This is a genomic window from Streptomyces sp. P9-A4 (assembly GCF_036634195.1).
Taxonomy (GTDB): Bacteria; Actinomycetota; Actinomycetes; order Streptomycetales; family Streptomycetaceae; genus Streptomyces.
This window is the reverse complement of record NZ_JAZIFY010000001.1, coordinates 4803364-4860253: the sequence shown is the minus strand read 5'-3', so window position 1 is coordinate 4860253 and position 56890 is coordinate 4803364. Positions and strand designations below refer to the sequence as shown.

Annotated in this window: 53 protein-coding genes and 1 pseudogene (1 of these 54 cut by a window edge); 21 read left to right on the top strand and 33 right to left on the bottom strand. The window is 72.0% G+C overall.

The window, feature by feature from the left end:
• The first annotated feature begins 119 nt into the window (after positions 1-119).
• Positions 120-1559, top strand: a complete 1440-nt coding sequence (locus V4Y03_RS22085) for a catalase (protein ID WP_317877159.1) — start codon at positions 120-122, stop codon at positions 1557-1559.
• 121 nt (positions 1560-1680) lie between these two features.
• On the opposite strand, the gene V4Y03_RS22080 is transcribed toward V4Y03_RS22085, so the two are convergent.
• Positions 1681-3891, bottom strand: a complete 2211-nt coding sequence (locus V4Y03_RS22080) for a transglycosylase domain-containing protein (protein WP_332436054.1) — start codon at positions 3889-3891, stop codon at positions 1681-1683.
• A 270-nt stretch (positions 3892-4161) separates the two neighbouring features.
• Between V4Y03_RS22080 and V4Y03_RS22075 the strand changes: the two genes are divergently transcribed.
• From V4Y03_RS22075 to V4Y03_RS22065, 3 genes are read left to right on the top strand one after another with little or no spacing between them, the layout of a single operon-like run.
• Positions 4162-4686 carry a PadR family transcriptional regulator gene (locus V4Y03_RS22075; RefSeq protein WP_332436052.1) on the top strand — a complete coding sequence of 175 codons (525 nt, stop codon included), beginning with the start codon at positions 4162-4164 and terminating at the stop codon, positions 4684-4686.
• On the top strand, positions 4683-5366 hold the full coding sequence (locus V4Y03_RS22070) for an ABC transporter ATP-binding protein (RefSeq protein ID WP_332436051.1): 684 nt from the start codon (positions 4683-4685) through the stop codon (positions 5364-5366). Before V4Y03_RS22075 ends, V4Y03_RS22070 begins: the two co-directional genes overlap by 4 nt.
• Positions 5363-7729 carry an ABC transporter permease gene (locus V4Y03_RS22065; RefSeq protein ID WP_332436049.1) on the top strand — a complete coding sequence of 789 codons (2367 nt, stop codon included), beginning with the start codon at positions 5363-5365 and terminating at the stop codon, positions 7727-7729. The genes V4Y03_RS22070 and V4Y03_RS22065 overlap by 4 nt, the downstream gene beginning before the upstream one ends.
• Positions 7730-7798: 69 nt before the next feature.
• Here V4Y03_RS22065 and V4Y03_RS22060 read toward each other — a convergent pair whose 3' ends face one another.
• The gene (locus V4Y03_RS22060) at positions 7799-8773 is read right to left on the bottom strand and encodes a hydrogen peroxide-inducible genes activator (protein WP_332436047.1); all 975 of its coding nucleotides are present in this window, start codon (positions 8771-8773) and stop codon (positions 7799-7801) included.
• Positions 8774-8905: 132 nt separating this feature from the next.
• Between V4Y03_RS22060 and V4Y03_RS22055 the strand changes: the two genes are divergently transcribed.
• Together V4Y03_RS22055 and V4Y03_RS22050 are read left to right on the top strand one after the other, a co-directional pair.
• The gene (locus V4Y03_RS22055; RefSeq protein WP_073809243.1) at positions 8906-9460 is read left to right on the top strand and encodes a peroxiredoxin; all 555 of its coding nucleotides are present in this window, start codon (positions 8906-8908) and stop codon (positions 9458-9460) included.
• 6 nt (positions 9461-9466) lie between these two features.
• Positions 9467-10003 carry an alkyl hydroperoxide reductase gene (locus tag V4Y03_RS22050; RefSeq protein WP_056551626.1) on the top strand — a complete coding sequence of 179 codons (537 nt, stop codon included), beginning with the start codon at positions 9467-9469 and terminating at the stop codon, positions 10001-10003.
• A 51-nt stretch (positions 10004-10054) separates the two neighbouring features.
• Here V4Y03_RS22050 and V4Y03_RS22045 read toward each other — a convergent pair whose 3' ends face one another.
• From V4Y03_RS22045 to V4Y03_RS22025, 5 genes are all read right to left on the bottom strand, one after another.
• Positions 10055-10729 (bottom strand): hypothetical protein, encoded by a 675-nt coding sequence (locus V4Y03_RS22045; RefSeq protein WP_332436044.1) that lies wholly within the window; start codon positions 10727-10729, stop codon positions 10055-10057.
• Positions 10726-12231, bottom strand: a complete 1506-nt coding sequence (locus V4Y03_RS22040; RefSeq protein ID WP_332436043.1) for an AI-2E family transporter — start codon at positions 12229-12231, stop codon at positions 10726-10728. Before V4Y03_RS22040 ends, V4Y03_RS22045 begins: the two co-directional genes overlap by 4 nt.
• A 129-nt stretch (positions 12232-12360) precedes the next feature.
• Positions 12361-13080 carry a transglycosylase SLT domain-containing protein gene (locus V4Y03_RS22035; protein ID WP_317876609.1) on the bottom strand — a complete coding sequence of 240 codons (720 nt, stop codon included), beginning with the start codon at positions 13078-13080 and terminating at the stop codon, positions 12361-12363.
• Between the two features lie 359 nt (positions 13081-13439).
• Complete coding sequence (locus V4Y03_RS22030; protein WP_317876610.1) at positions 13440-14765, bottom strand: PhoH family protein; 1326 nt, start codon at positions 14763-14765, stop codon at positions 13440-13442.
• 379 nt (positions 14766-15144) lie between these two features.
• Positions 15145-15906, bottom strand: a complete 762-nt coding sequence (locus V4Y03_RS22025; RefSeq protein ID WP_317876611.1) for an isoprenyl transferase — start codon at positions 15904-15906, stop codon at positions 15145-15147.
• Between the two features lie 128 nt (positions 15907-16034).
• On the opposite strand from V4Y03_RS22025, the gene mgrA reads away from it, so the two are divergent.
• Complete coding sequence (gene mgrA / locus V4Y03_RS22020; RefSeq protein WP_317876612.1) at positions 16035-17072, top strand: L-glyceraldehyde 3-phosphate reductase; 1038 nt, start codon at positions 16035-16037, stop codon at positions 17070-17072.
• Between the two features lie 428 nt (positions 17073-17500).
• Here the strand turns inward: mgrA and V4Y03_RS22015 are convergent, their stop codons facing one another.
• Both V4Y03_RS22015 and V4Y03_RS22010 read right to left on the bottom strand, forming a co-directional pair.
• Positions 17501-19003: a DUF2079 domain-containing protein gene (locus tag V4Y03_RS22015; RefSeq protein ID WP_332436040.1), complete on the bottom strand. Its 1503-nt coding sequence runs from the start codon at positions 19001-19003 to the stop codon at positions 17501-17503.
• 25 nt (positions 19004-19028) lie between these two features.
• Entirely contained in the window at positions 19029-19772 is a 744-nt protein-coding gene (locus V4Y03_RS22010; protein ID WP_332436039.1) for an A24 family peptidase, read from the bottom strand.
• A 41-nt stretch (positions 19773-19813) separates the two neighbouring features.
• On the opposite strand from V4Y03_RS22010, the pseudogene V4Y03_RS22005 reads away from it, so the two are divergent.
• Positions 19814-20212, top strand: a pseudogene (locus tag V4Y03_RS22005) (DUF192 domain-containing protein); the annotation flags it as partial.
• Between the two features lie 85 nt (positions 20213-20297).
• On the opposite strand, the gene V4Y03_RS22000 reads toward V4Y03_RS22005, so the two are convergent.
• Both V4Y03_RS22000 and V4Y03_RS21995 read right to left on the bottom strand, forming a co-directional pair.
• Positions 20298-21416, bottom strand: coding sequence for a hypothetical protein (locus V4Y03_RS22000; protein ID WP_332436037.1), 1119 nt, complete (start codon positions 21414-21416; stop codon positions 20298-20300).
• Positions 21417-21468: 52 nt separating this feature from the next.
• Entirely contained in the window at positions 21469-21843 is a 375-nt protein-coding gene (locus V4Y03_RS21995) for a hypothetical protein (RefSeq protein WP_317878819.1), read from the bottom strand.
• Between the two features lie 777 nt (positions 21844-22620).
• Here V4Y03_RS21995 and V4Y03_RS21990 point away from each other — a divergent pair.
• Positions 22621-22911: a DUF559 domain-containing protein gene (locus V4Y03_RS21990; RefSeq protein WP_332436036.1), complete on the top strand. Its 291-nt coding sequence runs from the start codon at positions 22621-22623 to the stop codon at positions 22909-22911.
• Here V4Y03_RS21990 and V4Y03_RS21985 read toward each other — a convergent pair.
• The 12 genes from V4Y03_RS21985 to V4Y03_RS21930 all read right to left on the bottom strand — a co-directional run bounded on the left by V4Y03_RS21985 (position 22908) and on the right by V4Y03_RS21930 (position 32109).
• Complete coding sequence (locus V4Y03_RS21985; protein ID WP_317876441.1) at positions 22908-23519, bottom strand: OmpA family protein; 612 nt, start codon at positions 23517-23519, stop codon at positions 22908-22910. The two genes, V4Y03_RS21990 and V4Y03_RS21985, sit on opposite strands and share 4 nt — an antisense overlap.
• A 15-nt stretch (positions 23520-23534) precedes the next feature.
• A complete protein-coding gene (locus tag V4Y03_RS21980) occupies positions 23535-23924 on the bottom strand; it encodes a hypothetical protein (RefSeq protein ID WP_332436034.1) in 390 nt (129 codons plus the stop codon).
• Between the two features lie 223 nt (positions 23925-24147).
• Entirely contained in the window at positions 24148-24723 is a 576-nt protein-coding gene (locus tag V4Y03_RS21975) for a pilus assembly protein TadG-related protein (RefSeq protein ID WP_443079813.1), read from the bottom strand.
• Positions 24724-24764: 41 nt separating this feature from the next.
• The gene (locus V4Y03_RS21970) at positions 24765-24989 is read right to left on the bottom strand and encodes a Flp family type IVb pilin (protein ID WP_332436032.1); all 225 of its coding nucleotides are present in this window, start codon (positions 24987-24989) and stop codon (positions 24765-24767) included.
• 197 nt (positions 24990-25186) lie between these two features.
• Positions 25187-26074 carry a DUF5936 domain-containing protein gene (locus tag V4Y03_RS21965; protein ID WP_332436031.1) on the bottom strand — a complete coding sequence of 296 codons (888 nt, stop codon included), beginning with the start codon at positions 26072-26074 and terminating at the stop codon, positions 25187-25189.
• 10 nt (positions 26075-26084) lie between these two features.
• On the bottom strand, positions 26085-27026 hold the full coding sequence (locus V4Y03_RS21960; RefSeq protein ID WP_317876445.1) for a type II secretion system F family protein: 942 nt from the start codon (positions 27024-27026) through the stop codon (positions 26085-26087).
• A complete protein-coding gene (locus V4Y03_RS21955) occupies positions 27026-28372 on the bottom strand; it encodes a CpaF family protein (protein ID WP_332436029.1) in 1347 nt (448 codons plus the stop codon). Before V4Y03_RS21955 ends, V4Y03_RS21960 begins: the two co-directional genes overlap by 1 nt.
• 16 nt (positions 28373-28388) lie before the next feature.
• Complete coding sequence (locus tag V4Y03_RS21950; RefSeq protein ID WP_332436028.1) at positions 28389-28763, bottom strand: TadE/TadG family type IV pilus assembly protein; 375 nt, start codon at positions 28761-28763, stop codon at positions 28389-28391.
• A 29-nt stretch (positions 28764-28792) separates the two neighbouring features.
• Complete coding sequence (locus V4Y03_RS21945; protein WP_317876448.1) at positions 28793-29155, bottom strand: TadE/TadG family type IV pilus assembly protein; 363 nt, start codon at positions 29153-29155, stop codon at positions 28793-28795.
• A 3-nt stretch (positions 29156-29158) separates the two neighbouring features.
• Positions 29159-30424 carry an AAA family ATPase gene (locus tag V4Y03_RS21940; RefSeq protein WP_317876449.1) on the bottom strand — a complete coding sequence of 422 codons (1266 nt, stop codon included), beginning with the start codon at positions 30422-30424 and terminating at the stop codon, positions 29159-29161.
• A 7-nt stretch (positions 30425-30431) separates the two neighbouring features.
• Entirely contained in the window at positions 30432-31139 is a 708-nt protein-coding gene (gene cpaB, locus V4Y03_RS21935) for a Flp pilus assembly protein CpaB (RefSeq protein ID WP_317876450.1), read from the bottom strand.
• A gap of 100 nt (positions 31140-31239) precedes the next feature.
• Positions 31240-32109, bottom strand: coding sequence for a hypothetical protein (locus V4Y03_RS21930; protein ID WP_332436026.1), 870 nt, complete (start codon positions 32107-32109; stop codon positions 31240-31242).
• A gap of 379 nt (positions 32110-32488) precedes the next feature.
• Here V4Y03_RS21930 and V4Y03_RS21925 point away from each other — a divergent pair, with 379 nt between their 5' ends.
• The gene (locus V4Y03_RS21925; protein WP_443079812.1) at positions 32489-34210 is read left to right on the top strand and encodes a chitinase; all 1722 of its coding nucleotides are present in this window, start codon (positions 32489-32491) and stop codon (positions 34208-34210) included.
• 154 nt (positions 34211-34364) lie between these two features.
• Here V4Y03_RS21925 and V4Y03_RS21920 read toward each other — a convergent pair whose 3' ends face one another.
• Positions 34365-35750 carry a serine/threonine-protein kinase gene (locus V4Y03_RS21920; protein WP_332436024.1) on the bottom strand — a complete coding sequence of 462 codons (1386 nt, stop codon included), beginning with the start codon at positions 35748-35750 and terminating at the stop codon, positions 34365-34367.
• A 118-nt stretch (positions 35751-35868) separates the two neighbouring features.
• Here V4Y03_RS21920 and V4Y03_RS21915 point away from each other — a divergent pair, with 118 nt between their 5' ends.
• A complete protein-coding gene (locus tag V4Y03_RS21915; RefSeq protein WP_317877217.1) occupies positions 35869-37245 on the top strand; it encodes a M14 family metallopeptidase in 1377 nt (458 codons plus the stop codon).
• A 56-nt stretch (positions 37246-37301) separates the two neighbouring features.
• Here the strand turns inward: V4Y03_RS21915 and V4Y03_RS21910 are convergent, their stop codons facing one another.
• The 3 genes from V4Y03_RS21910 to V4Y03_RS21900 are packed head-to-tail and all read right to left on the bottom strand — an operon-like array spanning position 37302 to position 39537.
• A complete protein-coding gene (locus V4Y03_RS21910) occupies positions 37302-37712 on the bottom strand; it encodes a RidA family protein (RefSeq protein WP_332436023.1) in 411 nt (136 codons plus the stop codon).
• Positions 37709-38476: an IclR family transcriptional regulator gene (locus V4Y03_RS21905; protein ID WP_332436022.1), complete on the bottom strand. Its 768-nt coding sequence runs from the start codon at positions 38474-38476 to the stop codon at positions 37709-37711. The genes V4Y03_RS21910 and V4Y03_RS21905 overlap by 4 nt, the downstream gene beginning before the upstream one ends.
• Positions 38473-39537, bottom strand: coding sequence for a sugar kinase (locus V4Y03_RS21900; RefSeq protein ID WP_443079882.1), 1065 nt, complete (start codon positions 39535-39537; stop codon positions 38473-38475). The genes V4Y03_RS21905 and V4Y03_RS21900 overlap by 4 nt, the downstream gene beginning before the upstream one ends.
• 193 nt (positions 39538-39730) lie before the next feature.
• Between V4Y03_RS21900 and V4Y03_RS21895 the strand changes: the two genes are divergently transcribed.
• A complete protein-coding gene (locus V4Y03_RS21895; RefSeq protein WP_332436019.1) occupies positions 39731-41017 on the top strand; it encodes an alanine racemase in 1287 nt (428 codons plus the stop codon).
• A gap of 20 nt (positions 41018-41037) precedes the next feature.
• Entirely contained in the window at positions 41038-42642 is a 1605-nt protein-coding gene (locus V4Y03_RS21890) for an N-acyl-D-amino-acid deacylase family protein (protein WP_332436017.1), read from the top strand.
• A gap of 18 nt (positions 42643-42660) precedes the next feature.
• Here V4Y03_RS21890 and mptB read toward each other — a convergent pair whose 3' ends face one another.
• Entirely contained in the window at positions 42661-44103 is a 1443-nt protein-coding gene (gene mptB / locus V4Y03_RS21885) for a polyprenol phosphomannose-dependent alpha 1,6 mannosyltransferase MptB (protein ID WP_332436015.1), read from the bottom strand.
• 47 nt (positions 44104-44150) lie between these two features.
• Positions 44151-44564 carry a hypothetical protein gene (locus V4Y03_RS21880; RefSeq protein ID WP_332436013.1) on the bottom strand — a complete coding sequence of 138 codons (414 nt, stop codon included), beginning with the start codon at positions 44562-44564 and terminating at the stop codon, positions 44151-44153.
• A gap of 233 nt (positions 44565-44797) precedes the next feature.
• Between V4Y03_RS21880 and V4Y03_RS21875 the strand changes: the two genes are divergently transcribed.
• From V4Y03_RS21875 to V4Y03_RS21845, 7 genes are all read left to right on the top strand, one after another.
• Positions 44798-46009: a pyridoxal phosphate-dependent aminotransferase gene (locus V4Y03_RS21875; RefSeq protein WP_332436011.1), complete on the top strand. Its 1212-nt coding sequence runs from the start codon at positions 44798-44800 to the stop codon at positions 46007-46009.
• Positions 46010-46097: 88 nt separating this feature from the next.
• Positions 46098-46490 carry an SCO4983 family protein gene (locus V4Y03_RS21870; protein ID WP_317875701.1) on the top strand — a complete coding sequence of 131 codons (393 nt, stop codon included), beginning with the start codon at positions 46098-46100 and terminating at the stop codon, positions 46488-46490.
• Between the two features lie 199 nt (positions 46491-46689).
• Positions 46690-47820, top strand: coding sequence for a hypothetical protein (locus V4Y03_RS21865; RefSeq protein WP_332436010.1), 1131 nt, complete (start codon positions 46690-46692; stop codon positions 47818-47820).
• Positions 47817-49037 carry a toxic anion resistance protein gene (locus V4Y03_RS21860; protein ID WP_317875699.1) on the top strand — a complete coding sequence of 407 codons (1221 nt, stop codon included), beginning with the start codon at positions 47817-47819 and terminating at the stop codon, positions 49035-49037. Before V4Y03_RS21865 ends, V4Y03_RS21860 begins: the two co-directional genes overlap by 4 nt.
• Positions 49034-50647: a substrate-binding and vWA domain-containing protein gene (locus V4Y03_RS21855; RefSeq protein WP_332436009.1), complete on the top strand. Its 1614-nt coding sequence runs from the start codon at positions 49034-49036 to the stop codon at positions 50645-50647. Before V4Y03_RS21860 ends, V4Y03_RS21855 begins: the two co-directional genes overlap by 4 nt.
• Entirely contained in the window at positions 50634-51236 is a 603-nt protein-coding gene (locus V4Y03_RS21850; protein ID WP_332436008.1) for a hypothetical protein, read from the top strand. Before V4Y03_RS21855 ends, V4Y03_RS21850 begins: the two co-directional genes overlap by 14 nt.
• Positions 51237-51253: 17 nt before the next feature.
• Complete coding sequence (locus V4Y03_RS21845) at positions 51254-52147, top strand: poly-gamma-glutamate hydrolase family protein (protein ID WP_332436007.1); 894 nt, start codon at positions 51254-51256, stop codon at positions 52145-52147.
• Positions 52148-52286: 139 nt separating this feature from the next.
• Here V4Y03_RS21845 and V4Y03_RS21840 read toward each other — a convergent pair whose 3' ends face one another.
• Positions 52287-54110 carry a phosphoenolpyruvate carboxykinase (GTP) gene (locus V4Y03_RS21840; RefSeq protein WP_332436006.1) on the bottom strand — a complete coding sequence of 608 codons (1824 nt, stop codon included), beginning with the start codon at positions 54108-54110 and terminating at the stop codon, positions 52287-52289.
• A 196-nt stretch (positions 54111-54306) separates the two neighbouring features.
• Between V4Y03_RS21840 and trhA the strand changes: the two genes are divergently transcribed.
• Positions 54307-54999, top strand: a complete 693-nt coding sequence (gene trhA, locus V4Y03_RS21835) for a PAQR family membrane homeostasis protein TrhA (RefSeq protein ID WP_317875694.1) — start codon at positions 54307-54309, stop codon at positions 54997-54999.
• Between the two features lie 18 nt (positions 55000-55017).
• Here trhA and V4Y03_RS21830 read toward each other — a convergent pair whose 3' ends face one another.
• The 3 genes in view from V4Y03_RS21830 to V4Y03_RS21820 are tightly spaced (at most 31 nt apart) and all read right to left on the bottom strand, a layout consistent with a single transcriptional unit that may run on beyond the window.
• Positions 55018-56037 carry a glycoside hydrolase family 26 protein gene (locus V4Y03_RS21830; protein WP_332436004.1) on the bottom strand — a complete coding sequence of 340 codons (1020 nt, stop codon included), beginning with the start codon at positions 56035-56037 and terminating at the stop codon, positions 55018-55020.
• A 1-nt stretch (position 56038) separates the two neighbouring features.
• Entirely contained in the window at positions 56039-56689 is a 651-nt protein-coding gene (locus V4Y03_RS21825; protein ID WP_317875692.1) for a vitamin K epoxide reductase family protein, read from the bottom strand.
• Positions 56690-56720: 31 nt separating this feature from the next.
• Positions 56721-56890, bottom strand: the end of a protein-coding gene (locus V4Y03_RS21820; RefSeq protein ID WP_317875691.1) for a DUF5949 family protein. Its footprint extends 337 nt past the window's final position; the window shows 170 of its 507 coding nt (coding positions 338-507); its start codon lies off the right edge, out of view; the stop codon is at positions 56721-56723.

Genomic DNA, 56890 nt, shown 5'->3' with positions numbered 1-56890 from the left:
CGACCCGCTGCCCCGTACGCGCGTACGGGGCAGCGGTTGCCGACCTCCCGTCGGCGGAGTTGACTTCTGTGGTGGACGCAGCGACCTGACCCTGTTCCCCCACCGACGGGAAGACGCTCGTGACCTACACGACGAACAACGCCGGGAATCCGATCGAGAGCGACGAGCACTCGCTCACCGTCGGCCCCGACGGCCCCATCCTGCTCCAGGACCACTACCTCATCGAGAAGATGGCCCAGTTCAACCGCGAGCGGGTGCCCGAGCGCGTGGTGCACGCCAAGGGCTCCGGCGCGTACGGCTTCTTCGAGGTGACGAACGACGTCAGCGAGTTCACCCGGGCGGGGCTCTTCCAGCCGGGTGCGCGGACGGAGATGCTGGCCCGTTTCTCGACGGTGGCCGGCGAGCAGGGCTCCCCCGACACCTGGCGGGACCCCCGCGGTTTCGCCCTGAAGTTCTACACCGACCAGGGCAACTACGACCTGGTCGGCAACAACACCCCGGTCTTCTTCGTCCGGGACACCATCAAGTTCCAGGACTTCATCCGCTCGCAGAAGCGCCATCCGGTGACGGGTCTGCGCGACCACGACATGCAGTGGGACTTCTGGACGCTGTCCCCGGAGTCCGCGCACCAGGTGACCTGGCTGATGGGCGACCGGGGCGTCCCGAAGACGTACCGGCACATGAACGGCTACGGCTCCCACACGTACATGTGGATCAACGGCGCCGGTGAGCGTTTCTGGGTGAAGTACCACTTCACGACCGACCAGGGCATCGAGTTCCTCACCCAGGCGGAGGCCGACGGGCTGGCCGGGACGGACGGGGACGTGCACCGCCGCGACCTGTACGAGTCGATCGAGTCGGGTGACGCCCCCTCCTGGACGCTCAAGGTGCAGGTCATGCCGTTCGAGGCGGCGGCGGACTACCGCTTCAACCCCTTCGACCTGACCAAGGTGTGGCCGCACGCCGACCATCCCCTGATCGAGGTCGGGCGGATGACGCTGGACAGGAACCCCGAGGACTTCTTCGTCCACATCGAGCAGGCCGCCTTCGAGCCCTCGAACATGGTGCCGGGCATCGGTCCTTCGCCGGACAAGATGCTGCTCGGCCGGCTGTTCTCGTACCCGGACACCCACCGGTACCGGATCGGTCCGAACTACGCGCAGCTGCCGCCGAACCGGCCGCGCTCGCCCGTCCACTCGTACGCGAAGGACGGGGCGATGCGGTACGAGGCCTCGACGGCGGCCCGGCCGTACGCGCCGAACTCGTACGGCGGTCCCGCGGCCGACTACGGGCGCTTCGGCGAGCCGGCGAGCTGGGCGGCGGCGGGCGAGCTGGTCCGCGAGGCGTACGCGCTCCACGCGGAGGACGACGACTGGGGGCAGCCGGGCACCCTGGTCCGCGAGGTCCTGGACGACGCGGCCCGCGACCGGCTGGTGTCGAACATCGCCGGGCACCTGAAGGACGGCGTGAGCGCCCCGGTCCTCGAACGCGCGGTCCAGTACTGGCGGAACGTGGACGCGGACCTGGGCGACCGGGTGGCCAAGGAGGTCGACGGCTGAGGCACACGCCCGCCGAGGCCGTACGACCGTGACACCCCCGTACGACGGTCACGCCCCCGTACGGCGAAGGCCGGACCCCCGCAAGGAGGTCCGGCCTTCTGTCGTGTCGGCGCGGGTGCCGCTACTGCCCCGGGCGCGTCGCGCCGCCCGTGTCGACGCTCCCGTCCGGCGGGGTGGTCGGCGGCGGCGGCGAGGTCGGCTCCTCGGTCGCGGGCGGCTCTCCCGTGGACGTCGGCGGCGTGGTGACCGGGTCCCCCGTCGGCGTCGGCGGCGTGGTGGCCGGCGGGGTGGTCGGCGCGTCCGTCGGGTCCGGGGATTGGGTGGTCGGCTCCTCGGTGGGCTCCTGGGGCGCCTCGGTGGTCTCGGTGGGATCCGGGTCCGGCTCGATCGGGGTCGAGGTGTCGGTGTCCAGGTCGAAGGAGGCGTCGGAGCCGCCGTTCAGCGCGCTGGTGGTGTAGGCGCCCCAGATCTCGGCGGGCGTACGGCCACCGTTGGCGCGGCCCGGGTTGATCGTGTTGGTGAGGGTGACCTGGTTGCCCTTGGCGTCCTCGCCGAAGAGACCGACGGCGGTGACGAGTTCGGGGGTGTAGCCCACGAACCAGGCGGAACGGTTGTTCTCGGAGGTGCCGGTCTTGCCCGCGGCCTCGTAGTCGCCCGCGGCGCGGGAGCCGGAACCGCTCTGCACGACGCCCGTCATGGCCCTGGTGACGGTGTCGGCGGCCTTGCGGCTGATGACCTGCTCGCCGATCGCCTTGGCGGAGGTGATCGTGCGGTCCTTGTGCTCGGCGGTCTTCACCAGGGTGGGGGTGACCCGCACGCCGTGGTTGTCGAGCGTGGCGTAGGCGCCGGCCATGTCCATGGTGGAGGCGCCCATGGTGCCGAGGGAGATGGCCGGGGTCTCGGGGAAGTCCGCGCCGTCCTTCATGCCGAGGTCCAGGGCGGTCTTCTTGGCCTTGCCCGGGGTGACGTCGACGATCATCTGGGCGAAGACGGAGTTGATCGAGCTGTTGGTGGCCTTCTGCACGGTGACGGGGCCGTAGCTCCGGTTGTCCTCGTTCTCGGGACCGAACGCGATGGGGCTGCCGACGACCTGCCGCTTGCTGGTGCCGTCGTAGACGGTGCCCAGCTCGATCTGACGGCCGTCCTGGGTGACCGCGTGGTTGTCGAGGGCGGAGGCGAGGACGATCGGCTTGAAGGTGGAGGCGGGCTGGTAGTCGCGGCGGGTCGCGTTCGACATCCAGTGCTCGGTGGCGCCGACGCCGCCGTACATCGCGACGACCGCACCGGTCTTCGGGTCGACGGAGGTGGCGCCGGCCTGGACGGTGGCCTGCTTCTTGTCGCCCTTGCGGTCGAGCTTGGCCTCCAGCTCCTTGTCGACCGCCTTGACGAGGTCCTTCTGCTTCTTCTCGTCGATGTTGAGGGTGATCGTCCAGCCGCCGGCCTTGATGTCCTCCTCGCTGACGCCCTGGCGCATCAGCTCCTGGTTGGCGGCCTCGACGATGTATCCGGTCTGGCCCTCCATGCCGGGGGCGGGCTTGGGCTTCTGCGGGACGGGGAACTTCATCCCGGCGCGCTCGGAGGCGTCGAGCCAGCCCTCGCCGACCATGTTGTCGAGGACGTAGTTCCAGCGCTCCTCGACGAGCTTGCGGCCGGTGGCGCTCGCGGAGGTCCAGTCGTACTGGTTGGGCGCCTGGAGCAGCGAGGCGAGGTAGGCGCCCTGGGCGGTGGTGAGCTGGGTGGCGTCGACGCCGTAGTACGCGCGGGCGGCGGCCTGGATGCCGTAGGCGCTGCGGCCGTAGTAGCTGGTGTTCACGTACCCGGCGAGGATCTCGCTCTTGCTCGACTGGCGGTCGACCTTGATGGCGATGACCATTTCCTTGAGCTTGCGCGTGGCCGTCTGGTCCTGGCTCAAGTAGTAGTTCTTGACGTACTGCTGGGTGATGGTCGAGCCACCCTGCTTGCCCTTGCCGGTGATGGTGGACCAGGCGGCGCGGGTGGTGCCCTTGATGTCGACGCCGTTGTCCTTGTAGAAGGTCTTGTTCTCCGCGGCGACGAACGCCTTCTGGACCTTCTCGGGGATCTTCTCCAGGCCGACGATCTCGCGGTTGATCTTGCCGGTGCGGGCGAGGATCTTGCCGTTGTCGTACTTGTAGATGTTGCTCTGCATGGTCGCCTCGGCGTTGGCCGTCGGCACCGGGACCATGCGGTAGACGACGTACAGGGCGCCCATGGCGAGCAGGCAGCACACGAAGAAGGTGCCCAGGAGCTTCTTCCAGGAGAAGAAGCGGCGCAGACCGCGTTTCTTCGCCTTGCTCTTGTCCGGTCGGCCCATGTGTCCCGTCGCTCCGCTCGTCGTGTGTCCCGGCGCCGCGGCCCCCCTGCCCCGTCCGCGCCAGGCCGGCTAGCTAGTCAGCTAACACCGACGATGCAGACAAAGGACAACCGATCACGCCTTTTCCGGACGTGAGAATCAGCACCCACGCCCAGAGGAACCGACGTCCGAGATGACCGGATGGTTGCGTGAAGGAACGGTTCCGCTTGATGACCGCCCTTCCGTCCCGGCTATACATCGTGCGTATACACACCGTGTACAGTGACGCGCATGTCCATCGGTCACACCCTGCTCGGACTCCTGGAGTCCGGCCCGCGCCACGGCTACGACCTCAAGCGCGCCTTCGACGAGAAGTTCGGCCACGACCGGCCGCTGCACTACGGCCAGGTCTACTCGACCATGTCCCGGCTCCTGAGGAACGGCCTCGTCGTCGTCGACGGCATCGAGGCGGGCGGCGGCCCGGAGCGGAAGCGGTACGCCATCACCGACGCCGGCATCACCGACGTCGCCCAGTGGCTCGCCACCCCCGAGAAGCCGGAGCCGTACCTCCACTCCACGCTCTACACCAAGGTCGTCCTCGCCCTGCTCACCGGGCGCGGCGCCGCCGAACTCCTGGACACCCAGCGCACCGAGCACCTGCGTCTGATGCGCGAACTCACCCGGCGCAAGAAGGACGGCGACCTCGCCGACCAGCTCATCTGCGACCACGCCCTCTTCCACCTGGAAGCGGATCTGCGCTGGCTGGAACTGACCGCCGCGCGTCTCGACCGGCTCGCCGAGGAGGTCCTCCGATGACGGGCACCCCGCTGCTCACCGCCACCGGCCTCGACAAGGCCTACGGCCCCACCCCGGCGCTCGCGGGCGCCTCCTTCGCCCTCCGGGCCGGCGAGGTCGTCGCCGTCATGGGCCCCTCCGGCTCCGGCAAGTCGACCCTGCTGCACTGCCTGGCCGGAATCGTGCGCCCCGACGCCGGCACCATCACCTACGACGGACGCGAGCTCACCGCGCTCTCCGACAGCGCCCGCAGCTCCCTTCGCCGTACCGACTTCGGCTTCGTCTTCCAGTTCGGCCAGCTCGTCCCCGAGCTGACCTGCGTCGAGAACGTCGCCCTGCCGCTCCGCCTCAACGGCGAGAAGCGGAAGGCCGCCGAGGCCAGGGCCGTCGAGTGGCTGGCCCGCCTCGAGGTCGACGACACCGCGGGCAAGCGGCCCGGCGAGATATCCGGCGGCCAGGGCCAGCGCGTCGCCGTCGCCCGCGCCCTCGTCACCGCCCCGCGGGTGATCTTCGCCGACGAACCGACCGGCGCCCTCGACTCCCTCAACGGCGAGCGGGTCATGCGGCTGCTCACCGACGCCTCCCGGGACACCGGCGCCGCCGTCGTCCTCGTCACCCACGAGGCCCGGGTCGCCGCCTACTCCGACCGCGAGATCGTCGTACGGGACGGGTCCGTCCGGGACGCGGAGTGGGCGGCATGACGCTCCGCACCTGGGCCCGCGACCTGGGGCTCGGCGCCCGGTTCGCGGTCACCGGAGGCCGCTCCGGCCTGCTCCGCACCCTGCTCACCGCGACCGGCGTCGGCTTCGGCGTGGCCCTGCTGCTGCTCGCCGCCTCCTTCCCGAACATGCTCTTCCAGCGGGAGGTGAGGGAGTCGGTCCGCGCCGTCGACGGCAGCGAACAGGTCACCTCCCCCCGGCCCGACTCCTTTCTCCACCTCACCCGGAACACCGTCTACCGCGACGAGGTCGTCTCCGGTCTGCTGCTGCGCCCCGAGGGCGACGCGCCCCCGGTCCCGCCGGGTGCCACCGCGTTCCCCGGGCTCGGCGAGATGCTGGTGTCCCCCGCGCTCCGCGACCTGCTCGACTCCCCCGAGGGCGCCCTTCTCAAGGAGCGGCTCCCCTACGAGGTGACCGGGACGATCGGGCAGGACGGACTCATCGGCCCGGCCGACCTCCGGTACGTCGCCCATGTCGGCTTCCTCGACGACAGCAACTTCGACGGACGCGGCGTCCGCTACGGCTGGTCGGTGCCCGAGGAACCGATGAACGCCTTCCTCATCCTCCTCGTCGTCGTCGCCTGCGTCGTCCTGCTCCTCCCCGTGCTCGTCTTCATCGCGACCGCCGTCCGCTTCGGCGGCGAGCAGCGCGACCGGCGGCTCGCCGCGCTCCGGCTGGTCGGCGCCGACACCGCCATGACCCGGCGGATCGCGGCCGGCGAATCCCTCGCGGGCGCGCTGCTCGGCCTCCTCGTGGGCCTCGGACTCTTCGCGGTGGCCCGGCAGTTCGCCGGCGCCTTCACGATCTGGGACGTCAACGCCTTCCCCTCCGACGTCGTGCCGATGGCCCCGCTCGCCGCGCTCGCCCTCCTCTCGGTCCCGGTCTCCTCGGTCGTGGTCACCCTCTTCGCGCTGCGCGGGGTGGCGATCGAGCCGCTCGGAGTCGTCCGGACCTCGCTGCCGCGCCGCCGGCGGCTGTGGTGGCGGCTGCTGCTCCTCGCGGCGGGCGTCGCCCTGCTCGTCCCGCTCATCGGCGAAGTCCACGTGGCCGACACCAGCATCGACACCGTGACCGTCGCCGCCGGGACCGCGCTGGCCCTGATCGGCCTCACCACGCTCCTGCCGTGGCTCGTCGAGGCCGGGGTGAAGCGGCTGCACGCCGGTCCGGTGGCCTGGCAGCTCGCCGTCCGCAGGCTCCAGCTGAGCAGCGGTACGGCGGCCCGCGCGGTCAGCGGCATCGTCGTCGCGGCGACCGGTGCGATCGCGCTCCAGATGCTCTTCCAGGCGATGGAGAACGACTTCACGATGGCCACCGGCGAGGACTCGACCCGCGCCCAGATCATGTTCGGCGCCGACGCGGCGACCGCCGCCGAGGCCCGGGGGATGTTCGACCGCTTCGAGCGGACCAAGGGGGTCGCCGGCGCGGTCGGTGTCATCGAGTCACGGGTGTACCGGCCCGGCCCGCTGAAGAACGGCGAGGAGTTCGCCCCCGCCGTCGCGCTCAGGGTCGGCGACTGCGCCTCGCTCAGGGAGTTCGCCACGCTGCCCTCCTGCACGGACGGCGACGTCTTCGTGTTCCTCTCGCACGGCAAGCAGGGCAACCCGGACGACTCCTTCGTCACCAGGACCGCGCGGCCCGGCGTCACGGTCGCCCTGCGCGACCCGCACCCGGGCACCCCGCAGCGCCCGGCGGGCACCCCGCTGCCGAAGTGGCAGGTCCCCGCCGACGCCGAGGTCGTGGACTCCCGCCCGGACCCGACGGGCATGTACCAGTACGGTGTCCTCGCCACCCCGAAGGCGATCGACGCCGCCCGGCTCGAAGAGCCCGACGCGCAGGTCATGATCCGGCTCGACCCTACGGTGCCCGACGCCTCCGACCACGCGTGGAACACGGCGGCGGCCATCGACCCGACGGCCTGGGTGCGCACCGTGAAGGACACCGAGCGCGACGCGGCGTTCTCCAGCGTCCGCACCGGCATCCTGGTCGGCTCCACCCTGACGATGCTGCTCGTCGCGGCCTCACTGCTGGTCACGACCCTGGAGCAGCTCAGGGACCGCAAGCGGCTGCTCTCCTCGCTCATCGCCTTCGGCACCCGGCGCTCCACCCTCGGCTGGTCGGTGCTGTGGCAGACGGCGGTGCCGATCGCCGTCGGTCTCGTCCTCGCCGTGGCGGGCGGGATGGGCCTCGGGATCGTCCTGCTGAAGGCGGGCGGGCAGCAGGTCCAGGACTGGTGGGTGTTCCTGCCCGTCGTCGGGATCGGCCTCGGGCTGATCGCGGCCGTGACGCTGCTGAGCATGCCGGTCCTGTGGCGCCTGATGCGCGCGGACGGGCTGCGCACGGAGTAACCCTCCGGGCGGATGTACGAGAGGTCCGCGAACGGCGGGGTGGGCGGCGGTTCCTGACACCGGGGGGTTTCAGGAACCGCCGCCCACCACGCGTACCGGCAGCCCCCGCATCGCCCCCCGCAGCTCCTCCGCCAGCTCCTCGAACTCGGCGTGCCGGGCCGCCCCCGCCCGCATCGCGAGGGCGATCCGCCGCGAGGGCGCCGGATCGGCGAAGAGCCCCGTCCACAGGGCGTGGTTCCGGGCCGTCTCGACCGTCACGGCGGTGCGCGGCAGCAGGGTCACCCCGAGCCCGCCGGCCACCAGCTGGACCAGGGTGGCGAGCCCGGCGGCGGTGGTGGTGACCTCCGCGCCGTCGCCGCGCCCCGCCTCCCGGCAGATGTCGAGGGCCTGGTCGCGCAGGCAGTGCCCCTCGTCGAGGAGGAGCAGCCGCAGCTCCCTGAGGGCCTCGCGGGGGATGTCGTCACGGCCCGCGAGCGGATGCCCCTGCGGGGTGACCAGGACGAAGTCCTCGTCGAAGAGCGGGAGTTCGGTGACGCCGGGCACGCCCAGCGGTACGGCGAGCAGCAGCAGGTCGAGCCGCCCGGCGGTCAGCCCCTCCAGGAGCGAGGAGGTCTGCTCCTCGTGGACCTGGAGGTCGAGGTCCGGGTAGCGCTGGTGGACCAGGCGCAGGACGGTCGGCAGCAGATAGGGCGCGACCGTCGGGATCACCCCGAGTCGCAGCACCCCGGTGAAGGGCGCCTGGGCGGCCTCCGCCTCCTCCATCAGCTCCGCGACGGCATCGAGGACCACCCGCGTGCGCGTCGCGAGCCGCTCCCCCGCGGGTGAGAGCAGCACTTTCCGGGTCGTACGCTCAAGGAGCTGGACACCGAGTGCCTCTTCGAGTGCCGAAACCGCGCCCGAGAGCGCGGGCTGGCTCATGCCGATGACCGCCGCCGCGTCGCGGAAGTGCAGATGCTCGGCGACCGCGGCGAAGGCCCTGAGCTGGGAGAGGCTCGGCTGTTTGCCTCGGTACGGGCTGTGCGGGGGGCTGTACGGGGATGCCACTGATAACCACCTTCGATCAACACGAACCACTCTAGCTATTTCACTGATCAATGCACTCCGTGCCATGCTGTGAGTCGTCCAACCCCCACGGAAGACCCCAAAAGGGACCCTTCCTGCCTGCAAGGAGAGCGCGTGCTCACTGTCGGTGACAAGTTCCCCGCCTACGACCTGACCGCCTGCGTGTCGCTGGAGAGCGGCAAGGAGTTCGAGCAGATCGACCACAAGGCCTACGAGGGCAAGTGGCGCGTGGTGTTCTTCTGGCCGAAGGACTTCACCTTCGTCTGCCCCACCGAGATCGCCGCGTTCGGCAAGCTGAACGACGAGTTCGCGGACCGCGACGCCCAGATCCTCGGCGTCTCCGGCGACTCCGAGTTCGTGCACCACGCCTGGCGCAAGGACCACGCCGACCTGCGTGACCTGCCCTTCCCGATGCTCGCCGACTCGAAGCACGAGCTCATGAGCGACTGCGGCGTCCGGGGCGAGGACGGCTTCGCCCAGCGTGCCGTCTTCATCGTGGACCCGAACAACGAGATCCAGTTCACCATGGTGACCGCCGGCTCCGTCGGCCGTAACCCCAAGGAGGTCCTGCGGGTCCTCGACGCCCTGCAGACCGACGAGCTGTGCCCGTGCAACTGGAACAAGGGCGAGGGCACCCTCGACGCCGCCGCCCTCCTGTCGGGCGAGTGATCTGACATGGCGCTCGACGAACTCAAGTCCGCCATACCGGACTTCGCCAAGGACCTGAAGCTGAACCTCGGTTCGGTCATCGGCAACAGCGAGCTGCCGCAGCAGCAGCTCTGGGGCACCGTCCTGGCCTGCGCGATCGCCTCGCGCTCGCCGAAGGTCCTCCGGGAGCTGGAGCCCGAGGCCCAGGCGAACCTGAAGCCCGAGGCGTACCAGGCGGCCAAGTCCGCCGCCGCGATCATGGCGATGAACAACGTCTTCTACCGGACCCGGCACCTGCTGTCGGACCCCGAGTACGGGACGCTGCGCGCCGGTCTGCGGATGAACGTCATCGGCAACCCGGGCGTCGAGAAGGTCGACTTCGAGCTGTGGTCGCTGGCCGTCTCCGCGATCAACGGCTGCGGCCAGTGCCTGGACTCGCACGAGCAGGTCCTGCGCCAGGCCGGTGTCGACCGTGCCACGATCCAGGAGGCCGTGAAGATCGCCGCGGTGATCCAGGCGGTCGGCGTCACGCTCGACGCCGAAGCGGTGCTCGCCGCCGAGTAGGCGGAGCCGTACGAGAAGGGCCCCGGGGCTTCGAGCCCCGGGGCCCTTCCGTCATTTCCTGAGCGCGTCCATCAGGCTCAGCACGTCCTGGGACATCGGGACCTCGATCCCGGAGAGGTCGACCGGCGCCTTGGGTTCGATCAGCGACCCGTCCGGATCATTGTTGTACTGCCGGTACAGGGACATGGAGATCTCGATCTGGCCGTCGAGCACGCTGAACTCCCCGCCGTCTCCGTCGCGATCCTCGAAGAAGGCCTGTTCCCCGATGCCGTCGATCGCCTTGGTGAGGTCCATGTACTTCGCCCGCGCCGCGAACTCCGGGCCCGGATCGGTCACCTTGTGCAGCGTGTACATGACGGTCAGGCTGTATCCGTTGTCCGGGGACCCGAAGGTCATCGAGCAGGACGACCGGTGCACGGCCGGGTCGTCCATCTCGGGGCCGACACCGTCCTCGCTCCGCTCGCCCAGGATGCCGGAGAGCGCCTTCAGCTTCGCCGTACCGCAGAGGCTCTCCACCTGCCGGTACCCCCGCATGTCCGGCCCCGGCTCCGTCCGCTGCCCGTACGCGTAGAGCCCGCCGCCCCAGACCGCCGAGGCCAGCACCGCTCCGCCGAGCGCCCACAGCCACGGGGGGCGGGCGCGGGGCGGGCGGGGCGGGCGCTCCTCCGCCACCACCTCGTAGACCTCGAAACCGGTCCCCCCGTCGAGCTCCGGCTCCGAGATCACTCGGTCTCCCCCTTGGCGGCGAGCATGCCCGGGGCGGGCGTCGGCGCCACCTCGAACGCGGTCGCCCCGCGCGGCTCCGGCGTGCCGCGCAGCGCCTGTTCCGTGCTGTACGCGCGCAGATAGCCGACCACCGTGTTGGCGACGGCGACCAACGGGACCGCGACCACGGCGCCCCCGATGCCTGCGGTCAGACCGCCGGCCGCGACCGCGAGGACGACGGCCAGCGGATGGACCCGTACCGCGCGGCCGAGGATGAACGGCTGGAGCACATGCCCCTCGATCTGCTGCACGGCGAGGACCACGACGACCACCATCAGGGCCGTGAACGGCCCGTTGGTGACCAGGGCGACGACCACCGCGAGGGCGCCGGAGACGACGGCGCCGACCAGCGGGATGAAGGCGAAGAGGAAGATGAAGACGGCGAGCGGCACGGCCATCGGCACATCGAGGAACCAGAGCCCGAGACCGATGAACACGGCGTCGATGAGGGCCACGAGCACCGTGCCGCGCACATAGGCGGTGAGGGTGCGCCAGGCGCGCGGCCCCGCTCCGGCCACGCCCGGCCGGGCCTGGGCGGGCACCAGCTTGAGCGTCCACTCCCAGACCTTCTTCCCGTCGTACAGCAGGAAGAGGGTCGAGAACATCGCGAGCAGCATGCCGGTCATCGCCTCGACGAGCACGGTCACGCCCTGGAGTCCGGCGGAGGTGATCTGCTCGGCGTTGGAGCCGATCGAGTCGCTGAGGTTCTTGGCGATGTCGTTGATCTGGCGCTCGGTCACATGGAACGGGCTGTCGAGGAGCCAGCGCTTGAGCTCCTCGATGCCGTCCCTGACCTGGTCGGTCAGGTTGTCGATGTTGTCCATCACCTGCCAGACCACGAACCAGCCGACCAGCCCCATCACGACGAAGCCGGAGACGGCGGTGATGGCGGTGGCGAGCCCGCGCGGCAGGCCCTTCCTCCGCAGCATCGCCACGGTGGGCTGGAGCAGGGCGGTGACGAGGAGGGCGGCGACGAAGGCGAGGACGACCAGCTGCACGGAGCTGATCACCTTCATCAGCACCCAGACCGTGCCGGCGAAGACGAGGAGGCGCCAGCTCGCCTCCGCGGCCACCCGCATGCCCCAGGGAATGGCGGCGACGGGGTCGGGCCGGGCGGCGACCGCCGGCGCGTAGGAGGGGGGCGCGGGGACGGAGCGGCCCGACTCGGCGGTCGCGACGGCCGTCGCCTCCGGGAGGGGGGCGGCGGTGTCCGGGTCCGTGTCGGGGCCGGCGGCGGCCGTGCCGCGGACGGTTCCGTCGACCGGTCGCGTACGGCCGTTCCGGGGACGGTCGCGGCCGTCCCCGGGCGAGGAGGTGTCGTACGGGGTGTCGTACGACGGGGCCGGATACGGCGGGCCGAGCGGGTCGTCCCGTTCCGCCTCGGCCCGGCGCTCGTCGAGTCGTTCGCCCATGCGGCTCAGGCTCTCGCCCAGCCGTCCCAGCCACCCTGGCACTCTCGACATCTCTTTCCTCATCCCCCCGCCGACTCCGTTCCGACGGCTCCCCCGAGGCCGTGGAACTCCGAAAATACACGCAAGAAGCCCCTCACCGTAGGACGGCGAGGGGCTTCCGAAGGTTGAGCGCGGCCGGTACTAGTACCAGCGGTTGGCCTGCCAGAACGTCCAGGCGCCGCAGGGGCTGCCGTACTTGGAGTCCATGTAGTTGAGGCCCCACTTGATCTGGGTGGCCGGGTTGGTCTGCCAGTCGGCGCCCGCCGTCGACATCTTGCTGCCCGGGAGGGCCTGCACGAGTCCGTAGGCGCCCGAGGACCGGTTGACCGCGAGGTAGTTCCAGGTCGACTCGTGGTTCACGATGTTGCTGAAGCACTGGAACTGCGAGGCCGGGACCATCTGGCGGGCGATCGCCTTGACTTCGGCGACCGTGTAGGAGCCCTGCGCGGAGAAGGACGAGGCGTCGCGGACGGAGTCGCGGCTCGCGCGCTCCTCGGCCTCCTTGCGCTCCTTCTCGGCCTTGGCCGCCTTGTCGGCCGCCTCCTTCTTCGCCTCGGCGTCCTTCGCCGCGCGAAGACGGGCCGATTCCTCGGCGGACTTCTTCGCGGCGGTGTCCGCGGCGGCGGCCTGGACATCGGCCTGCTCCGCGAGGGACGAGACCTGTACCTGGGCCTGCTCGCCCGCGGGAATGTCCGCGAGCAGCGTGGTGTCGGCCGCGGTGGCCTCGAAGTTGTCGTCCGAGGGCTGAACGGCGTTACCCGACGCAACGCCCACGACGGCGCCGACGGTGGTGACCGCAGTGGCCGAAGCCACCGCGAATCCCCGGACCGAGATCCGGCTCACACGGTTTCCTTCCAGCATCGCCCGCACAGGTGACCACGCGGGCGAAATCGTGCCCCTGGCGCTGGTCTCCGACATAAGAGGTCACAGGAGACACTGGCCCGTGGTGCTGTGGGCGGCATACGGCGGACGGTTGTTGAGTTGTGTGGTGCTGGTGCGACCTGAAGGTGCACGGGTGCCGTATGCGGGGCCTGACGGAAGCAAGACTTTGCCGGACCGCCACACCGCAAGGCAATTCCATCCTGCGTGTGAAAGCTCACACCCCGGCAGGGGCAGGTGTTTTGGAAGATACGGCGGACAGCGCGACGCCGCCCGGCTAAGCTCATCGGCTTCGCCGGGCGGCGCCAACTTCCGTACGCGTACAGAAGGGTACGAAACGGTCAGATCTGACCGTCCTCCAGCATCTCCGTCACGAGCGCGGCGATCTGGGAGCGTTCGGAACGGGTGAGCGTGACGTGCGCGAAGAGCGGATGCCCCTTCAGTTTCTCGACCACGGCGACGACTCCGTCGTACCGGCCGACCCGGAGGTTGTCCCGCTGGGCGACGTCATGGGTCAGGACGACCCGCGAATTCGCCCCGATACGGGACAGAACGGTCAACAGGACGTTCCGCTCCAGGGACTGGGCCTCGTCCACGATGACGAACGCGTCGTGCAGCGAACGCCCGCGGATGTGGGTCAGCGGCAGGACCTCCAGCATCCCGCGGCCGAGCACCTCCTCGATCACCTCACGGCTCGCCACCGAGGACAGCGTGTCGAAGACCGCCTGTGCCCACGGGCTCATCTTCTCGGACTCGCTGCCCGGCAGGTACCCGAGCTCCTGGCCGCCGACCGCGTACAGCGGACGGAAGACCATCACCTTCTGGTGCTGGCGGCGCTCCAGGACCGCCTCCAGGCCCGCGCAGAGCGCCAGCGCGGACTTGCCGGTGCCGGCCCGGCCGCCCATCGAGATGATGCCGACGTCCGGGTCGAGGAGCAGATCGAGCGCGATCCGCTGCTCGGCGCTGCGGCCGCGGAGCCCGAAGGCCTCCCGGTCGCCGCGGACCAGCCGTACGTTCCCCTCGGCGGTGACCCGGCCGAGCGCCTTGCCGCGCTCGGACTGGAGCACCAGGCCGGTGTGGACCGGCAGCCCGGCCGCCTCCGGCACATACAGCGACTCCTGGTCGAAGAGCAGGTCCACCTGCTCCCCGGAGAGCGCCAGGTCGGTCATCCCGGTCCAGCCGTTGGCGTCCGTGATGGCCAGCTCGGCCCGGTACTCCTCGGCGAGGAGACCGACCGAGGAGGCCTTGATGCGCAGCGGCAGGTCCTTGGAGACGACCGTGACGTCGTACCCCTCGGCCTGGAGGTTCCGCGCGACCGCGAGGATCCGTGAGTCGTTGTCCCCCAACCTGTAGCCGGCGGGCAGGACGCCGGGGTCGGAATGGTTGAGTTCGACACGCAGGGTGCCGCCCAGCTCCCCGATGGGGAGCGGGGCGTCCAGGCGCCCGTACCGGACCCGGAAGTCGTCCAGGAGGCGCAGGGCCTGCCGGGCGAAGTAGCCGAGCTCCGGATGGTGCCGCTTGGCCTCCAGCTCCGTCACGACCACGATCGGGAGCACGACCTCGTGCTCCTCGAACCGTGACATGGCGTTGGGGTCGGCCAGCAGGACGCTGGTGTCGAGAACATAGGTGCGCCGGTCGGAAAGGCGGCGCTTCGTGCTGGTCACCACGGAAGGACAGACCCCCTCGGAAGACCCCTGTGAGGTCGGGGTGCGACGGAACCGGTGTCGCTGCGGAATGGGACCGGGTGCGGGCCGCCGTGCGCGGGCCGAACCACGGCCCTCCGCTTCTCCCGTACGTGTCCCGCACGGTCGTCCTGGTGCAAGGGGCCTCCCGGGTGGCGGTCTCCGTGCCGCTCACTTCACCAGGGATATGCCCTCGAACGGGGTCGGCCATGCCAGGGCATATGACGACGTGTTCGTGAACACGAGATGATCGGTTCCGACCGGATCCCGGGAGTGGGCCGGGAAAGGTCCGGGAGGGGCCCCGAAGTGCCCGGGGGATGCCCGGGAGGGGTCCGTCAGGGGTCCGGGAGGGGGTGCTCCGGGGTCAGTTTCCGTAGCGCCGGTGCCGGGCGGCGTAGTCGCGCAGCGCCCGCAGGAAGTCGACCTTGCGGAAGGCCGGCCAGTGCACTTCGCAGAAGTAGTACTCGGAATGGGCGCTCTGCCACAGCATGAATCCGGACAACCGCTGCTCGCCGCTGGTGCGGATCACCAGGTCCGGGTCGGGCTGGCCGCGCGTGTACAGGTGTTCCGAGATGTGCTCGACGTCGACGATCTCCGCGAGCTCCTCGAAGCTCGTCCCGCGCTCCGAGTGCTCCAGGAGCAGCGAGCGGACCGCGTCCGCGATCTCCTGCCGGCCGCCGTACCCCACCGCCACGTTCACGAGTATTCCCGTGTTGGCGTGAGTGGCCTGCTCGGCCTCCTTCAGGACGGACTGCGTCCGCGCGGGCAGCAGGTCCATCGTGCCGACGTGGTTCACCCGCCAGCGGCCGTCGGCGGCGAGCGAGCGGACGGCGTTCTCGATAATGCCGAGCAGCGGGACGAGCTGCTCCTCGGGCCGGTTCAGGTTGTCCGTGGAGAGCATCCAGAGCGTGACGACCTCGACGTCGGTCTCGGCGCACCAGCCGAGCAGCTCCTGGATCTTGTCCGCGCCGGCCTTGTGTCCCTGCTCGGGGGTCCCGCCGGACGCCTTGGCCCAGCGGCGGTTCCCGTCGAGGATGACCCCGATGTGCTTGGGCACCTGGGCATGGTCGAGGCGGCCTTCCACCCGGCGTGCGTAGAGCCCGTACACCAGGTCGCGCAGGTTCACCGTTCTTTACCCCTCCGTGCAGCGGCGGGTCCGCCAGGCATCGGCGGTCCGCAAGCCGCCACACTACTGCGCACGGGCGACAGGCTCCCAGCCCGGGACTGTCACAAGTCCGTGATAAGCAGAGATACGTGACTGATTCCCCCCTGTACCGCGCCGCCGCGGACCGCTATGACGCCATGGAGTACCGCCGCTCGGGCCGCAGCGGCCTCAAGCTCCCCGCGATCTCCCTCGGCCTCTGGCACAACTTCGGCGACGACCGCGCGCTCGACACCCAGCGCGCGATCCTCCGCCGCGCCTTCGACCTCGGCGTCACCCACTTCGACCTGGCGAACAACTACGGGCCGCCGCCCGGCTCCGCCGAGCTGAACTTCGGCAAGCTCTTCGCCCAGGACTTCGCGCCGTACCGCGACGAGCTGATCATCTCCACCAAGGCCGGCTACGAGATGCACCCCGGCCCGTACGGCGAGTGGGGCTCCCGCAAGTACCTGCTGTCCTCGCTCGACGCCTCCCTGAACCGGATGGGCCTCGACCACGTCGACATCTTCTACTCGCACCGCTTCGACCCGGACACCCCGCTGGAGGAGACGATGGGGGCCCTGGCCTCCGCCGTCCAGCAGGGCAAGGCGCTGTACGTCGGCGTCTCCTCGTACAACAGCGAGCAGACCGCCGAGGCCGCGAGCATCCTGCGTGAGATGGGCGTCCCCGCGCTGATCCACCAGCCCTCGTACTCCATGATCAACCGGTGGACCGAGGAGGACGGCCTGCTCGACACCCTGGAGGCGGCCGGCATGGGCTGCATCTCCTTCGTGCCGCTGGCGCAGGGGCTGCTCACCAACAAGTACCTGAAGGGCATCCCGGAGGGCTCGCGGGCCACCCAGGGCAAGTCCCTCGACCCGAACCTGCTCTCCGACGAGGTGCTGCGGCGCCTGCGCGGCCTCGCGGACATCGCGGAGCGGCGCGGGCAGTCGCTGGCGCAGCTGGCGCTGTCGTGGGTGCTGCGCGACGCGCGGATGACCTCGGCGCTGATCGGCGCGTCCAGCGTCGCCCAGCTGGAGGAGAACGTGGCCGCGCTGGCGGGCGCGCCGCTGACCGGGGAGGAGCTGGCGGAGATCGACTCGTTCGCGGTGGACACCCGGGGCGCGAACATCTGGGCCGGCCGGGGCTGAGTCCGCTGGGCGGACCCGGGCCGAGCCCCCTGGACCTGCCGGGCCCGAGGCCTCCGGAGGTCCCGGGCCGGCTCCCCCGGAGCCGCCGGGGCAAGAAAAACGGGCCGGTCCGTGGGGGGGGGATACGGACCGGCCCGAGGGGGGGTTTCCACCATAACCCTTCGATAGTCGTGTTGCGCGCCACGTACGCCGAACGAAGCCCGTGGAATGCCCCGGATCCCGTACGGGACAAGGGCTGTGGGCCCTCGTGGCGGGTTTGCGCCCCGGCGCGGCGGCGGAGTTCCGTCCTTCCCACGAGGGACCGGAGGGGCGGGGCGCCCGGTTGACGGACGGGGGCCGCCGAGCGCGCCGGACGCGGCTTCCCGGCAGGTCAGGCGGGGGTCGTACGGGGTCGGGGGCGGGCCGTTCAACGTCAGGGTCCTCCGGCGTCAGGAGCGGGGCGTACGCCGGAGCAGGGTGATGCCGTCACGACGGGCGACGACCTCGTAGCTGTACGTCCGCTCGGCCTCGGCGAGCTCGGCCTCCTGCCGGGCGAGCGGATAGGGCCAGTGCCCCGAGGGATACGGCCATGCCTCGGGCGCCCGCGCGTCGTGGACGATCCACTCGGCCTTCGGGGCCGGGATGCGCGCCGGGCTGTACCCGTACAGGTCGCCGCCCACCGGGAACGTCGGGAAGAGGACGACCGCGCAGCGGGCGGTGAGCTGCGGGGCGAGCCGGTTGGACGCGGCCACGGTGGCGCCGTCGGGGATACGGGCGAGCAGCACACGGGCCGCCTCGACGTGCGGGGTGGTGCGCCAGGTCGCCCGCTGGACGACCTGGGCCAGCGGGAACGACGGGATCAGGACCACGGTCACGGCGAGGACGCTGGCGAGCACGCCCCGCAGCTCCCGCCGGTCGGGAGCCCGGCGGCCGAGGACGTCGACGAGCCCCGCGAAGACCACCGGCATGAGGATCGCGCTGTAGTGGAAGGACGTGCCCCAGTGGAAGCCGTTCTCGGAGAGCAGCCGCCAGCCCAGGGTGGGGACCGCGAGCAGCGCGAGCGGTGAGCGGAGCGCGAGCAGCGCCGAAGGGGCGAAGACCAGGATCAGGGTGACCGCCTTGGCCTCGGGGCGGAGCACGTCGAGCGGGGCATGGGCGAGGGTGGCGAGCAGCGAGCCGTGGATGTCCTCGAGGTTCCCGCCGTGGGCGTAGCCGCCGCCCGGGTTGACGGCGGGCAGCAGGACCTTGATCTCGAGGAGCGAGCCGAGGACTCCGGCGGCGGCGGTGGCGAGACCGAGTTTCCTGGGCCCCTTGAGGGCGATGTACGCGCCGACGGCGGCGAGGGTGAAGCCCAGGTCCTCCTTGACGAGCAGCAGCGGCGCGGCCCAGGCGACGGCCTGCCGCCAGCGCCGCCGGGCGAGCGCCTCCAGGCAGAAGGAGAGCAGCGGGACGGCGAGCGCCACCTCGTGGAAGTCGAAGGCGGCGGCGGAGGCGATGCCCCAGCTCAGCCCGTATCCGGCGGCGACGGTATGGGCGGCGGCCGGGCCGAGGACCCGGCCGGCCCGGCGGGCGAGCGGGACGACGGCGAGCGCGAGCAGCGCGGACTGGGCGAGCAGCAGACAGAGCGGGGAGGGCCAGAGCCGGTAGAAGGGGGCGAGGGCGGCGAGGAGGGGGTGGAAATGGTCGCCGAGCAGGTTGAAGCCCTCGCCGCGCAGGGGGACCACGGGGGCGCGGAGTCCGGCGTAGGCGCGGACGGCCTGCTCGAAGATGCCGAGGTCGTAGCCGGTGGTGCGCAGGAGCTGGTGGCGGCGTACGGCGACGGTCGCGTAGAGGACGCAGAGCGCGGCGGCCCACGCCCAGGGGACGAGGGCGGGGCGGCGGTACCAGGGGGCGGGCGGCGAAGGCTCGCGGGCCGTCGCCGCCACGGGCAGTTCGGTATCAATTGTCCGCATGTGGGGCGATGCTAGAGAGGCCCCTTCATGGAAGGGCGGTGAACGCGCCGAGGAGCAGGCCGAGCAGCCCGCCCCCGAGCATGAACGGCCCGAAGGGGATCGCCGAGGAGCGGCCGGCCCGCCGCAGCAGCACCAGACCGAGGCCGTACACCGCGCCGAGCAGGAAGCCCGCGAAGGCCCCGGCGAAGAGGACGCCCCAGCCGTACCAGCCGAGTGCCGCGCCCAGCGGCAGCGCCAGCTTCACGTCACCGAAGCCGAGACCGCTCGGGTTGACCAGGAACAGCACCAGATAGGCGCCGCCCAGGGCGAGCGCGCCGAGCAGGGCGTGGGTCCAGGAACCGGCGGCGTACGGCAGGAGTCCGGCGCCGCCGAGGAGCAGCGGTACGGCGACGGCGAGCGGCAGGGTGAGCCCGTCGGGAAGCCGGTGCACGCGCGCGTCGACGGAGGCCAGGAGGACGGCGAAGGGCACGCCGAGCAGCCAGACCGCCAGCTCGGGCCGAGGCCCGCCGGTGGCGGCGGCGAGCGCGGCGCAGGCCAGGGCGGTGAGCAGGGGTGCGGTGAGCGGGGCGGCGGTCGTCGCGCAGTCGCGCCGGCCGGGCCCGCCGAGCCAGCCGCGCGCGGGCCCGGCGAGCGGGTGCCCGGCAGGGCAGCGGTCCCGCCACGGCTCCTCGGGCGCGACGGAGAGCCGGTACGCGGCACGCGGCACGAGCAGCCCGACGGCGGCCCCCCACAGGGCGGCGACGGCGATCACGGCGACGGTGAGGTCCACGGACCCGACCCTAGGGTCGGGGGACCGCTACGGTCTTGCGCATGGGGAAATGGAAGGACGGGACGGGGAGACTGGTGGTGCCGCTCGGGGGCCCGATGGGGGCTGAGGGCTCGGTGCCGACTGGGGGCTCGGTGGCGGCTGAGGGCTCGGTGCCGTTGGAGGTCGCGGCCTCGTACCGGGCGCGGCGGCGGGGGCTGCTCGGGCGGGACGGGGTCGCGGGAGCGCTGCTGATCGTCCGGACGAACAGCGTGCACACCTTCGGCATGCGGTTCGCGATCGACGTGGCTCATCTGGACCGCGCGTTCACGGTCCTCTCGGTGGTCACGATGCGACCGGGCCGGCTCGGCATGATCCGCCCGCGCGGCCGGCACGTCCTGGAGGCGGAGGCGGGGGCGATGGCGGGCTGGGGGCTGCGGGCGGGGGTACGCGTGCGCGTGGACGCGGATACGGCCGGAGACACGGATACGGACGGAGTCGCGGATACGGGCCTGGGCACGGGCTCGGGCTCCAGCTCGGGCCGCGGGGTTACGGAGGGCCCGAACCGAGCAGGGTGAACGCCCCGTACACGGCCGACGCGAGGGCGAGCCCGCCGAGGACCGGGACGACGGTCCGGGTCCGCAGCCGCGCGAGGGCCACGGCCGGCGGCAGCAGCAGTCCGAACGCGGGCATCATCAGCCGCGGCCGGGACCCGAAGTACGCGGCGCCGACGAGCGAGACGAGCACGACGCCGGTCGTGTACACGAGCACGGGCAGCGGCTGCCGCTGCCGTACGCACAGCACGAGCAGCCAGCCGAGCAGCGCGAGCGCCGCGCAGAGGCCGAGGGCGGCGGGCCACGGCAGGCCCGCGATGAACAGGGCGAGAGCGACGCCGCCGTCGATGGAGTTGCCCCAGGCGGCCTGGACGTCGAAGTAGCCGGTCACGGAACCCTGGCGGACACCGACGTACACGATGTAGGCGAGCCAGCCGAGCGGGGCGATCAGCACGCCCGCGAGGGTCCGCAGCGGCAGCCGCCGGTCCCGTAGGAGCGCGACGAGGGCCGTGATCCCGAGGGCGGCGATCAGGGCGACGGCCGTCGGCCGGGTGAGCCCGGCGGCGGCGCAGAGGACGCCGGCCAGGATCCAGCGACCGCGCAGGACCGCGTACAGCGACCAGGCGGCGAGGGCGGTGAACAGGGTCTCCGTGTACGCCATCGACTGGACGAACGCGGTCGGGTACACGCCCCACAGGACGGCGAGCAGGACCCCGGCGCGGGGTCCGAAGGCGTGCTCGCCGCACTTGGCCATGCCCCAGGCGGCGGCGAGCCCGGCGGTCCAGGAGAGCAGCAGTCCGGCGGTGGCCGCGTCCAGGGGCAGGACGGTGGAGACCGCGCGCTCCAGGGCCGGGAAGAGGGGGAAGAAGGCCAGGTCGGAATGGAGGTCGCCGTTCGGCAGGGTGACCTCGTACCCGTAACCGTGCTCGGCGATGCGCACGTACCAGACGGAGTCCCAGCGGCCGTTGAGCCGGTGCAGCCCGTCCTTGCCGGTCGCGGCGGCGGTGATCGCGAGGACGACGAGGCCGATGACACGGGTGGCGGCGTAGCCGCCGAGAGCGAGGACGGTGGGGCTGCGGAGACGGCTGGGGCGGCTGGGAGGGGGCGCGGGCATGGGGCCGATTATCCCGGCGTGATGTTCCGGCTTGTCCGGGCGCCCCCTCCGCCTACCCCAGGGGCCTTATCCGGTCGAACCTCGCGGCCATCACTGGGCCGAGCTGGTGGACGATGGCGTGCCCGGGTTCCTGCGGTGCGGGCAGGTCACCGAGGAACGAGGTGACGATGACCTCGTCGATCCCCAGGACCCCGCGGCAGCTCTGCTCCTCGAGGAAGGCGAGCGTGCTGCGCCAGTCGGCGGCGCCCCGGGCCTCCCCCAGGAACGAGCGGACCGTGTCCTGGACGACGTCCCAGAAGAACACGTGCGGCTGCACGCCGCCCTGATGGAAGACGTGCTTCTCGTACGCGTCCCGGAACTCGGGGATCCGGGTGACGAGGTCACTGACCAGCTGCACACTCGAGGCCACGCCCGGCGTCGTCGTCATTCACCCAGGATGCTCCTCCGGGGCGGGGCGACCGGCCGCTTTTGCGGTTTCCTGACGACACCTTTCGCCGGGTTTTCCACAGGGGGTGCGAAGTATCGCTCTTCCGTGGATCGTTGGGCGTATGTACGAGTTGGCGATCCTCGCCAGGGGCGGGGTCCTCCTGACGGTCTGGGCGGTCGCGGCGGGCTGGCCCCCGGGCCGCCTGGCCGGCCGGCTGCGCAGGGACGGCTGGCAGCGGATCTGCCGGGGCGCGTGGGTGGCCCCGGGGAAAGAGACGGACTGGAGGGTGAGGGCGACGGCCCTGCAGTTGCTGCGCCCGGAACTGGTGTGCAGCCACGGGACGGCGGCGCGGCTGCACCGCATCGCGAGACTGCGGGTGGTGGAGGGCGGTGCGGGTGCCGGCGGGTCCGAACGCCTGGAGTTCACGGCCCCGGCGCCGGGGCGGTCGACGCACGGGGACCGGATACGGGTGCACGCGACGGCCTTCCTCACGGCCGAGGACCGGTCGCTACGGCGCGGGCTGCGGACGACGACACCGGCGCGGACGGTCGGCGACCTGATACGGGAGGCCGGCAGCCGGGAGGAGGCGGTGGTGGCCGCGGACTCGGCGCTCGCCGGGCGGGCGGTGGACGGGGTACGGCGCGGGGCGCTCGTCCGGCCCGAGGACCTGGCGGCGGAACTGGCGGCGCCCCGGCGGGGCGCGGCCCGCGCCCGGTCCTGGCTGCGCCTGGCGGAGGGGCGTCCGGCTCACCGGCGGAGACGGTGGCGAGGCTACGGATGGGGGACGCCGGGCTGCGCCCCGAGGCGCAGCCGACACTGCGGACGGCGGACGGACGGGACCTGTGCCCGGACTTCCTGTTCCGCGCGGAGGGAGTGGCCGTGGAGATCGAGGGCTACGCGTTCCACGGCACGCGTCGGGCCCACGAACGGGACGTGGCACGCTTCAACGCGCTCCAGTCCTGCCCGGAGATCCGCCGCGTGCTGCGCTTCACGGCGGAGGAGGTGTTCCGCCGCCCGGACCGCATCAAGCACACGATCCGGGCGGCACTGGCGCTGCGGGCGCCTTAGGGAGCGGAGGAGGTTCGGGGGAAGGAGATCTCGACGCGGCGGTTCTTCTTCCGGCCCTCCTCCGTGCCGTTGTCGGCGATGGGGTAGTCCTCGCTGTACCCGCGGATGTCGAAGGTCGTGTCCGGTTCGAGGGCGCGCGAGAGGACCTGCTGCACGGCGACGGCACGCTCCTTCGAGAGCTTCAGCCCGTGCTCGTAGGTCCCCAGGTTGTCGGTGAACCCGAAGACCCGGACGCGTCCGGAACCCATCTTGCTGATCTCCGCGGCGATGGCGGCGATACGGGCGTTGGCGGCGGGGCTCAGCTTGGCGCTGTTCTTCGGGAACAGGACTTCGGCCTGCAGCGCGAAGGTCACGTCCACGTTGGTGTCCTGGCGCCGCTCCTGCCCGCCCTCGTCCTCGACGATCTGCTTGATGTCGAGGACCTTGGCGGGGGCGAGGGTGGCACCGTCGGGAAGCATCAGCCCGGGGGCGCGGGCGTCGATGACGGGCGCGGGGGAGGCGGTGCCGGCGGGGCCGGGGGCGTCGTCGGCATGGGCGACGGGCCCGACGAGCATCCCCAGCGAGGACACGAGAAGAAGGGCGGCGAGGCGGCGGTTAGTCGTCGTCATCGTCATGGCGTCGCCTCAGGAGAGCTTGAGGGTGGCGGGTTCGAAGGTGGGGAGCTGGAGGCTTACGTCGGTGGTGGAGGGGGGTGGGGCGGGGAATTGCATGAAGACGGCAGTCGACTTGCCGGGGCCGAGGCTGTCGAGCCCGATGGTGGTAAGCGGCCGGCCGTCGGTGTCGCGCAGCACGTAGTACCGCTTTTTGCCGACACCGTCGACGAGGGTGGCCCCGCCCAACGAGGTTCCGTGCTTGACCACTTCGGTTTCGTCACCGCTCGTCTGCGGGGGAACGGCACTGACGGACTCTGAGGTATTTCGCAAACGCCCTTTCACGGTCAGAAATCCTCCCGCGTCTCGATCTGCCGAACTGATAGCCAGCTCAAGCCCCTTCTGCCCCTTGAGGAGGGCCACAATCGCCTCAGGCTCCTCAGTGCTCGGCTGTCCTTGCCCTACTTGCGTCTTCTGAGGAGCAGCGGTCGTAGCAGCAGGCTTGTCCGTCCTTGGCTTCTCCTCAGCTCCGCAGCCGGCCACCAGGAGAGACGCCGATGCGACAGCGACGACAGCAGCTACCTTCTGGCGATTCATTACGTCCCGCACATTCATGTACCGCTCATCCTTTGTTAGTCGCCGCTGGTCACTCGGACAGACGGACGGTGAACAGGTCGGCGGCTGCCGGGAGTTTCGGGTTCTCCGGATTGACGTCCCAGGATTTACCGTCGCAGACGAGGCCCTCGATTGGCCCCTGTTCCTCAGGCTCGCCGGATGGCGTCGGGTCGGGCGAGGGATCAGTCGTTGGCTCCTGCCCCACGAACCAGCAGCGCGGTTCGATAACCGCTTCCGCCGACGCGGTCGCGTGCCGCGATTCCGAGCTCGTCGTACGTACTGTCACGCTGAACCCTGAGACACCTGCAGCAAGAGAAACGCAGCGACTGCCTGACAGTTCCGCCTGGTTCCTGGCCGCGAACACCTCTGCCTGTTGGCACGCCGACGAGTCGTCGTATGCGACGCCTTCAAGGAACCTGCCCCATTGCGCGGTGTCAAGGGCTACGCCAAGCCATCCCTCGCGCAGCTGGTCACGAGCGTCCTGCGCAGCTGCAAGCGCCGCCGCGTCCGCAGCGGTCTGGGCACTGTTTCGTGAAGCGGCTGCTTGCCCCACCGCGAAGTAGACGAAAGCCAGGAAGAGTAGCCCTGCTATGACAGCAACATACATAGGGAAAGCCTGACCCGCGTCCGGCAGCTTGCGAAGCTTCGCTACTCCCCGCCGCCACCAGTCAACTCGGCGATCTTCTGGCTGATGGCCCCCTTGATCGACTGCCCGATGTCCGTACCGGTGATCGCGATGACAATCGCCACCACCACCACAATGATCCCCAGATACTCCACCGCCGTCTGTCCGCGGTCCCTCCCCCTGGTGGGCGTCCGGGAGGCCAGCCACAGCCGGGTTCTCGTCACGGCCTTCAGCATCGCGTCGTTCATCGTGGTCCCCTCCGCGTTCGGACGCCTGCGTTCGGGCACCGTGCGCCGACGGGGGGGTCGGCGGGCAGGGGCCCGTCATCGGGTGGAGGCAGGTCGCGGCTGTCCGGTCCATCAGCTCCACCCCCTCACACTCAGCCCGCACTCTGGCACATCGAGTTGCGCGGCCGAAGCCGTTTCCCTCGAATATGTCACCGCGCTCACTCCCCCGTCACCGCCCCGAAGTCCGTCCCCGTGCCCAGGAACAGGCCCGCCCCCAGCAGGATCATCGTCGCCGGGACCATCAGGGTCGTGATGACCATCGTGGCCTTCGGGACGGCCTTCGCTGCCTTGCGGCGGGCGTTCTGCGCGTCCGTGCGCCGCATGTCGTTGGCGATCTGGATCAGCGTGTCGACGATCGGCGCACCCAGCTCCTCCCCCTGCTGGAGCGCCGTCACGAACTGGGCAACCTGCTCGGAGTCGTTGCGCCGCCGCAGCTCGTCGAAGGCCTGACGGCGGCTGACGCCCATGTCCATCTGCCGCAGCGTGATGCGGAGTTCGTCCGCCCACGGACCCTCGTACTTCTCCGCGACCCGTTCCAGGGCCTGCCGGAACCCGAGGCCGGCCGAGACGACGACGGCCAGCACATCCAGGAAGTCGGGGAGCGTGCGCTCGATCTGGTCCTTGCGGATGCGGACCGCCGACCAGATCCCGACCTCCGTCCAGAACGCCCCGAACGCGAAGAGGAGGAGCGCGACCAGGAACGACCCCTTCGACAGCATCAGCAGCCCGCCCAGTACGCCCAGGAAGCCGTAGACCGCCCGCCGCGCCCCGTACCGGTCGATGGTCAGTCCGCCGGGGTTCCCGGCGAGGTCGATGCGACGGCGTACCGCGTTGACCCGCTTGGGGCCCATCAGCCGGAGCACCGCCGGCGACCAGCGCATGCCCAGGCGGTCGACCGCCGAGTCGACGGCGCCGGTCCGGGTCGCGCCGACCTCCAGGGCGAGCCTGAGGTCGTCGGGCAGCTTGGCGTCGGCCCGGTAGAGCCGAAGGCCGTAGCCGATGCCGGCGACGGCGAGCCCGGCGAGGAAGGCGAGGAGGAGGTCCACGGCGCGGCCCCTAGACGTCGATCTTCGAGAAACGGCGGATGGCCACGAAGCCCACCCCGTACAGCGCGAACGCCGCGATGACGGCGAACTGCCCGATGCCCGAACCGGTCATCCGGTCGAGCGCACCGGGCTGCATGTTGTCGATGAGGAGGAGCGAACCGACGCCGATCACGGGGACCGAGTACGCGGTCATGCTCACCTGCGAGAGCTGGGTGCGGACCTCCCGCCGGGTCTCCTTGCGTTCCTCCAGCGTCTCGGTGAGGTTCCGCAGGGAGGAGACGACGGTGCCGCCGGCCCGGTTGGCGAGCACCAACGTGGTGACGAGAACGACGAGTTCGCGGGACGGGAGCCGTTCGGCCAGCTCCCCGAGCGCGTCGTCGAGGGACGTGCCGACGGCCAGCTGCTGGGCGACCTTCTCCAGCTCGTCCCCCGCCGGGGCCTCCAGCTCGTCGGCGGCCAGGCTGAGCGCCATCCGGAGGGCGAGCCCCGCCTGGGTGGCGTTGGCCAGGATGCGGGAGAGTTCCGGCAGCTGGTTGATGAACTTCTCGATCCGCTTCTGGCGCTGCCAGTTGAGGAAGCCCATCGCCACCCACACACCGAGGATCCCGCAGATCGGGCCGAAGAACGGCGACAGCGCCGCCTGTCCCACCACCCACAGCACCGCCACCGTCGCCGCGAGCGCCACCGTGAACTCCCCGGGCGTCACGTCGAGTCCGGTGGCCGCGATCCGCAGTTCCAGCTTCCGGCCGAGTGCGGTCCGCCGGACCCGCCGGTCGATCCCCCGGAAACGCCGCCGGCGCCGGCCGGTCGCCTCGGGTGCGCCGGAGTCGTCGAGGCGGGCGACGAGCGCCGCGTGCCGGCGGGCCCCGCTCGCGTACAGCTGGACGCCGACGACGCCGAGTACGGCGGCGAGCAGCGTCACGCCCACCGTCAGCCAGAAGGGGTCGGTCATCACTCGGCCTCTCGGGTGGTCAGATAGGCGTCGTCCGCCGCCACGCCGAAGGCCTGCGGGATGGGCTGGCCCGCCAGGTGGAGGCGTTCGGCGACCCGCCGGGGCAGCGGGTGGTAGGTGAACTGCCCGTACACCCGTCCGTCGGCGGCGAGCGGCTGCGCCTGGAAGCGGCAGACCGTGGCGAGCAGGAAGCGTTCGCGCCCGTGGGAGGCGAGGACGGAGATCTCGGTGATGCGGCGGGTGCCGTCGGGGTGCCGGGTGAGCTGCACGAGGACGTCGACGGCGCTGTTGATCTGGTCGCGCAGCGCCTCGAACGGGACCTTGACCTCGGACATGGAGGCGAGGGTCTGGAGGCGCATCAGGGCGTCCTCGGCGGAGTTGGCGTGCACGGTCGCGAGCGAGCCGTCGTGACCGGTCGACATGGCCTGGAGCATGTCGAGGGTCTCGCCGCCGCGGACCTCTCCGACGATGATCCGGTCGGGGCGCATGCGCAGGGAGTTGCGGACGAGGTCGCGGATGGAGATGGCGCCGCGGCCCTCGATGTTCGGCGGGCGCGCCTCCAGGCGGATCACATGGGACTGCTGGAGCTGGAGTTCGGCCGAGTCCTCGATGGTGATGATGCGTTCGCCGTCGGGGACGAGGCCGGAGAGGGCGTTGAGGAGGGTGGTCTTCCCGGTGCCCGTGGCGCCGGAGACGATCAGGTTGAACTTGGCCTGCACCAGCCCGGAGAGCAGCAGCAGCATCTGCTCGTCGAGGGAGCCCAGGCCGATCATCTCGTGGAGCGTGTACGCGCGCGGGAAGCGGCGGATGGTGAGCGTCGCGCCCGTGAGGGAGAGCGGCGGGATGATGACGTTGACGCGCTCGCCGGAGGGCAGCCGGGCGTCGACCATCGGGTTCGACTCGTCGACGCGCCGGTTGACCGTCGAGACGATCCGCTCGATGGTCTGCATCAGCTGGTCGTGGGAGGCGAAGCGGAGCGGCAGGAGTTCGACGCGGCCGTTGCGCTCGATGAAGATCTGGTCGGGGCCGTTGACCATGATCTCGGTGATCGAGGCGTCTTCGAGGAGCGGTTCGAGTACGCCGAGCCCCAGGGCCTCGTCGACGACCCTGCGGATCAGCTGGGCGCGCTCGGCGGTGGAGAGGACCGGGCCCTCGCGGCTGATGATGTGGCCGAGGACGCGCTCCAGTCGGGCGCGCCGCTCGGCCGCCGCGAGCGCCGACATCTCGGTGAGGTCGATCTCCTCCAGGAGCTTGGCGCGGAAGGAGGCGACGAGGTGGCTGTCCTCCCGGGCGGCGGCGTTGCCACTGTGGTCCTCGGGGGCGTTGATCCGGGCGCGCAGGCTCATGACTCGTCGTCCCTTCTCACTCGTCCTCCTCGTCGGGCAGGGGCATGGTGGCGGTCTTCGTGATGTCGTCGAAGCTCCAGAAGGGCACGACGGAGGGAATGCGGACGCGGACGGTGGCGACGGCCTCGCCGCCGCCACGGGCGACGTCGACGCCGGTGGCCCAGTCGGCGGCCGCGTAGCCGGCGGCCTCGGCGCCGGGCGCGTCCTCCGCGTCGCTGCTCGCCGCGCGGGCGGCCGCGCGGGCGGCCGTACCCGCCTGCTGGGCCGCGTACGCGACGATCCCGAGCTGGAACCCGGCGAGCCCGACGAGCAGCAGGATCGGAAGGAACCCGAGGTACTCGATGGCTGCCTGGCCCCGGTCTCGGGACGACTTGCCGGTACGCGCGCCCATGGGCGTCTCCCCTCCCCCCGTAAGCCCGCTCACTGCCCCTCCCCCTCGTACACCGCGCCCGCCTTCCCCCGTACCGTGAACAGCCCGCCCACCCCCGGGAACAGGACCGGCACCCGGATCGCCACGACCGCGTTCGCCATTCCGCCCTCGACCGAGCAGTTCGGCGTCGCGCCCGCCGCCCAGGCGCCGTCGAGGTGTCGCAGGGCGGCCTCGCTCCAGTCGTCGTCCACCGCGCACGCCCGCGCCGCCTCGTCCGCCGCGTTCCCCGCCAGCGTGTACGTGTACCCGACCAGGACGACCTGCCAGAGCAGGGCGAGGGTGAGCAGGATCAGTGGCACCATGCCGAGGAACTCGACCGCCACCTGCCCCCTGTCGTCCCGGTCGGTACGCATCGTTCAGCGGCCTCCGGTGCGGCGGCGGAGGCCCAGTGAGCCGCGGTCGCCCGCGCGGGCCAGCTGCTTGCCGGGCTGGCCCGCCGCCGCCTGGGCGGGGGCGCCGACCAGGCCCAGTTCGCCCGCGAGGGACCAGATCGCCTGCTTGACCGTGGACTTGGCGTCGAGTTCGTGGAGCTTGCCCGCGTCGACGACGGCCTGGAGTTCCTTGAAGTTCGCGGGGACGGCGACGCCCGCGACCCGGGTGCCGGTGATCTTCTGGACGAGGGGCGGCTGGATCTCGCTGGAGCGGTGGTGGCGGTTGACGAGGGTCACCGTCTCCTCCGCCTTGCGGACCTGGAGCCGTTCCCACATGCGTACGGTCCGCTTGGCGGCCCGGACGGAGACGACGTCGGGGGTGGCGACGAGGAGGGCGGTGTCGGCCATCTCGATCGCGGCGGCGTTGGCGCTGTTGAGCTGGGAGCCGCAGTCGACGACGACGACCTCGTGGCGCCCGCGCAGGGCGCTGACGACCTGGCGGGCGGCGCGGTCGGAGACCTCCTCGCCGCGCTCGCCCTCGGCCGGGGCGAGGAGCAGCGAGAGCCCGGTCTCGTGGACGTAGACGGCGTCCTGGAGGACGCGGGGCGAGATGTCGGTGATGGCGGCGAGGTCGGCGACGGAGCGGCGGAACTGGACGTCGAGGTAGGAGGCGATGTCGCCGCTCTGGAGGTCCATGTCGACGAGGGCGACCGTCCGCCCGGAGGCGCGGGCGGCGAGGGCGAGGTGGACGGCGGTGACGGTGGCGCCGACGCCGCCCTTGGCGCCGCTCACGGTGACGACGGTGCCGCCGGGGCCGGTGATCTGTTCGGCGCCCGCGCCGAGGTGGCGGCGGACGCCGAGCGACCACTGCGCGGCGGCCTGGACGCGGCTGGCGAGTTCCTCGTAGCCCAGCGGGAGGGTGACGAGGCCGCGCGCGCCGGAGTCCATGGCGGCGGAGAAGAGGACGGGGCTGGCGTCGGCGGTGATGAGGACGACGCCGACGGCGGGGAAGCGGAGGGCGACCTCACGGACGAGTTCGAGGGCGGGAACGGGGCCGATCCGCTCGTGGACGAGGACGACTTCGGGGAGTTCGTCGAGGGAGGCGGCGGCGAGCCGCGCGAGGGTGTCGACGAGCTGGGTGGAGTCGGTGACCGGCGGGGAGGGTTCGGCGTCGGGGAGCTGCCCGATGAGGGTGCTGACGGACCGGGCCGCGTCGGGGTCGCCGACGGCCGGCAGGATCCTGGTGGTCATACCGGCCTCACTTGTCCTTTTCGAGCGTGTAGGTGCGGTCGCGCTGGTCGGACGGGGCGCCGCCGGTGGTGGGGGCGACCAGGGCGAGGCGTACGTGCTCGGCGAAGGACTCGGCGTACGCGACGCGCTGGGCGTCGAGGGTGGAGAGGGCGAAGGAGATGGGCACGGCCTCGTCGGTGCGGCCGGCGCGGCCGGCGCTGTCGCCGATCGGGGTGAGCTTGCCGACGTCGAGGACGCGGGCGCCCGCGACGATCATCCGGGACTGGGCGGCCTCGCCCTTCTTGTCGCCGGAGAAGGTGGCGTAGATGTTGACGGTGGCGCCCGCGTTGATCTTTCCCGCGACGCCGGTGGCCGCGTCGATCATGATGGCGATCTCCTGCTGGCCCGGCTGGAGTGCGGGGCGCTCGACGATCATGTCGGTCTGGAGGAGGGAGCCCGCCTTCAGTTCGGTGACGGCGATCTTGCCCTCGATCTGACGGAGGTCGGTGACGGCGGTGGCGGAGAGCCACCGCTTGGGCATGGAGATCTTCTCGAACTGGCTGGGCCTCAGGGCGGCGTAGGGGTCCACGTCGCTCTTGATCCGGTACGCGGTGGTCTCCGGCCCGACCTTGGAGTTCACGTCGCTGATGACGGCGAGCACACCGGCGAACGCGCCCAGGGCGCACAGGACGGACAGCAGCAGCAGGATGACGCCGCGGCGCTGGCGGGAGTTCATGGCCGTACTACCTCGATCGGAGACGTGGGTCCGGACGGACGGGGGTGGGGGGTACGGGAGCGGGGACTACGGCGGTACGTGGTGCCGGTCACGACGCCCTTCACGGTGCCGCGTCCAGCGCGATGGCCTGCGCCTGTCGTGCCGTCTGTGCCGGGACCGGCGCGGCGCAGAATCCGCAGCGGTCCCCGATGAGTTCCATGGCGCACCAGCGGCAGTTCTCGCGTCGCACGGAGGAGACCAGCTGGTAGAGGACGGGCAGGTCGGGGAGGTACGCGGCGAACTCGACGAGTTTGCCGGTGCCCCACCAGCCGGCCGAGGCCTCGGGCAGCGGGGTCTCCTGGACCGCGCCCTGGATCCGCCACCGGGGTACGAGGGTGGAGGTGGGCCAGTCGGTCTGGAGCTGGCCCCGGGCGAGGAGGAGTTCGGTGGTGAACTCGGGTCCGGCGAGGGGTTCTTCGCCGTTGCCGATGCGAACGATCTGGGGGGTGGGTCCGGCGAGTACGGCGAAGTGGGCGCCGGGGAGCCAGCTCTTGAGGTGGGAGCCGAGACCGACGGGAACGCGGTCGAGCCGGGAGACGGAGCCGAGGACGGCGCCGGCGTAGATGTAGTGGGCGAGCAGCCGGGCGGCGGAGGCGAGGACGCCGGGGCTGAAGTCGCAGCCCGCCAACTGCCGTAGCTGACGGACGAGTACGGCCGCGCCGAGGGGCGGCAGGTCGGTGCGGACCAGGGCGATCCGGTCGCTTTCGAGCAGGGCGCGGACGGCGCGCAGGCGGTTCTCGACGGCGGTCGACGCGGAGGCGGGGCAGACGACGACCACGTGTCCGTAGCGCGCGAGGAGCTGCTGCATGTCGGCGATCGAGGCGTCGAGCGACTGCGTGCCGGGGGGCGGGAGGACGGTGGCGTGCGGGGTCCCGGGGTCGGTCGGCGGCAGCGCCAGATCGGCGCTGGTGACCGCGATCGCTGTCGGCACGTCGGACCCCCCGTCCCCGCCGGCCTCCCGCGTCCCGGGGGCCGCGGATCACTTACCGCGTTCACGGCGTCACCGCAGGGTGCTGCCGCCTCTGCAGCCTATCCACGACCCCCGGGGTGGTGAACACACAATCCGCCAAGCTCCCTCCATTTCTTCGAGGTCGGGGGGCCCGGGCCCGCGATTCCCCCACCTCGGTCCGCCCGCCCGCCCGAACAGCGCTTGCTGCCAGAGGTCTTGACAACGCGATTGGTCTGGACCAGCTTGTTGCGACAACGGTGGCCACCGTCCGCACTCCCCCGAACCCCCCGCACTCCCCCAGCACCACCCCTCCGTACGACGACGTACGGCACCTCCACATCCCCAACTCCCCCACCGGAGGATGCACGTGGACCGCACCACCACCCGCCCGTACGGTCGCCGCAGGCTGGCCGGAGCCCTCGCGCTCGCCGTCGGCTCCGGGCTCGTCCTCGTCGGCGGAGCCGGCACCGCGCAGGCGGCCGACGTCAACGTCGCCAAGAACGCCGGATTCGAGAACGGCCTCGCCAACTGGGCCTGTTCCGCAGGGAGCGGCGCCGCCGTCTCCACCCCGGTCCGCACCGGCGCCGGCGCCCTCAAGGCCTCCCCGGCCGGGCTCGACAACGCCAAGTGCGTACAGACCGTGACGGTCAAGCCCAACTCGACGTACACGCTGAGCGCCTGGGTCCAGGGCGGATACGCCTACATCGGCGCGAGCGGCACCGGGACCGGCACCGGGACCGTCTCCACCTGGACGCCCGACAGCCCGTCCTGGAAGCAGCTCACCACCACCTTCACCACCGGGGCGAGCACCACCTCGGTCGAGATCTACACCCACGGCTGGTACGGGACCTCCCCGTACCTCGTCGACGACGTCAGCGTCCACGGCCCCGACGGGGGCGGCGGCCAGGACCCCGACCCGGTCGTCCCGTCGACCCCGGCCGGTCTCGCCGCCGGTACGGTCACCACCGGCTCGGTCACCCTGAGCTGGGGCGCGGTCTCCGGCGCCACCGGCTACAAGGTGTACCGGGACGGCGCCGACCCGCAGGCGGTCACCGGTACGTCGGCCACCGTCACCGGGCTGACCGCCGACACCGCGTACCAGTTCCAGGTCGCCGCCACGAACTCCGCGGGCGAGTCCGCGAAGTCCACCGCCGTGTCGGCGCGGACCGCCAAGCCCACCGACCCGGGCCCCGGCACGGCCGTGCCCAAGCACGCCGTGACCGGCTACTGGCAGAACTTCGACAACGGCGCCGCGAAGCAGAAGCTGCGGGACGTCCAGGCGGCGTACGACATCATCGCCGTCTCGTTCGCCGACTCGACGACCACGCCCGGCCAGATCACCTTCAGCCTCGACCCGGCCGTCGGCTACACCTCGGCCGCCGACTTCAAGGCCGACATCGCGGCCAAGAAGGCCGCGGGCAAGTCCGTGATCCTCTCGGTCGGCGGCGAGAAGGGCAACGTCACGATCAACAGTGACGCCACCGCGACCGCCTTCGCCGACAGCGCGTACGCCCTGATGCAGGAGTACGGCTTCAACGGCGTCGACATCGACCTGGAGCACGGGGTCAACGCGACCTACCTGACCAAGGCGCTCCGCCGGCTCTCCGCCAAGGCGGGCTCCGGCATGGTCCTGACGATGGCCCCGCAGACCATCGACATGCAGAGCACCGGCACCGAGTACTTCAAGACCGCGCTCGCCGTGAAGGACATCCTCACGGTGGTCAACACCCAGTACTACAACAGCGGTTCGATGCTCGGCTGCGACGGCAAGGTCTACAGCCAGGGCTCGGTGGACTTCCTCACCGCGCTCGCCTGCATCCAGATCCAGGGCGGCCTCTCCCCGTCCCAGGTCGGCCTGGGCGTCCCCGCCTCCCCCCGGGGCGCGGGCAGCGGTTACGTCGACCCGCAGGTCGTGAAGAACGCGCTCGACTGCCTGACCAAGCTCACCGGCTGCGGCACCTACAAGCCGGCGCAGGCCTGGCCGACGCTGCGCGGCGCGATGACCTGGTCGACCAACTGGGACGCGACGGCGGGCAACGCCTGGTCGAACGCGGTGGGCCCGCACGTGCGCAACCTGCCGTGACCCTCGACGGGTCCGCACGGACCCGTCAAGGACTCATACGGTCCCGTACGGACCCCGAAGGACCCGAACGGGACCTGAACGACAGCGCAGCGCCGCCGCTCCCCCGGCGGCGCTGCGCCGTTCCGTCATACGGCCGGCCGTACGGGGGCCCGGCTCACACCGGCAGGTAGTGGCGCAGCACCGGGTCGAGCAGGCGGATCCACTCGTCGACCCGGGCGGCGCGGCGGCCGTCGAGTTCGCAGTCGTAGACCGAGCCGTCGTAGAGGGTGACGGCGACGCGGAGCGCCCGTTCGCGCCGGACGCGCTCGTACCGTACGGCCGCGATCTCGCTCCAGAGGAAATCGGCCTCCTCGTCGTAGAAGTGCAGGGCCACCCCGCTCCCGTCGACGGCGACGCCGGAGTTCCGGTCGGCGGCGGCGAAGTCCGGCGCGGGCGGCGGCGGGGCGGTGGGCGGCGGCGGTACGTAGAAGGTGGGGGGATGCGGTACGGGGAAGGCCCCGGGCGCGGGTACGGCGTCCTGGACACCGGCCGTGCGCGTCGGCGGCGCGTGGTGGGGCGGCACGGCGTCCTCGGGCGCGACCGCGGGCACCGGGACCGCGGTCGCGGGCGTGGCGCCGGGCACCGGCAGCGCGTCGAAGGGGGTCACCCGGGGGTCCGGCGGTGCCGATGCCACGGACGGCGCCACGGACGGCATCACGTCCGCCACCGGGCCGTCGCCCGCGCCCGCGCCGACCGTCCCGGCCCCGGCCACGCCCACCCCGGCCGCCCTCGCCGTCAGCTCGTCCATCAGGGCGTCGGGTGTGGGCCGTTCGGCCGGGTCCTTGGCCAGGCAGCGCCCCACCAGCCCGCGCAGCGCCTCCGGTACGGCGCCGAGGTCGGGGGCCTCGTGCACCGACCGGTACATGAGCCCCATCGGCGTACCGTCCCCGAAGGGCCGTCCGCCGGCGGCGGCGACGAGGACGGCGCCGAGCGCGAAGACGTCGGCGGCGCCCGTCACCTCCTCCCCGAGGGCCTGTTCGGGGGCGAGGTAGCCGGGGGTGCCGAAGGCCGAGCCGGTGGCGGTGAGGCGGGTCGACTCGACGGCGCGGGCGATGCCGAAGTCGAGGACGCGGGGACCGTCGGGGGCCATGACGATGTTGCCGGGCTTGAGGTCGCGATGGACGAGCCCGCAGGCGTGGATGGCCTCCAGGGCCTCGGCGAGCGCGGCCCCGAGCGAGCGCAGCGCCTCCTCGCCCATGGGGCCCTTCGCGGTGAGGAGTCCGGAGAGGGTGGGGCCCGGGATGTAGGCGGTGGCGAGCCAGGGCGCTTCGGCTTCGGGGTCGGCGTCGACGACCTGCGCGGTGTGGAAGCCGCCGACCTGCCGGGCGGCGGCGACCTCGGCGCGGAAGCGCTCGCGGAAGGAGGGGTCGGCGGCGAGTTCCGGCCTCGCGACCTTGACGGCGACGGCGCGACCGCCGCGCGACCGGGCCAGGTAGACGGTGCCCATGCCGCCTTCGCCCAGCTTGTGCTCGATGACGTATCTGCCGATGAAGGTCCCCACGCCGGACAGTATGGCCGAACTCCTCACCTTGACCGGGCCATGACACAGCTCCACCATGTGCCCCGGACACCCGCACGAGTTTGTCGCACACCCCCACACTCCCCACCCAGGAGACAGCATGCGACGTCCCATCCGCGGCAGAAGGTCCGCCACCCTCGCGGCCCTCGTGGCGCTCGCCCTCGCGGCGCCCCTCTCCGCCCTCGCGACCACCCCCGCCGGGGCCGACCCGGCACCGACCGCCGCCCGCACCACCACAGCCGGTTCCGGCGCCTCCGGCGCCGAGGAGGTGATCCGGCAGTACGAGGTGGCCGGCCCCGCCACCCCGGCCGCCCGCACCGCGCTGGCCGCCACCGGCGTCTCGATCGACGAGGTCGACGCCCGCTCGGTGGTGGTCAGCGCGAACGCCGAGCAGCTGAAGCGGCTCAAGGCGCTGGGCTACGCCACCACCGCGCTCCCCGCGCCGCCGGACCGGGGCACGGCGGCCCGGTCGGCGCCGGGTCCGCTCGACTTCCCGTCCGCCGACGCGAAGTACCACAACTACGCGGAGGCGAGCGCGGAGATCGACCAGCGCATCGCCGCCTACCCGTCCCTCATGCGCAAGCAGGTCATCGGGAAGTCGTACCAGGGCCGGGACATCGTCGCGATCAAGATCAGCGACAACGTCGCCACCGACGAGAACGAGCCCGAGGTCCTCTTCACCCACCACCAGCACGCCCGCGAGCACCTCACCGTCGAGATGGCGCTCTACCTGATCCGCGAACTCGGCGCGGGCTACGGCACCGACCCCAGGATCACCGACGCGGTGAACGGCCGCGAGATCTGGATCGTCCCGGACCTCAACCCGGACGGCGGCGAGTACGACATCGCGAGCGGCTCCTACCGGAGCTGGCGCAAGAACCGCCAGCCCAACTCCGGCTCCTCGTACGTCGGTACGGACCTGAACCGGAACTGGGACTTCAAGTGGGCCTGCTGCGGCGGCTCCTCGGGCTCCACGAGCTCGGAGACCTACCGCGGGGCGGCACCCGCCTCCGCCCCCGAGGTGAAGGTCGTCGCGGACTTCGCGCGCTCGCGGGTGATCGGCGGGAAGCAGCAGATCACCGCGGCCATCGACTTCCACACGTACAGCGAGCTGGTGCTCTGGCCGTTCGGCTGGACGACGGCGAACACCACCACCGGCATGACCCAGGACGACCGGGACGCCTTCGCGACCGTCGGCGGCAGGATGGCCGCGAGCAACGGCTACACGCCCGAGCAGTCCAGCGACCTCTACATCACGGACGGCTCGATCGACGACTACCTCTGGGGTACGCAGAAGATCTTCGCGTACACCTTCGAGATGTACCCCTCCTCGTCGTCGGGCGGCGGCTTCTACCCCCCGGACGAGGTCATCGAACGCGAGACGAGCCGCAACCGCGACGCGGTCCTCCAGCTCCTGGAGAACGCGGACTGCATGTACCGCTCGATCGGCAAGCAGGCGCAGTACTGCGCGGCCTGACGGACCGTTCGCGCGGAGGTGCCCCGGCCCGGCGGCCGGGGCACCTCCCGGTCGCGTCAGCCCAGCACCGCCAGCGCGTCGATCTCGATCAGGAGGCCGGCCGGGAGGCCGACGTAGACGGTGGTGCGGGCCGAGGCCGGGGCCTTGAGGGACTGGTTCTCGAAGTACTCGTTGTAGATCGCGTTCATCTCGGCGAAGTGGTCCACGTCCGTGAGGTAGACGCGCATCATCATCACGTCGTCCCAGCTCGCGCCGCCCTCCTCCAGGATCGCCCTGACGTTGGCGAAGGTCTGGAGGGTCTGCTCGCGCAGGGTCGGGCCCGCGACCGTCGGAGCCCGGCCCTCGGTGGCGGGCAGGAAGCCGACCTGGCCGGCCACCTGGAGGATGTTGCCCTTCCGCACGCCGTGCGAGAACTTCGCCGGGGGCGCGGTGTGCGTGGCGGGGGTGAGCGCGGTCTTCTCGGTCATTCCGTGTCCTTGGCCTTGGTCGGGGCGGTGCCGGAGTACTCCCGGCTGATGTCGTCCGCGGTGCGGCGCACCTGCGGGAGGAGGGTGAGGAGTTCCTCGGCCGTGACGACCACGTTGGGCGCCGAGACCGACATCGCGGCGACGACGCGCCCGCCGGCGCCGCGGACGGGGGCGCCCACGCAGTTGATGGACTCCTCGTGGCCGCCGAGGTCGGTGGCCCAGCCCTGTTCGCGTACGGTCGCCAGCTCCTTGAGGAAGGCGGCGGCGTTCGGTGTCGAACGGGGCGTGTACGGGGGGTAGTCGAGCTTCGCCGCCACGGCGCGGCGCTCGGGCTCCGGCAGGTCGGCGAGGAGCAGTTTGGCCACGGCCGCGACCGTGATCGCGACGGGCTTGCCGATGCGCGAGTACATGCGGACCGGGTAGCGGCTCTCCACCTTGTCGATGTAGAGGACCTCGCCCTCCTCGTACACGGCGAGGTGCACCGTGTGCCCGATGCGCTCGTTGAGGGCCGTCAGGTACGGGTGCGCGATCTCGCGGATGTCGAGGTTCTCGACGGCCTCCTGCGCCAGGGCGAAGAGGCGGGCCCCGAGGCGGTAGCGCTGGTCCTGCTGCCGGTGGACGAGGCCGTGCTCGTGGAGGGTACGCAGCAGCCGCAGCGCCGTGGACTTGTGGACGCCGAGCCGCTCGGCGACCTGTCCCAGGTCGGCGGGGCCCTGCGCGAGCAGCGGCAGGATGCTGAGCGCCCGGTCGACGGTCTGGCTCATGGCGTACGTACCTCCTGGTCGTCCCCGGTCCAGCCGGGGCCGAGGTGAAGTGTGCCCCAGGCGGCGTCGTCGAGCGCGGCCAGCCGGTCGGCGCGCTCCTGGCGGGGCGGCGGCGCGAGGTCGCCGGGGGCGGTGAGGGCGACGGCGGCCATGAGATGCCCGTGCCGGAGCCGGGCGGTCATGCCGAGACCGCGGAGGGTGGCGGAGAGGAACCCGGCGGCGAAGGCGTCGCCGGCGCCGACGGGGGAGACGATGGTGACGTGGGGGGCGGGGGTGGGGGTGACCGTGTCGGCCTCCCGAACCGGGGCTCCACCCCGGGCCCCGTGCCTCAGACGCCGTCGGGGCTGAAACTCAGCCGGCCCGGCCTCCGGAACCTCAGCCGCGCAGCGCTCGAACGCCACCGCCCCCTCCCCGCCCTGCTTCACCACCAGCACCGCCGGCTCCCCCAGCACCCCCCGTATCGCGGCCGGATCCGCCGCCCCCCACAACCTCTCCGCCTCGTCCGCCCCCACGAACACCACATCCGCCCGCCGGGCGAGTTCGAGCAGCACCTCGGCCGCACTCCCGTCGCGCCACAGCGTCGGCCGGTGGTTGACGTCGAACGAGACCAGCGGTCGCCCCGGCCTCGGCGCGGTCAGCTCCCGCATCAGCGCCAGGCAGTCGGCGGACAGCGCGGCCGTGATGCCGGTGAGGTGGAGGATCCGCGCGCCCCCGACGGAGTCGTACGGCACCGTCGTCGGCGACATCGCCGAGGCCGCCGACCCGGCCCGGTAGTAGACGACCTCGTGCGCGTCGGTCGCCCGGTCCTCGTCGGTGCGGAAGTAGACGCCGGTCGGCCGGTGCGGATCGCGGCCGACGGCGCCGACGTCGACCCCGTACGCCGCGATCGTCTCGACGAGGTGGTCGCCGAAGCCGTCGCGCCCGACGCGGCCGACCCAGCGGACCCGGTGCCCGGTCGCGGCCAGGGCGCAGGCGACGTTGGACTCGGCGCCGCCGATGGCGCGGGTGAAGGAGGGGACGTCGGCGAGGCGGCCCGGCCGGGTGGGAAGGAAGGTGACCATGGACTCGCCGAGGCAGACGATGTCCGGGGCCGCGTCCGCGGGCTCGTGTCCGCTCACTCTCGGGCTCCCTGCGGGTCGTACGGCTCCGTCGACCGGGTCCATTGACCCGGCCTCGGCCCGGATGTTAGACAGCCGTGAGCACAATGCGCAATGAGCGTTGCACATCTCGCAACGCCCACGATGAGGAGGCCTCATGCCCGACCCGGTGCAGAACACGCCCGACCTGGCGAACGAGCGCGTCGACCACCGCTTCAAGGCGCTGCCCCCGGACGCCGAGGGCCTCACCGTCGGCGAGCTGGCCGCCCAGCGCCGCAACCTCTTCACCGGCGGTTTCACCACCCCCGTCCTCGCGCTCTCCGCCGAGTCCGTCGAGCACAACCTGCGCCTCCTCGAGACGTACGCCGAGCGCCACGGCCTCGCCTTCGCCCCGCACGGCAAGACGTCCATGGCCCCGCAGCTGTTCGACCGTCAGCTCGCGCACGGCGCCTGGGGCATCACCGCCGCCGTCCCCCACCAGGCCCGCGTCTACCGGGCGCACGGCATCGCCCGGATCTTCCTGGCCAACGAGGTCGTCGACCCGGTCGCCCTGCGCTGGATCGCCGCCGAGCTGGACGCCGACCCCGCCTTCCGGCTGATCTGTTACGTCGACTCCGTCCGCGGCGTCGAGCTGATGGACGAGGCCCTGCGCGCGGCGGGCGCGTCCCGCCCGGTGGACGTGGTCGTCGAGCTGGCCGCCGGCTCGGCCGGGCGCACGGGCGTACGGACGGAGGCGGAGTGCGCGGCCGTCGCCGACGCGGTCGCGGCCACCACCGCCCTGCGGCTGGTCGGCGTCGCCGGGTACGAGGGCACGATGCCCGGCGCCGACGCCGGCTCGGTGCGCGACTGGCTGCACCGGCTCGTCGGGCTCGCGGCCGACTTCGACGAGGCCGGCCGCTTCGCCCCCGCCATCGGCGAGATCGTGGTGAGCGCGGGCGGCAGCGAGTGGTTCGACACGGTCGCCGAGGTCTTCGCGGAGATCCCCGGGCTCTCCCTCCCCGTCCTGAAACTGCTGCGCTCCGGCGCGTACGTCTCGCACGACGACGGCCAGTACCGCGCCCGCACCCCCTTCAACCGGGTCCCGGAGGAGGGCGCCCTGGAGCCGGCGTTCCGGCTGTGGTCGCAGGTGGTCTCCCGCCCGGCCCCGGCGCAGGCCTTCACCAACGCGGGCAAGCGGGACGCCGCCCATGACCTGCACCTGCCCGAGGCGCACGTGGTCCGTGACGACCGCACGGGTGAGATCCGCGCCGCGGAGGGCATCACCGTGACGGGCCTCTCCGACCAGCACGCCTGGCTCGGCACCGAGGCGGGCGCGGACCTGGAGGTCGGCGACTGGGTGGGGATGGGCCTGTCGCACCCCTGCACGATCTTCGACAAGTGGCAGCTGATCCCGCTGGTCGAGGCGGACGGCACGGTGGTCGACTACGTCCGCACCTTCTTCTAGGACGTCCGGAGGGAACCCCCATGGACCTCGTCTTCCGTGACGCGGAGGTCGTCGACGGCACCGGCGCCCCCTCCTACCGCGCCGACGTGGCGATCGAGGGCGGCCGGATCGCCGCGATCGTGAAGGAGGGCGCGGCGGCGGGCTGTCTCCGCCCCACGGCCCGGCGGATCGTGGACGCCGAGGGCCTCGCCCTCTCCCCCGGCTTCATCGACATGCACGCCCACAGCGACCTCGCGCTGCTCCGCGACCCGGACCACAGCGCGAAGGCCGCGCAGGGCGTGACCCTCGAAGTCCTGGGCCAGGACGGGCTGTCGTACGCGCCGGTCGACGACCGCACGCTCGCGGAGGTGCGCAGGGCGATCACCGGCTGGAACGGGTACGGCGACGACCTCGACTTCGGCTGGCGGACGGTGGGCGAGTACCTCGACCGTCTGGACCGTGCCCACGGCGGCCGGGGCATCGCTGTCAACGCCGCGTACCTCGTCCCCCAGGGGACGGTCCGGATGTACGCGGTCGGCTGGGAGGACCGGCCCGCGACGGGACGCGAACTGGACCGGATGCGGGGGCTCGTCGCGGAGGGGCTCGTCCAGGGCGCCTTCGGCATGTCCTCCGGGCTGACGTACACCCCGGGGATGTACGCGAAGGACGCCGAGCTGACGGAACTCTGCCGGGTGGTGGCGGAGTACGGCGGCTACTACTGCCCCCACCACCGCTCGTACGGGGCGGGGGCCCTTGAGGCGTACGGGGAGATGATCGCGCTCACCCGGGAGGCGGGCTGCGCCCTCCACCTCGCCCACGCCACCATGAACTTCGGCGTGAACGAGGGCCGGGCCCCCGAACTCCTCGCCCTCCTCGACGAGGCCCTCGACGCGGGCGCGGACATCAGCCTCGACACGTACCCGTACACCCCCGGCTGTACGACCCTGGTCGCGCTGTTGCCCGGCTGGGCGAGCGAGGGCGGGCCGGAGGCGGTGCTCGCGCGGCTCCGGGACGAGGGGACGGCCGAGCGCGTCCGCCATCACCTGGAGGTCCTCGGCTCGGACGGCTGCCACGGGGTGCCGGTGGACTGGGACACGATCGAGGTCTCGGGGGTGTCCGCGCCGGGGCTCGGGGAGTACGTGGGCCGGCGGGTGGACGGCTGGGCGACGGCCCGGCGCCTGCTGCTCGAAGACAGCCTGGGCACGACGATCCTCCAGCACGTGGGGCACGAGGAGAACGTCCGGGCGATCATGCGGCACCGGGTGCACACGGGCGGCTCGGACGGCATCCTCCAGGGCACGAAGCCGCACCCGCGCGCGTACGGGACGTTTCCCCGCTACCTCGGGCGGTACGTGCGCGAGCTGGGCGTGCTGTCCCTGGAGGAGTGCGTGGCCCACCTGACGGGCCGCCCGGCGGCCCGGCTGCGCCTGCCCGACCGGGGCAGGATCCGTGAGGGGTACGTGGCCGACCTGGTCCTCTTCGACCCGGAGACGGTGGCGGCGGGCTCGACGTACGCGTCGCCCCGGACGCTGCCGACGGGCATCCCGCACGTGCTGGTCGACGGCCGGTTCGTGATGGAGGACGGCAGACGCACGGACGCGCTGCCGGGAAGGTCTCTGCGCTCGAACCGGAGGGCCGGCGCTTAGCCGGACCCCTCCAACCCCCTACCGGGCGCCCACCCGGTCCGAGCCCTCCACCGCGTCGGCCCCCGCCGCCTCCCCGGTCCCGCCCCAGGGGTTCCGCCGCATCCACACCACGCCCAGCACCAGCACCAGCCCCGCCAGCACGAAGCCGTACCAGGGGGTGTGCCCCGACGGTGCCGTCTCCCAGACGAGGGCCGCCGAGAGCACCGCGAGCAGCTGCCCGGCCCGGCTCCGCCACGCCGACGCCGCGACCACGACCGTCCCCCACAGCAGGTACCACGGCTGCACCATCGGTGAGAGCGCCACCAGCGCGACGAGCGCGAACCCGAGGCCGAGGACCGGGTCGAGCGCCCCCCGCCACGACCGCCACGCGAGCGCCAGGACGACCCCGACGGCGACGAGCAGCCCGAGCTTCTGCACGACCCCCTTCACGGGGTCGGGGTCGTCCCCGAGGAGCACCCCGAGGCCGAGCCCGAGGTCACTGCTGAGGGACAGCGCCGTGTGGATCGTCGCGGCGACGCTCTGCGTCCGCAGCCAGCCGAACCCGGTCCCGGCCAGCACCGTCGCGCCCGCGGCCACCGCGCCCGCGACGAGGCCCGGCAGGACGAGGCCCTTGGCCGCCCCCCGTACGCCCCCGTCCCGGCGCGCGATCGTCACGCCGATGAAGAGCAGCGCCACCGCGGCCGGCGACTTGACCATCATCGCCAGGCCGACGAGGACGCACCCGAGGACCCAGCGCCCGCGTACCGCGAGCAGCACGCCCGCCAGCATGAGCCCGGCCATCAGTCCGTCGTTGTGCGTGCCGCCGACGACATGGACCAGCAGCAGCGGGTTGAGCGCGGCCAGCCACAGCGCCCCGTCACGGCCGCCGGGCCCGCCGCCGAGCCCCCGTACGGCCCACACGATCAGCGCGAGCGCGCCCACCGCGAGGAGCCGCATCCCGAGCACGGCGGGAACGATCTCGCCGCCGGTCAGCTTGACCACCAGCTGGGCCAGGACGAGGAACGCGGGCCCGTACGGCGCGGGCGTGTCCGTCCAGTGGCCGCCGACGGAGGCGGCGGCGTCGGCCCCCAGCTCGTCGGGGCCGAGGACGGAGGGCCCGCCGCCGTACACGTCGTGCCCTTCGAGGACCATGGCGCCCTGCGCGATGTAGCTGTAGACGTCGGCGCTGTGCAGCGGCGGGGCGAACAGCAGTGGCGCGGTCCAGCAGACGAGGGTGGTGAGCACCCCGTCGCGTACGCCCCGGGCGAGCAGGACGCCGTACCGCCACCAGGCGGCGACGAGCAGGGCCAGGCCGAGGTACGCGAGGACGGCGCCCGCGGTGGTGAGCGCGGAGCCGCGCGGCTCCCACAGCCCCCCGCCGCCGCGCACCGGCAGCGTCCCGGCGGCCCAGCCGCCCGCGGCGACGCCGAACGACCCGGCCAGACCCAGCCACCGGCATCCGGAGGCACTGAAAACCCACATGGGGGCCCAACCTATCCCGGCCCACCGACGCCTCCCGCCGCGCGGTGCTACCTCGGGCCCTTGCCCGCGCCCCGCCCCCGCCCCGGCTTGCCCGTGCGGTCACCCGTGCCCGTACCGCCCCCGGCGGCGGGGTCGTCCGAAGCCGTCGGTACGGCCTCCGGAGCGGTGCCCCCGGCCGGACCGGCCGTCGGCGTCGTCCGCCCGCCCGCCGTGGCGGAGGACTCCGGACCGCCCTTCCGTACGCCGTCCCCGTCCCGCCCGGCCCCCGTGGCCCGCGGCGAGGGGGCGCGCGAGGTGCCGGGGTCCCCGGCGGTGGGGTCGGCCTGGATCAGCGCGGGCGGACCGTTCCGCGTGCCGTCGCCGCCCGGGGTCCCGTCCGTACCGCCCGTGCCCCCCGTACCGCCGCCCGTGCCGAGCACCGCGGCGGTCAGCCCGAGCACCACGACACCCCCGGCGGCCACCAGCCACACCGGCCCGGGACCCCGGCGTGCGGGGGCGTGTCGGCGGCGGCCCCGGCGAGGGGCGGCGGCTGCGGGGTCCGGATGGCTCATAGGCCCGGATTGCAGGGAGCACGACACGATCGCTGCGACACGGGTCACACCCGGAGAGCCGCCCCGCCCTCCCCGCGCCACGCGGCGCCCCACGTGGCCCAAAACACGAGGCGGCCCGGCCCGGCCCGCCGTAAGCTCTCGGCATGCAGGTGATCCAGTCCACGAAGCTCGCCAACGTCTGTTACGAAATCCGGGGTCCGGTGCTCGAAGAGGCGATGCGGCTTGAGGCCGCGGGTCATCGCATCCTCAAGCTCAACACGGGCAACCCGGCCGCCTTCGGCTTCGAGTGCCCGCCCGCGATCCTCGAGGACGTCCTGCGGAACCTCTCCGAGGCGCACGGCTACGGCGACGCGAAGGGGCTGCTCGCGGCCCGCCGCGCGGTGATGAGCCACTACGAGACCAAGGGCATCCCGCTCTCCGTCGAGGACATCTACCTCGGCAACGGCGTCTCCGAGCTGATCCAGATGGCGATGCAGGCGCTGCTCGACGACGGCGACGAGGTGCTCGTGCCGGCTCCGGACTACCCGCTGTGGACGGCCTCGGTCTCCCTCGCGGGCGGTACGGCCGTGCACTACCGCTGCGACGAGCAGGCGGACTGGATGCCCGACCTCGCCGACATCGAGCGGAAGATCACCGACCGCACCAAGGCGATCGTGATCATCAACCCTAACAACCCGACGGGCGCCGTCTACGACGACGAGATGCTGCGCTCCCTGACGGAGATCGCCCGGCGTCACAACCTGGTGGTCTGCTCGGACGAGATCTACGACAAGATCCTCTACGACGGCGCCACGCACACCCCGACCGCGGCCGTCGCGCCCGACCTGCTCGTCCTCACGTTCAACGGGATGAGCAAGAACTACCGGGTGGCCGGTTTCCGCTCCGGCTGGCTCGCGGTCTGCGGCCCGAAGCACCACGCGACCTCGTACATCGAGGGCCTCACGATCCTCGCCAACATGCGCCTCTGCGCGAACATGCCGGCGCAGCACGCGGTGGCCGCCGCGCTCCAGGGCCGTCAGTCGATCGAGGACCTGGTGCTGCCGGGCGGGCGGCTCCTTGAGCAGCGGGACACGGCGTACGAGCTGCTGACCCAGATCCCGGGCGTGACGTGTGTGAAGCCGAAGGGCGCGCTGTACCTGTTCCCGCGGCTCGACCCGACCGTCTACAAGATCAAGGACGACCGGCAGATGGTCCTTGACCTGCTGCGGGCCGAGAAGATCATGGTGGTGCACGGGACGGGCTTCAACTGGCACGAGCCCGATCACTTCCGGATCGTCACGCTGCCGGCGGCGGCGGACCTGGCGGACGCGGTGACCCGGATCGGCCGGTTCCTGGACGGCTACAGCCAGCCCTGAGAACCCCACAGGACTTCGGGCCGGACTCCGCTCAACTTTAGACTGAATCTAAGCTAGGATGGCTCCCGAGCACTCAGGAGGCCGTCCCATGTACGAACCGATCCGCACCAAGTCGGTCCACCGGATGGCCGACGACACCCAGGCCGCGTATCCGCACCGCTCCCGCGAGGAGGAGCTGGACATCCAGCTCGCCGGACACCTCGCCGCCCTGCTCGCCGTCACCGACGAGCTGGGCGACACGGAGGCCGGCGAGCTCATCGCCCGGCAGGTGGCACGGCTGCGCGGCGCACCGCCCGCGCGGCACGCGGGTCTGAGCGGCTCGTCCGCACCGGACCTGCACCGCAGGGCGCACGCCCTCGCGGGCCGCGCCCTGGTCGTCGCCGCCTCGCGGGCCGACACGACCGCCGCGATCCTCGCCGCCGGGCGCATGGACGCGCACACCGCGGCGCTGACCGGGGAGACCCTGGTAGGCGCCCCCTGACGGCCCCGGTCCGCGCGTCACGAACCGCGCGGACCGGGCGCCACCCACCCCGGCCCGATCCGAAGGACGCCTCCCCCGCAATCGGGGGCCCAGGACACCTCCGCCCCCGATCCCTTCCGGCTCGACAGCGGGGCGCCCCCCTCCGGTTCGGTACCGGGATCGCTCCTTCACCCCCCGTACACCCAACTCCCCCTGGAATGTGGGTTTCCGCGAGCACGCTGCCCGCGTGAGACGCATCCTGGGAATCGTCCTGGCCGCCCTGCTCCTGGGCGGCGTGGCCGCCGTCCTCGTGACGGGCGGCGACAAGGACACGGGCACGGCAACGAAGACCGTGCGAGGAGTCATCGGATCGGAGAAGGCCGAGTTCTTCGCCGATCCACAGGTGGTGAAGGCCCTGGCCGCGAAGGGCTTCACCGTGGGCACCGAGACCTCCGGGTCCTGGGACATGGAGGAACTGCCCCTCGACGGCTACGACTTCGCCTTCCCGTCCTCCAAAGGGCCGGCCGACGAACTCCGCGCGAAGGCGAAGACCAAGGACAAGGCGGCGACCGCCCCGCTCCGTCCCTTCTACTCGCCGCTCGTCGTCGTCGCGCACAGCGCCGCCGCCCGGGTCCTCGCCGGCAACGGCCTGGCGACCCTCGGCCCGCGCGGCACGAGCGGCATCCTGAAGATGGACGCCTACCTCGCGGCGGCCCGCGCCGACCGGAGCTGGCAGCAGCTCAAGGGCTCCGCCGGGCACGCCGAGCTGAGCGGCACCCTCTTCATCACCTCCACCGATCCGGTCGCCTCCAGCTCCGGCGCCCTCTACCTCGCCGCCGCGAGCTATGTCGCCGACGGCGGACGGGTCGCGGGCGACAAGGCCGCGGTCACCCGCACGGCCCCGCTGCTGCGCAAGCTGGTCCAGGTGCAGGGCGCCCAGCAGTCCAGCTCCGACGCACCCTTCCGGGACTTCGTGAGCGGCGTCGGCAACCCGCTCGTCCTCGTGTACGAGTCCCAGGTCGCCGCCCAGCTGCTCGCCGGCCAGCCGATGGGCGACCTCGTCGTCCTCTACCCGGACACCACGGTCAACAGCGACCACACGCTCGTACCGCTCACGGAGAACGGCCGGGCCCTCGGCCGGCTCCTCTCCGACGACCCCGAGCTGCGCGGGCTCGCGGTCCGTCACGGCTTCCGGCCGCAGGGCACGGCGAGCGAGTTCACCGCCGCCACCGAGGGCCACACCGCCTACCTCAACCAGACACTGACCGGAGTCCGCCAGGCGCCCGTGCCCACCAGCAAGGTGCTGCACGAGATGGCCCTGCGGGCCCGCGACCAGGGGGACACCGCATGAGCACGCCCGAGGATCCGAGAAGAACGATGGCCCTGACACCGCCCGAGCACGACACCCCGCTCGTCCTCACCCCGCCCGAGCCGGTCCCCGTCGTCCGCGCCGAGCAGGCCTCCGGCCTTGTGCCGCTGGACGAGGCGACCCGTACGGAGATGACCCGGAGGGCCGGTGAGTACGTCGGCTCGCTGTCCGGACTCGACCCGCGCTCCCCCGAGTTCGCCGGCCGCATCGGCGAGATCGCCGCGCTCGGCGCGGGCGAGATGCGCTCCGCCGCCCAGCAGTCGAACCGCATGCTCGACCGTACGGTCCGCTCGCTCGGCTCCGGCGCCTCCGGCGGCGACGCCCAGGCCCGCGTCGGCTCCTCCCTGGTCGAACTCCGGCGCACGGTCGAGGACCTGGACCCCCGGGACACCCCGGGCAAGGGGCTCAAGGGCTTCCTCTCGAAGCTGCCCGGCGGCAACAAGCTGCGCGACCACGTCGCCAAGTACGCCTCCTCGCAGGCCACTTTGAACCGGATCGTCGGTTCCCTGCGCAGCGGCCAGGACGAACTGAGCCGTGACAACGCCGCGTTGCTTACCGAGCGGGCCCGCCTCTGGGAGACCATGGGCAAGCTCCAGGAGTACGCGGTGCTCACCGACGCCCTCGACGCGGCCGTGGAGCAGCGCATCGCCGCCACGCCCGACGCGGGCCAGGCGGACGCCCTCCGCGCCGACGTCCTCTTCCCCGTCCGGCAGAAGCACCAGGACCTGCTGACCCAGCTCGCCGTCTGCGCCCAGGGGTACCTGGCGATGGACGTGGTCCGCCGGAACAACGACGAACTGATCAAGGGCGTGGACCGGGCGGCGACGACGACCCTCTCGGCGCTGCGGATCGCGGTGATGCTGGCCTCCGCGCTGGAGAACCAGCGGAAGGTCACCGAGCAGGTGACCGAACTGCGCTCGACGACCGAGCGACTGATCCTCGGCAACGCCGAGATGATCTCCCAGCAGGCCGGCGAGATCCAGATGCTGGCGGCGAACCCGGCGGTGGGCGCGGAGACGCTCCGCACCGCCTTCCAGCAGATCTACCGGACGCTCGACGCCATCGACACGTACAAGGCGCGGGCGACGGAGTCGATGGCGGCGACGGTCGAGTCGCTCACCGCCGAACTCCAGGAGGCGAGCGCCCACCTGGACCGCAGCCGCCGCACCGGCGCACTGGAAGGCGGCGGCCCCGCATGAGGACCACCCCCGGGAAGACCCGCACCCTCCCCCGCCTCCTCGCCGGGCTCGCCCTCGCCCTGCTCGTCACCGCCACCGGCAGCGCGTGCGGCACCGCCGACAACAGCGTCGGCGGGTCCAGCGGTGGCCGGACCGACGGGCCGGGCCAGGCTTTCGTCCCCGGCACGCTGCGGGTCCTCGCCTCCTCCGAGCTGGCGGACATGGCCCCGGTCCTCGAAGACGCCCGCAAGGCGACCGGCGTGACCGTCCGGCCCACCTACGCCGGCACCCTGGACGCCGTCGAGCAGATCGCGTCCGGCGCGGCGGAGAAGTCGTACGACGCGATCTGGCTCTCCTCCAACGACTATCTGCGGCTCCGCCCGGACACCGCCCGGCGGATCACCGGCGAGACGCCGATCATGACCTCGCCGGTGGCCCTCGGCGTACGGCCCGAGGCGGTCGCCCGGCTCGGCTGGGACCCGGCGAAGGTCACCTGGTCGCAGCTGCACCAGGCGGTCGCGGCCGGGAAGCTGACGTACGGCATGACCGACCCGAAGCGCTCCAACTCCGGTTTCTCCGCGCTCGTCTCGGTGGCCTCGGGCCTCTCCGGCGCCCAGTCGGCGCTGACCGAGAAGGACGTCACCGCGGCCACGCCGCGACTGAAGGAGTTCTTCGCGGGCCAGAAGCTGACCTCGGGCTCCTCCGGCTGGCTGGCCTCCGCGTACGCCCGCCGCACCGATGTCGACGCGCTGGTCAACTACGAGTCGGTGCTGCTCTCGGCGCCCGGGAAGCTGACCGTGATCCGGCCGTCCGACGGTGTCGTGACCGCCGACTACCCGCTCACCCTGCTGACCTCCGCCCGCCCGGACGCGAAGGCGACGGCCGGGAAGCTCACCACGTATCTGCGCACCCCGGAGGCCCAGCGGCGGATCACCGACACGACGCTGCGGCGGCCGGTGGTCGTCGGGGTCGCGCCGTCCGCGAGGCTGGCCGAGGACCAGCGGCGCGAACTGCCCTTCCCCGGCAGCCGGAAGGTGGCGGACGGGCTGCTCGACGCGTACGACAACACCCTGCGCAGGCCTTCGCGGACGGTGTACGTGCTGGACACCTCCGGTTCCATGGGCGGCGAGCGGCTGGAGCGGCTGAAGACGGCCCTGGTCGAGCTGACGGAGGACTTCCGGGACCGGGAGGAGGTCACGCTGATGCCGTTCGGCTCCGCGGTGAAGCAGGGCGAGGTACGGACCCACACGGTCGACCCGGCCTCGCCGCGGGCGGCGCTCGACGCGATCGGGTCCGACGCCCGGAAGCTCACGGCCTCCGGCGGCACCGCGGTCTACTCCAGCCTCCAGGAGGCGTACCGCTTCCTGGGAAAGAGCCCCGCCGACACCTTCACCTCCGTCGTGCTGATGACGGACGGGGAGAACACCGACGGCGATCCGGCCGCCGCCTTCGACACCTTCTACGGTGCCCTGCCGGCCGGGCAGAAGCACACCCCGGTCTTCCCGATCCTGTTCGGGGACTCCGACCGCGGGGAGCTCGACCACATCGCGGACCTGACCGGCGGAAAGCTCTTCGACGCCACCAAGGGTTCGCTGGACGGGGCCTTCGAGGAGATCCGTGGCTACCAGTAGGGGGTTCTTCGTGCGGCTCGTCCGCTACGCCGAGTCCCGCAAGAACCTGACCGGCAGCGTCTGCGGTCTGGCCGGCGTCGGCATCACCCTCACCGGTGCCGCCGGCTCCCTCTGGCCGCTGGTGGTCGCGGGCCTCTACGCGGCGGGGGCGCTGATCGCCCCGCCCGAGCGTCCCGACACCCCGCACTTCCCGGGCGCCGGCGAACAACTGGAGGCGCTGCGGGCGGACTTCGCGACCCTGCGGACGTATCTGGCGGAGGTGGAGCTGCCGCCCGCCACCCGCGAGCGCCTCGACTCCTTCGAGTCCCTCGTCGAGGCGCTGCTCGAACCGGGCTGGGTGAGCGACCCGGACCATCTGCACGTGCTGGCCCGCGCGGTGCGGCAGGACGTGCCGGAGGCCGTGGACACCTTCGTACGGACCCGGTGGTGGTCGCGGTTCAATCCGGGAACCGAGGCGCCGGAGAGCCACCTCGAACGCCAGCTGGCCGCACTCCACGAGGAGGCGACGGCCATCGCCGGCGCCCTCAGGGACGCGGAGGCGATCCGGCAGGAGATCCATACGCGGTACGTGGAGGAGCGGGGCAACTGATCCATTATGTTCCGCACATGACATCTCCGGATCGTTTCGCGTCCCGCCGTACCGTCCTGACCGCCCTGGCGGCGGCGGCCACGGCGGGCGGCCCGCTCCTCGCCCAGCTCGCCACCGCCGCCCCCGCCTACGCGGCGGACGTCGAGTACGCCTCCAACACCGCGCTCTACCAGGAACTGGCGGGCCAGGAGGGCACCACGTTCAGCCGCAGGTCCCGGCGCCACGAGCAGTTCGACTCCTCGATGACCACCGTCGCCCCCGTCCGGCGCACCGCGATCCTCGCGCTGCACGGCGGCGGCATCGAGATCGGCACCAGCGAACTCTGCCTGGGGATCGCCGGCTACAGCCCGAGCGACCCCGCGGGCGCCCCGGTCCTCCCGGGCGTGCACGACTACTGGATGTTCGAGGGGCTGCTGTCCTCCGGCAACAAGGCGCTGCACGTCACCTCGAAGAACTGCGACGACCACGTCGCCGTGTCGACGGCGGCGAGCCATCTCAACGTGCTCAGCCTGCACGGCTGCACCTTCGACCAGCTGGCGCTGCCCACCACTTCCTACCCGCCGACCGGCGACCGCCGGGTGGCGGTCGTCGGCGGGCTCAACGCCACCCTCCGGCAGGAACTGGTGAAGGAACTGAACGCGGCCGGCTTCCCCGCGATCGACTCGCTGGCCCCCGCATGGGCGTCCCGGCTCACCGAGTTCAACGGCGACCACCCCGCCAACCCGTGCAACCGGACGATGCTCGGCAAGGGCGGTCAGCTGGAGCTCACCACCGAGCTGCGCAAGAGCCTCTTCACGGACCCCGACAGCCGCGGCGGCCGGGCGAGCACCTGGAACGGCGAGTTCGTGAAGTTCCGCGACGCCTGCCGCCGGGCGATCGCGACCGTGGAGGCCGGCCAGCCGGTCCTGTGACCGCAGACGTCGGCGGACATGCGCCGGCCCCCGGAGCCTGAGGGGGCTCCGGGGGCCGGATGCGTCGTGGTGGGCCGTCGTGACCCCACTGGTCAGGGCGGAATGTCGGGGCAACCCACCACGAGTCTGCGGTGCGGGATCAGCCCAGGCGCTCGACGAGCGCGCGGTACTGGTCCCACAGCTCCTTCGGCGTGTGGTCGCCGAAGGTGTTCAGGTGGTCGGGGACGAGGGCGGCCTCTTCGCGCCACACGTCACGGTCCACCTTGAGGAGGAACTCCAGGTCCTCGGCCGGCAGGTCCAGGCCGTCGGTGTCGAGGGACTCGGCGGTCGGCAGGATGCCGATCGGGGTCTCGACGCCCTCGGCCTTGCCGTCGAGGCGCTCGACGATCCACTTCAGGACGCGGCTGTTCTCGCCGAAGCCGGGCCACACGAACTTGCCCGCGTCGTTCTTGCGGAACCAGTTCACGTAGTAGATCTTCGGCAGCTTCGCGGCGTCCGCCTGAGCGCCCACCTTGACCCAGTGGGCCATGTAGTCGCCCATGTTGTAGCCGCAGAACGGCAGCATGGCGAAGGGGTCGCGGCGCAGCTCGCCGACCTTGCCCTCGGCGGCGGCGGTCTTCTCGGAGGCGACGTTCGCACCGAGGAAGACGCCGTGGTTCCAGTCGAAGGACTCGGTGACCAGCGGGACGGCGGAGGCGCGGCGGCCACCGAAGAGGATCGCCGAGATCGGCACGCCCTTCGGGTCCTCCCACTCCGGCGCGATGATCGGGCACTGCCCGGCCGGCACGGTGAAGCGGGCGTTGGGGTGCGCGGCGGGCGTCTCGGACGCGGGCGTCCAGTCGTTGCCCTTCCAGTCCGTGAGGTGCGCGGGGGCCGTCTCGGTCATCCCCTCCCACCACACGTCGCCGTCGTCCGTGAGGGCGACGTTGGTGAAGACGGAGTTGCCCCACATGGTCTTCATGGCGTTGGCGTTGGTGTGCTCGCCGGTGCCGGGCGCGACGCCGAAGAAGCCGGCCTCGGGGTTGATCGCGTAGAGGCGGCCGTCCTCGCCGAAGCGCATCCAGGCGATGTCGTCGCCGATGGTCTCGACGGTCCAGCCGGAGATCGTGGGCTCCAGCATGGCCAGGTTGGTCTTGCCACACGCCGACGGGAAGGCGGCGGCGACGTACTTCGCCTCACCCTGCGGCGGGGTCAGCTTGAGGATCAGCATGTGCTCGGCGAGCCAGCCCTCGTCACGGGCCATGACGGAGGCGATGCGGAGCGCGTAGCACTTCTTGCCGAGCAGGGCGTTGCCGCCGTAGCCGGAGCCGTACGACCAGATCTCGCGGCTCTCGGGGAAGTGCGAGATGTACTTGGTGGTGTTGCAGGGCCACGGCACGTCGGCCTCGCCCTCGGCCAGCGGGGCGCCGAGGGTGTGGACGGCCTTGACGAAGAAGCCGTCGGTGCCGAGCTCGTCGAGGACGGCCTGTCCCATGCGGGTCATGGTGCGCATGGAGACGGCGACGTACGCGGAGTCGGTGATCTCGACGCCGATGGCGGAGAGCGGGGAGCCGACCGGGCCCATGCAGAAGGGCACGACGTACATGGTGCGGCCACGCATGGAGCCGCGGAAGATGCCCTTCTCCCCCGCGAAGAGCTCCTTCATCTCGGCCGGGGCCTTCCAGTGGTTGGTCGGGCCCGCGTCCTCCTCCTTCTCGGAGCAGATGAAGGTCCGGTCCTCGACGCGCGCGACGTCGGACGGGTCGGAGGCGGCGTAGTACGAGTTGGGGCGCTTGGCCGGGTCGAGCTTCTTGAAGGTGCCCTTGGCGACGAGCTCCTCGCACAGGCGCTCGTACTCGGCCTCGGAGCCGTCGCACCAGACGATGCTGTCCGGCTGGGTGATCTCGGCGATCTCGTTCACCCAGGAGACGAGGCCCTGGTGCTGGGTCGGAAGGGTCTGGGGAGCCGCGTTGTCGCGCGCCACGATTGCTCCTTGTAGAGGGGTTTTTTGGTGTGTGCCCCGTGGGGGCCGCGACCCGGACGCTTCGTAGCTGCTCATCCGGTGCCGACCGCACTCATTTGATCATCCGACGGAAACGCCCATATGTCCAGGGGGGTGCACACGTGAGCATCGCCACTCATATCCACGACCTACGGGGGCGTAGGTACGATTCGTTTCCATGACTGCAGCCACGCCGGAAGTGACCCCGCCCCCGGTCGATGAAACCCCGTCGCTCCCGCCGAAACCCCGGCTCAGAGGGTGGCTGCACGCGGGCATGTTCCCCGCCGTGGTCGTCGCGGGCCTCGTCCTCGTCGCCCTCTCCGACTCGCCCCGCGCCCGCATCGCCTGCGGGATCTACGTACTGACCGCCTGCCTGCTCTTCGGCATCAGCGCGCTCTACCACCGCGGCGACTGGGGCCCGCGCGGCGAGGCCGTGCTCCGGCGCCTCGACCACGCCAACATCTTCCTGATCATCGCGGGCACCTACACCCCGCTCACCCTGCTCCTGCTCCCCGACTCCACCGCGAAGCCGCTCATGTGGGCGGTCTGGGCGGCGGCCACCGCCGGCATCGCCTTCCGGGTGTTCTGGGTCGGCGCCCCTCGCTGGCTGTACACGCCCTGCTACATCGCGATGGGCTGGGCCGCCGTCTTCTTCCTGCCGGACTTCATGCGGACCGGCGGCATCGCCGTCCTGGTCCTCGTCGTCGTCGGCGGACTGCTCTACAGCGCGGGCGGCGTCATCTACGGCATCAAGCGCCCGAACCCCTCACCGCGCTGGTTCGGCTTCCACGAGGTCTTCCACTCGCTGACCCTGGCCGCGTTCATCGTCCATTACGTCGGCATCTCCCTGGTCGCCTACCGGCACGCCTGAGCCGCGCGGACCCGGCCCTCACGGGCCGGCCGGCGGCCCCAGCGCCCTCCTGAGCACCCGCGCCGACTCCGGATTGTCGGCGCACCCCCACACTCCGTGCGGGCAGTAGTCGGTGACCGTCTGGTACGCCGGCCGATGGGCCGCGAACCAGTCGAGCATCCCCCGTACGTACGCCGGGTTGTCGCCGTTCCTGAACAGCCCCCACTCCGGGTACGAGACCGGCTTGCCGTGCGCCGCCGCGAAGCGCACATGGTGTTCGAGCCCGTACTCCTCCGTCACCTGTTCCTCGAAGGAGAGCCCCGCGGGCTGGTCGTACGCGTCCATCCCGATGATGTCGACGACATCGTCCCCGGGGTAGCAGAGCGGCCACGCCACGGCGTCCCGCCCCCGGCTCGGCGTGAAGTCGAAGCGGAACCGCTGCCCGTGCACCCCCCGCAGCACCCCGACCACCCGCCGCCAGTACGCCTTCCAGGCCACCGGGTCCGGTCCGCAGCGATGGCTGTACGTGGTGCCGTTCATCTCCCAGCCGAGCACCAGGACCGCGTCCCCGAGGCCGTACTGCACGAGCCGCTCCCCCAGGACCCGGAAGTGCCGGTCGAAGCCGCCCGCCGCGCCGCCGCGCAGCCCCGTCCGCACCTCGGCGTCCGTCGGCCCCTCCTCGCTGCGGTCGAGCAGCGGCACGTTCAGCACGAAGAGCCGTCCGGGCCGCTCCCGCTTCCACCGCGCCCAGGGCGCGAAGAGCGCGGGATGGCCCTCGATGTTGGACCAGCGGTCACCCGGCAGATAGGTGTGCCCGACGGTCAGGGAATCCCCGCCGAGCCAGGCCTGCGCCCCCGCGATCCGGCGCACCCCGGCCTCGTCGGATCCGGTGAAGAACCCCGAGGGGACACCGGGCAGCGGCTGCGGCTCCGGTTCGGTCCTGGCGCCGCCGGTGTGCCGGTCGCCGGGCGCGATCCGGTCGGGGACCAGCAGGAACACCAGAACGGCCGCGAGCAGCACGGCGAGTGCGGCCCGCGGCCAGGAGAGGAGGCGCGTCACCTCAGCCGGTCCAGAAGTCCCACCAGCGGGTCAGGATCAGCATCCCGATGATCCCGATGTGCAGGACGGGCGGGGCGAAGGCGAACTCGCCGAAGAAGGTCCGCAGTCCCGCCGGCGCGGGGATCAGCCCGGTGCGGACGTTGTGCGCGGTCACGTACCAGAACATGACGATGGTGGCGACCCAGGCCAGACAGCACCAGAGGCAGAGCGAGTTGATCTCGTACAGCGACTGGTACATCAGCCAGGTGCAGAAGCCGACACCGAAGACCGTCCCGGCGTTGAGGCCGAGCCAGAGCCAGCCGCGGTAGCGGGCGCCGGCGAGCAGCCCGGCCCCGAGGGCGACGACGACGGCGTACGTGACGAGGCCGAGCATCGGGTTCGGGAAGCCGAACACCGCCGCCTGCTCGCTCTTCATGATGTTGCCGCAGGAGACCACCGGGTTGAGGCTGCACCCGGGCTGGAAGCCGGGGTCCTCCAGCAGGAGGAACTTGTCGATGGTGATCACCCAGCCGGACAGCACGCCCGCCGCCCCGGTGATCATCAGCATCCAGGCGAAGGCCCGGCTCGCGCCGACCGGCCCGGCGTCCTCCCGTACGGACCCGTCCTCCTGCCGCTGCCCGGGCACCCCGTCGCGTACGTTCACCGTCGCCATGCCGCGCTCCCTTCCCGCTCGGTTCCCGCCCTCAGCCCTGGAGGCGGCGGACCGGCAGCAGGACGTGGGCACTGTCCGCGAGCATCTCCTCGTCGGAGACGAAGGCCCGCAGCCGCTCCTCGTCGACGGGCTGCCCGGGGACGCCCTCGGGCCAGGGCCGCACGGAGCAGATGAGGTAGACCCCCCGCTCGGCCTCGCGGG

Coding starts and splice junctions, on each gene's coding strand:
- mptB (WP_332436015.1), bottom strand. CDS start 44,103: ATGTGGGTTTTCAGTGCCTCCGGATGCCGGTGGCTGGGTCTGGCCGGG.
- V4Y03_RS21925 (WP_443079812.1), top strand. CDS start 32,489: ATGCACGTGGACCGCACCACCACCCGCCCGTACGGTCGCCGCAGGCTG.
- V4Y03_RS21915 (WP_317877217.1), top strand. CDS start 35,869: ATGCGACGTCCCATCCGCGGCAGAAGGTCCGCCACCCTCGCGGCCCTC.
- V4Y03_RS22050 (WP_056551626.1), top strand. CDS start 9,467: ATGGCGCTCGACGAACTCAAGTCCGCCATACCGGACTTCGCCAAGGAC.
- V4Y03_RS22040 (WP_332436043.1), bottom strand. CDS start 12,231: ATGTCGAGAGTGCCAGGGTGGCTGGGACGGCTGGGCGAGAGCCTGAGC.
- V4Y03_RS21890 (WP_332436017.1), top strand. CDS start 41,038: ATGGACCTCGTCTTCCGTGACGCGGAGGTCGTCGACGGCACCGGCGCC.
- V4Y03_RS21855 (WP_332436009.1), top strand. CDS start 49,034: ATGAGGACCACCCCCGGGAAGACCCGCACCCTCCCCCGCCTCCTCGCC.
- V4Y03_RS21845 (WP_332436007.1), top strand. CDS start 51,254: ATGACATCTCCGGATCGTTTCGCGTCCCGCCGTACCGTCCTGACCGCC.
- V4Y03_RS21825 (WP_317875692.1), bottom strand. CDS start 56,689: ATGGCGACGGTGAACGTACGCGACGGGGTGCCCGGGCAGCGGCAGGAG.
- V4Y03_RS21860 (WP_317875699.1), top strand. CDS start 47,817: ATGAGCACGCCCGAGGATCCGAGAAGAACGATGGCCCTGACACCGCCC.
- V4Y03_RS22070 (WP_332436051.1), top strand. CDS start 4,683: ATGACGGGCACCCCGCTGCTCACCGCCACCGGCCTCGACAAGGCCTAC.
- V4Y03_RS22075 (WP_332436052.1), top strand. CDS start 4,162: ATGTCCATCGGTCACACCCTGCTCGGACTCCTGGAGTCCGGCCCGCGC.
- V4Y03_RS22015 (WP_332436040.1), bottom strand. CDS start 19,003: ATGCGGACAATTGATACCGAACTGCCCGTGGCGGCGACGGCCCGCGAG.
- V4Y03_RS21870 (WP_317875701.1), top strand. CDS start 46,098: ATGTACGAACCGATCCGCACCAAGTCGGTCCACCGGATGGCCGACGAC.
- trhA (WP_317875694.1), top strand. CDS start 54,307: ATGACTGCAGCCACGCCGGAAGTGACCCCGCCCCCGGTCGATGAAACC.
- V4Y03_RS22080 (WP_332436054.1), bottom strand. CDS start 3,891: ATGGGCCGACCGGACAAGAGCAAGGCGAAGAAACGCGGTCTGCGCCGC.
- V4Y03_RS21970 (WP_332436032.1), bottom strand. CDS start 24,989: ATGAACGACGCGATGCTGAAGGCCGTGACGAGAACCCGGCTGTGGCTG.
- V4Y03_RS21990 (WP_332436036.1), top strand. CDS start 22,621: ATGGGGGACGCCGGGCTGCGCCCCGAGGCGCAGCCGACACTGCGGACG.
- V4Y03_RS22065 (WP_332436049.1), top strand. CDS start 5,363: ATGACGCTCCGCACCTGGGCCCGCGACCTGGGGCTCGGCGCCCGGTTC.
- V4Y03_RS21975 (WP_443079813.1), bottom strand. CDS start 24,723: ATGTATGTTGCTGTCATAGCAGGGCTACTCTTCCTGGCTTTCGTCTAC.
- V4Y03_RS21995 (WP_317878819.1), bottom strand. CDS start 21,843: ATGACGACGACGCCGGGCGTGGCCTCGAGTGTGCAGCTGGTCAGTGAC.
- V4Y03_RS21905 (WP_332436022.1), bottom strand. CDS start 38,476: ATGAGCCAGACCGTCGACCGGGCGCTCAGCATCCTGCCGCTGCTCGCG.
- V4Y03_RS21940 (WP_317876449.1), bottom strand. CDS start 30,424: ATGACCACCAGGATCCTGCCGGCCGTCGGCGACCCCGACGCGGCCCGG.
- V4Y03_RS22035 (WP_317876609.1), bottom strand. CDS start 13,080: ATGCTGGAAGGAAACCGTGTGAGCCGGATCTCGGTCCGGGGATTCGCG.
- V4Y03_RS21875 (WP_332436011.1), top strand. CDS start 44,798: ATGCAGGTGATCCAGTCCACGAAGCTCGCCAACGTCTGTTACGAAATC.
- V4Y03_RS21985 (WP_317876441.1), bottom strand. CDS start 23,519: ATGACGACGACTAACCGCCGCCTCGCCGCCCTTCTTCTCGTGTCCTCG.
- cpaB (WP_317876450.1), bottom strand. CDS start 31,139: ATGAACTCCCGCCAGCGCCGCGGCGTCATCCTGCTGCTGCTGTCCGTC.
- V4Y03_RS21900 (WP_443079882.1), bottom strand. CDS start 39,537: ATGGTCACCTTCCTTCCCACCCGGCCGGGCCGCCTCGCCGACGTCCCC.
- V4Y03_RS21945 (WP_317876448.1), bottom strand. CDS start 29,155: ATGCGTACCGACCGGGACGACAGGGGGCAGGTGGCGGTCGAGTTCCTC.
- V4Y03_RS21950 (WP_332436028.1), bottom strand. CDS start 28,763: ATGGGCGCGCGTACCGGCAAGTCGTCCCGAGACCGGGGCCAGGCAGCC.
- V4Y03_RS21895 (WP_332436019.1), top strand. CDS start 39,731: ATGCCCGACCCGGTGCAGAACACGCCCGACCTGGCGAACGAGCGCGTC.
- V4Y03_RS21960 (WP_317876445.1), bottom strand. CDS start 27,026: ATGACCGACCCCTTCTGGCTGACGGTGGGCGTGACGCTGCTCGCCGCC.
- V4Y03_RS22000 (WP_332436037.1), bottom strand. CDS start 21,416: ATGCCCGCGCCCCCTCCCAGCCGCCCCAGCCGTCTCCGCAGCCCCACC.
- V4Y03_RS21955 (WP_332436029.1), bottom strand. CDS start 28,372: ATGAGCCTGCGCGCCCGGATCAACGCCCCCGAGGACCACAGTGGCAAC.
- V4Y03_RS21910 (WP_332436023.1), bottom strand. CDS start 37,712: ATGACCGAGAAGACCGCGCTCACCCCCGCCACGCACACCGCGCCCCCG.